Origin of the sequence: Streptomyces sp. NPDC058525 (assembly GCF_042719495.1) — a bacterium.
In the GTDB taxonomy this organism is placed as follows: domain Bacteria; phylum Actinomycetota; class Actinomycetes; order Streptomycetales; family Streptomycetaceae; genus Streptomyces.
On record NZ_JBHXNP010000028.1, the window covers coordinates 1 to 56343 of the forward strand.

Sequence of the window (56343 nt, forward strand, 5' to 3'; positions counted from 1 at the left end):
ACGGGGGGGCCCGCCCCGCCGGCCGGCCCCCCCACCCCCTGGGGCTCCGCCCCAGACCCCGCGCCTCAAACTCCCCCAGACTCCGTCCGGCGGGACCCCCAGGCGAGGCTGGATTCTGGCTGGTGCCGTCCGTCAAGCCGGGGTTGTCGGAGGGCGACAGTAGGGTGTTGGCATGGCCGACCCTTCCAGTTACCGACCCAAGCCGGGACAGGTCCCCGACTCCCCGGGGGTGTACCGGTTCCGTGACGAGCACCGGCGGGTGATCTACGTCGGGAAGGCCAAGAGCCTGCGCCAGCGCCTGGCCAGCTACTTCCAGGACATCGCCGGCCTGCACCCCCGTACCGCCACGATGGTGACCACGGCCGCCTCCGTCGAGTGGACCGTGGTGTCCACCGAGGTCGAGGCGCTCCAGCTGGAGTACTCCTGGATCAAGGAGTACGACCCGCGGTTCAACGTCAAGTACCGCGACGACAAGAGCTACCCCTCCCTGGCCGTGACGATGGACGAGGAGTACCCGCGGGTCCAGGTCATGCGCGGGCCCAAGAAGAAGGGCGTGCGCTACTTCGGTCCGTACGGCCACGCCTGGGCCATCCGCGAGACCGTCGACCTGATGCTCCGGGTGTTCCCGGTACGGACCTGCTCCGCGGGCGTGTTCAAGCGCTCCGCGCAGATCGGCCGACCCTGCCTGCTCGGCTACATCGGCAAGTGCTCCGCGCCCTGCGTCGGCCGCGTCACCCCCGAGGAGCACCGCGAACTGGCCGAGGACTTCTGCGACTTCATGGCCGGCCGCACCGGCACCTACCTCTCCCGCCTGGAGAAGGAGATGCACGAGGCGGCCGAGGAGATGGAGTACGAGAAGGCCGCCCGGCTCCGCGACGACATCGGGGCGCTGCGCCGGGCCATGGAGAAGAACGCCGTGGTGTTCACCGACGCCACCGACGCCGACCTCGTCGCGGTCGCCGAGGACGAGCTCGAGGCCGCCGTGCAGATCTTCCACGTGCGCGGCGGCCGGGTCCGCGGCCAGCGCGGCTGGGTCACCGACAAGGTCGAGGCCGTGGACACCGCCGGGCTCGTCGAGCACGCCCTCCAGCAGCTCTACGGGGAGGAGACCGGCGAGTCCGTCCCCAAGGAGGTGCTGGTCCCGGCGCTCCCCGAGGACGCGCCCGCCCTGAGCCAGTGGCTCGCCGAGCGGCGCGGGTCGAACGTCAGCCTGCGCATCCCGCAGCGCGGCGACAAGAAGGCCCTCATGGAGACCGTCCACCGCAACGCGCAGCAGTCCCTCGCCCTGCACAAGACCAAGCGCGCCAGCGACCTCACCACCCGCTCCCGGGCCCTGGAGGAGATCGCCGAGGCCCTGGAGCTGGACAGCGCCCCGCTGCGCATCGAGTGCTTCGACATCTCCCACCTCCAGGGCGACGACGTGGTGGCCTCGATGGTGGTCTTCGAGGACGGGCTCGCCCGCAAGAGCGAGTACCGGCGCTTCCAGATCAAATCCTTCGAGGGGCAGGACGACGTCCGCTCCATGCACGAGGTGGTCTCCCGCCGCTTCCGCCGCTACCTCCAGGAGAAGCTGAAGACCGGCGAGTGGGAGGCGGAGGAGGGCGAGGCGCCCGAGGACGACGGGCGGCCCAAGCGCTTCGCCTACCCGCCGCAGCTCGTCGTGGTCGACGGCGGGCAGCCGCAGGTCGCCGCGGCCAAGCGGGCCCTGGATGAGCTCGGCGTGGACGACGTGGCCGTGTGCGGGCTGGCCAAGCGGCTGGAGGAGGTCTGGCTGCCCGGGGAGGACGACCCGGTCGTGCTGCCCCGCACCAGCGAGGGGCTGTACCTGCTCCAGCGGGTGCGTGACGAAGCCCACCGCTTCGCCATCCAGTACCAGCGCAACAAACGCGGAAAGCGCCTGAAGGCGGGCCCGCTGGACGAGGTGCCCGGCCTCGGCGAGAGCCGCAGGCTCGCCCTGGTCAAGCACTTCGGTTCGGTGAAGAAGCTCCGACAGGCGACAATCGACCAGATCTGCGAGGTCCCGGGCATAGGCCGCAAGACGGCCGAGGCCGTGGCCGCGGCCCTCGCCGGCGCGGTCCCGGCCGGCCCTGCCGTCAACACGGCGACAGGAGAGATCATTGAGGATGAGAACCCCGCCCCCGCGGGTGGGGCCGGCTCCCAGCGGTAGCCGGGTGACATCGTCCGAACGGGGGACCGAGCAATGACCGAGCACGAGACCACGCACGACCGAGACGGAGCACAGGTGAGTACGGGCACGACAGTGGAGCCCGGCGAGACCGCCGAGGCGGCCATCCCCGAGCTGGTGATCATCTCCGGCATGTCCGGGGCCGGCCGCAGTACGGCGGCGAAGTGTCTGGAGGACCTCGGCTGGTTCGTCGTCGACAACCTGCCGCCCGCGCTGATCCCCACCATGGTGGAGCTCGGCGCCCGCTCCCAGGGCAACGTGGCGCGCATCGCCGTCGTCGTGGACGTCCGCGGCCGCCAGTTCTTCGACGCCCTGCGCGAATCCCTCGCCGACCTCGACAGCAAGGGCGTCACCCGCCGCATCGTCTTCCTGGAGTCCTCCGACGACGCGCTGGTCCGCCGCTTCGAGTCGGTCCGCCGCCCGCACCCGCTCCAGGGCGACGGGCGCATTACCGACGGCATCGCCGCCGAGCGCGACCTGCTGCGCGAGCTGCGCGGGGACGCCGACCTGGTGATCGACACCTCCAGCCTGAACGTGCACGAGCTGCGCGCCAAGATGGACGCCCAGTTCGCCGGGGACGAGGAGCCCGAGCTGCGGGCCACCGTCATGTCCTTCGGGTACAAGTACGGCCTGCCCGTCGACGCCGACCTCGTCGTCGACTGCCGGTTCATCCCCAACCCGCACTGGGTGCCCGAGCTGCGCCCGTTCACCGGGCTCAACGAGGAGGTGTCGGGGTACGTCTTCAGCCAGCCCGGCGTGAAGGAGTTCCTCGACCGCTACACCGAGCTGCTCCAGCTCATCGCCACCGGCTACCGCCGCGAGGGCAAGCGGTACGTGACCATCGCGGTCGGCTGCACGGGCGGCAAGCACCGCAGTGTGGCCGTGTCCGAGAAGCTCGCCGCCCGCCTCGCCTCCGAGGGAGTCGAGACCGTCGTCGTCCACCGGGACATGGGGCGCGAGTGACCGCACGGACCCCGCGGCTGAGCCGCCTGCGCCGCCTCACCCCGGGACGGGGCGAGGACGGTGCGGGACGCTCCGGCCGCCGGCGCGGCGCCACGCCCAAGGTGGTGGCCCTGGGCGGCGGCCAGGGTCTGTCGGCCTCCCTCGCCGCCCTGCGCCGCATCACCGGTGACCTCACCGCCGTGGTCACCGTCGCCGACGACGGCGGCTCCAGCGGCCGGCTCCGCGAGGAGCTCGGGGTGCTGCCGCCCGGCGACCTGCGCAAGGCGCTGGCCGCGCTGTGCGGGGACGACGACTGGGGTCAGACCTGGGCCCGGGTCATCCAGCACCGCTTCCAGTCCCAGGGCGACCTGCACGGTCACGCCGTCGGCAACCTGCTGATCGTCGCGCTGTGGGAACAGCTCGGCGACCCCGTCCAGGCTCTCGACCTGGTGGGCCGGCTGCTCGGCGCGCAGGGCCGGGTCCTGCCCATGTCGGCGGTGCCGCTGGAGCTCCAGGCCCTGGTCAAGGGGCACGATCCGGCCCGGCCCGAGGACGTGGACACCGTCCGCGGGCAGGCCACCGTCGCCCTGACCCCGGGCGAGGTGCACTCCGTACAGGTCGTGCCGGGGGACCCGCCGGCCGTACCGGAGGCCGTCGCGGCGGTCCTCGACGCGGACTGGGTGGTGCTGGGCCCGGGGTCCTGGTTCTCCTCCGTCATCCCGCACCTGCTGGTGCCGGAGCTGCTGGACGCGCTGGTCGAGACGAAGGCCCGCCGGGTGCTCTCGCTGAACCTCGCGCCGCAGCCCGGCGAAACAGAGGGCTTCTCTCCGCAGCGTCATTTGGAGGTTTTGGCCCGACACGCCCCTAAACTCGCCCTGGACGTGGTGCTGGCCGACGAGGCCGCCGTGCCCGACCGCGAGTCCCTCGCCGATGCCGCAAAACGGTTCGGTGCCGCGGTCGAGCTGGCGCCCGTGGCCAGGGAGGACGGGTCTCCGAAGCATGATCCGGAGCTGCTCGCCGCCGCGTACGACCGTATTTTTCGGATGCATGGAAGGATCGGCCCATGGCGATGACGCCCGCGGTGAAGGATGAGATCTCCCGCCTCCCCGTCACCCGGACCTGCTGCAGGAAGGCGGAGGTCTCGGCGATCCTTCGGTTCGCGGGCGGCCTGCACCTGGTGAGCGGCCGCATCGTCATCGAGGCGGAGCTCGACACCGGGATCGCCGCCAGACGGCTGCGCAAGGACATCCTCGAGATCTTCGGCCACTCCTCGGACCTGGTGGTGATGGCCCCCGGCGGACTGCGCCGCGGCAGCCGCTACGTGGTCCGGGTCGTGGCCGGGGGCGACCAGCTGGCGCGCCAGACCGGGCTCGTGGACGGCCGCGGCCGCCCCATCCGGGGTCTTCCCCCGCAGGTGGTCTCCGGGGCCACCTGTGACGCCGAGGCGGCCTGGCGCGGCGCCTTCCTGGCCCACGGCTCGCTCACCGAGCCGGGCCGGTCCTCCTCCCTGGAGGTCACCTGCCCCGGTCCGGAGGCCGCCCTGGCCCTGGTGGGCGCCGCCCGCAGGCTTTCCATCGCCGCCAAGGCGCGCGAGGTGCGCGGCGTCGACCGCGTCGTGGTCCGCGACGGCGACGCGATCGGCGCCCTGCTGACCCGGCTCGGCGCCCACGAATCGGTGCTGGCCTGGGAGGAGCGGCGGATGCGGCGCGAGGTGCGCGCCACCGCGAACCGCCTGGCCAACTTCGACGACGCCAACCTGCGCCGCTCGGCGCGGGCCGCCGTGGCCGCCGGAGCCCGGGTGCAGCGCGCGCTGGAGATCCTCGGCGAGGAGGTGCCCGAGCACCTCGCGGCGGCGGGCCGGCTGCGCATGGAGCACAAGCAGGCCTCCCTCGAGGAGCTGGGCGCGCTCGCCGACCCGCCGCTCACCAAGGACGCGGTCGCGGGCCGGATCCGGCGTCTGCTGGCGATGGCCGACAAGCGCGCCCAGGACCTCGGAATCCCGGGCACGGAGTCGAACCTCGATCTCAGCGAGGAGATGGCCGACAACATGGCGGGCTGACCGGGTCGGCTGACCTGCCGGTACCCGCTCTGGAGGGGGTCTGCACGATCACTCGTGCGGGCCCCCTTCGCGTACCAGGCCCCATTGACATGAGCATGGACTGGTCGTGAGCCTTTCGTCCGGACACTTTCGTGGCAGACGACGCCCTGGGGGGCATATGAGGCACCGAGCGAGATCGATCCTCGCCGCAAGCGCACTCGTCTTCGGCACCGCGCTCGCGGCGCTGCCCGCGTCGGCGCAGGCCCAGCCCGGCTCCGGCGCCGGATCCGGCGCCGCGTCCGACGCCGAGGTGCGGGTCTACGACGCCGACATCACCAAGGAGCAGGTCCCGCTGGTCCTCGCCGCCGGCCAGGACGCGCACGAGCTGGCCGAACGCGCGCCGGAGAGCGGAACCGCCAAGGTCGAGCTCTTCCTCACCGGCGAGCAGGCCGCGCAGCTCTCCGCGCAGGGCGTCAGGCTCGCCGAGCGCAAGGTCCCCGGCGAGGGACTCGCCCGCGCCCAGAAGGCCGACGGGGACGGGGTGTTCCGCCCGTACAGCGGCAAGGGCGGGCTCCAGGAGGAGATCCTGCGGACCGCCCAGCGGAACCCGGCCCTCACCAAGGTCGTCTCCATCGGCAAGACCGTCCAGGGCAAGGACATCCTCGCCCTCAAGGTCACCAAGAACGCCAGGAAGACCAAGGACGGCGGCAAGCCGGCCGTGCTCTACATGTCCAACCAGCACGCCCGCGAGTGGATCACCCCCGAGATGACCCGGCGGCTGATGCACCACACCCTCGACAACTACGGCAAGGACCAGCAGGTCACCAAGCTGGTCGACTCCACCGAGCTGTGGTTCCTGCTCTCGGCCAACCCCGACGGGTACGACTACACGCACGCGCCCGACGGCCGGCGGCTGTGGCGCAAGAACATGCGCGACAACAACGCCGACGGCAAGCACACCGCCGAGGACGGCGTCGACCTCAACCGCAACTTCTCCTACAAGTGGGGCTACGACAACGAAGGCTCCTCACCGAACCGGGCGAGCGAGACCTACCGCGGCCCCAAGGCCGGCTCCGAGCCCGAGACCGCCGCCCTCGACGCCTTCCAGAAGCGCATCGGCTTCGAGTACGCCATCAACTACCACTCCGCCGCCGAGCTGCTGCTCTACGGCGTGGGCTGGCAGGTGGCCACCCCCACCCCGGACGATGTCGCCTACCAGGCGCTCGCGGGCACCCCGGAGAACCCGGCCGTCCCGGGCTACTACCCGCAGGTGTCCTCCGAGCTCTACACCACCAATGGCGAGGCCGACGGCCACGCCTCGAACGTCAACGGCATCATGATGTTCACGCCGGAGATGACCACCTGCCAGACGGCCTCCGAGATCGACCCGAACGACCGGTGGAAGCCCGAGGACTGCGCCTCCGGCTTCAACTTCCCGGACGACGAGAAGCTCATCCAGGCGGAGTTCGCCAAGAACGTCCCCTTCGCCCTGTCGGTCGGCGAGAGCGCCGCCCACCCGGACCGTCCGGCGTCCGTCGTCGGCCTGAGCGCCGCCGACTTCACCCTGGACCCCTTCACCACCTCCTACGCGGCGCGCGGCGAGGACCAGACGGTCTCCGTCACGGCCCGCAAGGCGCTGAAGGACAAGGAGCTCAACTTCCGCGTCAACGGCGGCCGTACGCACGACGAGGACCTCAAGGCCTGGAAGGGCGGAGACGTCTACGGCGGCGAGGACAACAACTGGTTCGACGAGTACCGGGCCGAGGTGGACGGCACGAAGCCCGGTGACAAGGTCGAGGTCTGGTTCACCGGCCGCGACGGCTCCGGCCGGAAGGTCTCCAGCGAGCACTTCACGTACACCGTGGCCGAGCGGCCGCGCGCGGACGTGCTGGTGATCGCGGAGGAGGGCGCCAAGGCCCAGCACGCCGCGGGCTACGTCGACGCCCTGCGCGCCAACGGCAGGTCCGCGGCCGTCTGGGACGTGGCCGCCCAGGGGGCGCCGCACCACCTCGGAGTGCTCTCCCACTTCCGTACGGCCGTCCACTACACCGGGGCCAAGACCCCCGGCGGGGACACCCAGCTGGCGGTCCGCGACTTCCTCAACGAGGGCGGCAAGCTGATCGAGGCCGGTGAGCTGGCGGGCGGAAACGCCCAGGTCGGCCGCGCCGTGACCAACGACTTCAGCCAGTACTGGCTCGGCGCCTACGGACGTACGAGCGTCAGCGGCGCCACCGGCTTCACCGGAGCCGGCTTCCTGAGCGGCGCCAAGGGCGGCCTCGGCGACGCCGCGGGCAACCCGCTCAACGCCCCCGGCTCCTACACGGTGACCTCCGACACCCTGGCCCCCGCGCAGTTCCCGCAGTTCAAGAGCGCGCAGGCCGGCCAGTTCGGCGGGGTCGTCAACCCGTACGCCCCCTACGCCGGCAGCCAGATGGCCTCCGCCCTGCACGCGGACGACGACTGGAAGCGGCTGACCCGCACGATCGACCTCACCCAGGTCACCGCCGCGGACAGGCCGCAGCTGAAGCTCGCGATGAGCTGGAACGTGGAGGAGGGCTACGACCACGCCGCGCTGGAAGCCCGTACGGCCGGCGGGGACGACTGGACCACCCTGCCCGACGCGGGCGGCCTGAGCAGCACCACCGTTCCCGAGGAGTGCGGGGCCGGGTTCTTCGTGACCGGCCACCCCTTCCTGCGCCGCTACCTCACCCTCGAGGGCGGCGGCTGCACCGCGCACGGCACCAGCGGGGCGTGGAACAGCTTCACGGCGTCCTCGGGCGGTTGGAAGCAGGTCTCCTTCGACCTGAGCGCCTACGCGGGCAGGACCGTCGAGGTCTCGCTCTCCTACATCACCGACGGAGCCTCGGGCGGCCGCGGCGTCTTCGCGGACGAGGCCCGGCTGAACGTCGGCGGCACGGACCGGGCCGTCGAGGGCTTCGAGACCTCGTTCGGCGACTGGACCGCCCAGGGCGCACCTGCCGGAAGCCCTCAAGTTCCGGGCGATTGGTCCCGGTCGGGTGAGCTGTTCAAGTCCTATGCGGCGGTGACTACGCGTGACACCGTCCTGCTGGGCTTCGGCCTGGAGCACGTGCCGGCGGCGGCTGACCGCGCCGTACTCGTCGGTAAGGCCCTGCGGGCGCTGAACCGCTGATCAGCGCCCCTCCACGGACTCACGCTGCGTAACGGGGGAGAAAGTCCCCGAGGTCCCGTGCCGGGCAACCGGTACGGGGCCTCGGGGCGTGTCAGGCCCCGGCCGATGTCACTCAAAAGCTCACGGAGAGGTAGGGTCGTAAGCGGTCGGGGACATCCCATACAGCTCGCCGGCGCACTTACCGGCGCACCAACGAGGAGATCGGTTCGTGACGATCCGCGTAGGCATCAACGGTTTTGGCCGAATTGGCCGCAACTACTTCCGGGCGCTCCTGGAGCAGGGAGCGGACATCGAGATCGTCGGTGTCAACGACCTGACTGACAACGCCACCCTGGTGCACCTTCTCAAGTACGACACCATCCTGGGCCGCCTCAAGGCCGAGGTCTCCCACACCGCCGACACCATCACCGTCGGCGGCAACACCTTCAAGACCTTCGCCGAGCGCGACCCCGCGAACCTGCCCTGGGGCGAGCTGGGCGCCGACATCGTCATCGAGTCGACCGGCATCTTCACGAAGAAGGCCGACGCCGCCAAGCACATCGCGGCCGGCGCGAAGAAGGTCCTCATCTCGGCTCCGGCCAAGGACGAGGACATCACGATCGTGATGGGCGTCAACCAGGACAAGTACGACGCGGCCAACCACCACGTCATCTCCAACGCCTCCTGCACCACCAACTGCGTGGCGCCGATGGCCAAGGTTCTCCTGGAGAACTTCGGCATCGTCAAGGGCATGATGACCACGGTCCACGCGTACACGAACGACCAGCGCATCCTGGACTTCCCGCACTCGGACCTGCGCCGCGCCCGCGCCGCCGCCGAGAACATCATCCCGACCACCACCGGTGCCGCCAAGGCCACCGCGCTGGTGATCCCGGAGCTGGCGGGCAAGCTCGACGGCATCGCGATGCGCGTCCCGGTCCCCACCGGCTCCGTGACCGACCTGGTCATCGAGCTGGAGCGCGAGGCGACCAAGGACGAGGTCAACACCGCGTTCCAGAAGGCCGCCGAGGGCCAGCTGAAGGGCATCCTCGACTACACCGAGGACGCGATCGTCTCTTCCGACATCGTGAACTGGCCGGCGTCCTGCACCTTCGACTCCTCCCTGACCATGGTCCAGGGCAAGAACGTCAAGGTCATCGGCTGGTACGACAACGAGTGGGGCTACTCCAACCGTCTCGTGGACCTCACGGTCTTCGTCGGTGGCCAGCTCTGAGGTCACCCGGTTCTAAGGTAGGCACCACGATGTGAGCAACAGGGTCCGGGCTGCGCGACGAAGCGCCGCACGGGCCCTGTCGCTTGTCTCGTTCTCCCTTCCTCGCCCTTCGCGAGAAGGGCCCAAAGGAGTAGAAACACATGAAGACGATCGACGAACTGCTCGCCGAGGGCGTCAAGGGCAAGCGGGTCTTCGTCCGCGCCGACCTCAACGTCCCGCTGGACCAGGGCCGCATCACCGACGACGGCCGCATCCGCGCCGTCCAGCCCACGATCGCGAAGCTCGCCGCCTCCGGCGCCCGCGTCATCGTGGCCTCGCACCTGGGCCGCCCCAAGGGCGCCCCGGACCCGGCCTTCTCGCTCGCCCCGGCCGCCGCGCGCCTGGGCGAACTGCTCGGTGCGGACGTCGCGTTCGCCACCGACACCGTCGGCGCCTCCGCCAAGGAGACCGTCGCGGCCCTCACCGACGGCCAGGTGGCCGTCATCGAGAACCTGCGCTTCAACCCGGGTGAGACCGCGAAGGACGACGCCGAGCGCGGCGCCTTCGCCGACCGGCTCGCGGAGCTTGCCGACGTCTACGTCGGCGACGGCTTCGGCGCCGTCCACCGCAAGCACGCCTCGGTCTTCGACCTCCCGGCGCGCCTCCCGCACGCGGCCGGCTACCTCATCGCCACCGAGGTCGGCGTCCTGAAGAAGCTGACCGATGAGGTCAAGCGCCCCTACGTCGTGGTCCTCGGCGGTGCCAAGGTCTCCGACAAGCTCGCCGTCATCGACGAGCTGCTCGGCAAGGCCGACCGCATCCTCATCGGCGGCGGCATGGCCTACACCTTCCTCAAGGCCCTCGGCCACGAGGTCGGCATCTCCCTCCTCCAGGAGGACCAGATCCCGAAGGTGACCGAGTACATGCAGCGCGCGAAGGACACCGGCGTCGAGCTGGTCCTCCCGGTCGACGTGCTGGTCTCCAAGGACTTCCCCGACCTCAAGGGCAAGACCCCGGCCGACTTCGAGACCGTCGCCGCGGACAAGATCCCCGCGGACAAGGAGGGCCTGGACATCGGCCCCAAGACGCGCGAGCTGTACGCGTCGAAGATCGCCGATGCCGAGACCGTGTTCTGGAACGGCCCGGTCGGCGTCTTCGAGCACCCCGACTACGCGGGCGGCACCACCGCCATCGCGCAGGCCCTCGTCGACAGCAACGCCTTCACCGTGGTCGGCGGTGGCGACAGTGCCGCCGCGGTCCGCATCCTGGGCTTCGACGAGAATGCCTTCGGCCACATTTCCACCGGTGGCGGCGCTTCCCTCGAATACCTCGAGGGCAAGACGCTCCCCGGTCTCGCCGCCCTGGAGGGCTGACCCGTAATGACCGCAGTCGAAAACGGCCGTACCCCGCTGATGGCGGGCAACTGGAAGATGAACCTCAACCACCTCGAGGCCATCGCCCACGTCCAGAAGCTCGCCTTCGCACTCGCCGACAAGGACTACGACGCCGTCGAGGTCGCGGTCCTGCCGCCCTTCGTCGACCTCCGCTCGGTCCAGACCCTGGTCGACGGCGACAAGCTGAAGATCAAGTACGGCGCCCAGGACATCTCCGCGCAGGACTCCGGCGCCTACACCGGCGAGATCTCCGGCTCGATGCTCTCGAAGCTGAAGTGCACGTACGTGGCCGTCGGCCACAGCGAGCGCCGCCAGTACCACGCCGAGAGCGACGAGATCTGCAACGCCAAGGTCAAGGCCGCCTACCGGCACGGGATCACCCCGATCCTCTGCGTCGGCGAGGGCCTGGAGATCCGCAAGGCCGGCCAGCAGGTCCAGTACACGCTGGCCCAGGTCGACGGCGGCCTCAAGGACGTCCCGGCCGAGCAGGTCGAGTCCATCGTGATCGCGTACGAGCCCGTCTGGGCCATCGGCACCGGCGAGGTCGCCACCCCCGAGGACGCCCAGGAGGTCTGCGGGGCGATCCGCGGCCGGCTCGCGGAGCTGTACTCGCAGGAGCTGGCCGACAAGGTCCGCATCCAGTACGGCGGCTCGGTGAAGTCCGGCAACATCGCGGCGATCATGGCCCAGCCCGATGTCGACGGCGCCCTGATCGGCGGCGCGGCGCTGGACGCGGACGAGTTCGTCAAGATCGTCCGGTTCCGCGACCAGTAGACCGGCAGCGAGTATGCGGTAGGACGGATCCGTCGTACCCTTGCGGGGGCCAGCGGGCTGGACACAGCCACTGGCCCCCGCGCGCACATCCCGCACAGCCGGAAAGCCAGAAAAGCCAGAAAGTAGGAATCAGCCGTGATTATGGGGTTCTCGATCGCCCTGATCGTCTTCAGCGGCCTGCTGATGCTGCTCGTGCTGATGCACAAGGGCAAGGGCGGCGGCCTTTCCGACATGTTCGGCGGCGGTATGCAGTCGTCGGTCGGCGGCTCCTCCGTCGCGGAGCGCAACCTGGACCGCATCACCGTCGTGGTCGGTCTGCTGTGGTTCGCCTGCATCCTCGCGCTCGGCCTCCTGATGAAGTCGAGCGGCTGACCGTTCTGGCCATCCGGCAGTCCGGTCGGCGGAGCCCGGCCTATCATGAGGTCCTGCACCCTGGTTTCGGAACGAGTTATTCTGCTCCCCGCACCTGACGGGGATGATCCCTCCGCGCACTGAACGTGAGTTGGGGCTTTCCGTACCCGGGGTGCCTTGAGCAGACATATCTCATGCTTGGCGGCACCATCACGCAGGGGAGTTACGACCGTGGCAAGTGGCAACGCGATCCGTGGTAGCCGGGTCGGAGCGGGGCCGATGGGTGAGGCCGAGCGCGGCGAGTCCGCGCCCCGCCTGCGCATCTCCTTCTGGTGCTCGAACGGGCACGAGACGCAGCCGAGCTTCGCCAGCGACGCACAGGTGCCGGACACCTGGGACTGCCCGCGCTGCGGGTTCCCGGCCGGCCAGGACCGGGACAACCCGCCCGCGCCGCCGCGCACCGAGCCGTACAAGACGCACCTGGCGTACGTACGGGAGCGGCGCACGGACGCCGACGGCGAGGCCATCCTCGCCGAGGCCCTCGCCAAGCTCCGCGGCGAGATCTGAACGACGCGCAAGACATGTGACATGAGGCCCGGCCCCGTTGGAGACATCTCCGGCGGGGCCGGGCCTCTTTGTGTGCGTTGGTCCGCTTCGAATCCCTTAAGTTGGAGATCGGCGGGGCACGACAGGACGGAAGAAGTGGGTTGATGTCCGAGATGAACGCAGACAGCCGTACGAAGCTCAACCGGATGCCTGAGTGGCTGGCACTCGGCAAGCACCGGGAGGAGTTCGGCCAGACGCATCTGCGGGAGCTGTTCGAGGAGAATCCGGGCCGGGGCGCCGGCTACACCCTGCGGGTGGGTGACCTGCACATCGACTACTCGAAGCACCTCGTGACGGACGAGACGCTGACGCTGCTGCGCGAACTGGCCGCGGCGACGGGCGTGGCCGGGCTGCGCGAGGCGATGTTCCGCGGCGAGAAGATCAACACGACCGAGGACCGGGCGGTCCTGCACACCGCCCTGCGCGCGCCCGCGGACGCCGTCGTCGAGGTCGACGGCGAGGACGTCGTCCCCGCGGTGCACGCCGTCCTGGACAAGATGGCGGACTTCTCCGGCCGGGTCAGGTCGGGGGAGTGGACCGGTTCCACCGGAAAGCGCATCAGGAACGTCGTCAACATCGGCATCGGCGGCTCCGACCTGGGTCCGGCGATGGCCTACGAGGCCCTGCGGGCCTTCACGGACCGCGGTCTGACGGTGCGCTTCGTGTCCAACGTGGACGGCGCGGACCTGCACGAGGCGGTGCACGGCCTGGACCCGGCCGAGACGCTGTTCATCATCGCCTCCAAGACCTTCACGACCATCGAGACCATCACCAACGCGACCTCGGCGCGCGAGTGGCTGCTGGCGGGGCTGGGCGGCGACCAGGGGGCCGTGGCACGGCACTTCGTGGCGCTGTCCACCAACGCCGAGAAGGTCACGGAGTTCGGCATCGATCCGGCCAACATGTTCGAGTTCTGGGACTGGGTCGGCGGCCGGTACTCCTTCGACTCGGCCATCGGGCTCTCGCTGATGATCGCGATCGGCCCGGACGCCTTCCGCGAGATGCTCGGCGGCTTCCACGCCATGGACACGCACTTCCGGACCGCGCCGCCCGAGGAGAACGCCCCGCTGCTGCTCGGGCTGTTGGGCATCTGGTACGGGGCGTTTTTCGACGCCCAGTCGCACGCGGTGCTCCCGTACAGCCACTACCTCTCCCGGTTCACCGCCTACTTGCAGCAGCTGGACATGGAGTCCAACGGCAAGTCGGTGGACCGCGACGGCAATCCGGTGGAGTGGCAGACCGGTCCGGTGGTGTGGGGCACGCCCGGCACCAACGGGCAGCACGCCTACTACCAGCTGATCCACCAGGGCACGAAGCTGATCCCCGCGGACTTCATCGGCTTCGCCCGGCCGGTGGCGGAGCTGGAGCCCTCCTTCGCGGCCCAGCACGACCTGCTGATGGCGAACTTCTTCGCGCAGACCCAGGCGCTGGCCTTCGGCAAGACGGCGCAGGAGGTGCGGGCGGAGGGCGCGCCCGAGTCGCTGGTCCCGCACAAGACGTTCCACGGCAACCACCCGACGACCACCATCCTGGCGCCCGAGCTGACCCCGGCGGTGCTGGGACAGCTGATCGCCCTGTACGAGCACAAGGTGTTCGTACAGGGCGCGGTGTGGAACATCGACTCGTTCGACCAGTGGGGCGTGGAGCTCGGAAAGGTCCTCGCCAAGCGGGTCGAGCCCGCCCTGACGCAGGGCGCGGACGTGCCGGGTCTGGACGCCTCGACCAAGGCCCTGGTGGCCGCCTACCGCGAGCTGCGCGGGCGCGGCTGACCGCCGAGTACGGGGTGTGCCCGCCGGCCCGCTCAGGAGGCGGGCGGGTACATCCCGGACGGCAGGTGCGCGGCGGCCGCGCGGTCCAGGAGCCACAGGGTGCGGGAACGGCCGTAGGCCGCCGCCGCCGGGGCCTGGACCCCGCCGGCGCCGCCCAGGGCGATGGACACGGCACGGGCCTTGTCCTCGCCCGCCGCGAGCAGCCAGACCTCGCGGGCCGCGCGGATCGCCGGGAGGGTGAGCGAGATCCGGGTGGGCGGGGGCTTCGGGGCGCCGTGCACCCCGACCACCGTGCGCTCGGTCTCGCGGGTCGCCGGGTGCTCCGGGAAGAGCGAGGCCACGTGGGTGTCGGGGCCCACGCCCAGCATCAGCACGTCGAAGGTGGGGACCGGGCCGTGGTCCTCCGGGCCGGCCGCCTTGGCCAGCTCGGCGGCGTACGAAGCGGCCGCCGCGTCCACGTCGGCCCCGTACGGGCCGTCCGAGGCGGGCATGACGTGCACGCGGGCGGGGTCCACCGGGACGGAGTCCAGCAGGGCCTCGCGGGCCTGGGTGTGGTTGCGCTCGGGGTCGTCGGCGGGGACGTAGCGCTCGTCGCCCCACCACAGGTCCAGCCGGGACCAGTCGACGGCGTCCTTGGCCGGGGCGGCGGCCAGGGCCGCGAGCAGGCCGTTGCCGTTGCGGCCGCCGGTGAGGACCACGGAGGCCGTGCCGCGGGCCGTCTGCGCGTCCACGATCTTGGTGATGAGCCGGGCCGCCGTGGCCTGGGCCATCAGTTCCTTGTCCCGGTGGACGACGACCTGGGGAGTCGTCATACCCATGTGCTGCCGCCTTGTCGGTTGTGCGGGTGGGGGTGCGGGTGGGCCGCTGCGCGGAGCCGTCCCCGCCCCGGACCCCGCGCCTCAATCGCCGGCGAGGCTGAATCTTTCAGCCCGTCCGGCGTTTGAGGACCGGGGTCCGGGGCAGAGCCCCGGTTTCGGGAAGGGGCGGGGTGGGGAGAGCCCCGCAGGGTCCGTTACTTGGCCGCGGCCTTCTTCGTCGGCTTGGCCGGGCGCTTCGGGTCCGCCTTGGCGGGGGCCTCGGCCTTGACAGGGGCCTCGGCCTTCGCGGGGGCCTCGGCCTCGGCCGGCGGAGCCGACGAGTCCAGCTTCGCCACGCCGAACTTCAGCGAGGCCTCGTACGTGTTGTCCGGGTCCAGCCGGCGCAGCTCCTCCGCCAGGAGCTCGGCCGTGTCGCGGCGCTTGAGCGCCACCGCACGGTCGGGCTGACCCGGCATGCACAGCGTGGCCAGCGCCCCGTCCGCCCGGTCCAGGACGATCGCGCCGTCCTTGGTCTCCAGGCGTACGGCCGTCAGGCCCGGACCCGCCGACGGCGTGCGCCGGACGGGGACCTTGAGCCGGTCGGCCAGCCACATGGCCAGCAGTTCGCAGCTCGGGTTGTCCGACTCGCCCTCGACGGTCGCCGAACCGACCGACAGGACCTGCTGGTCCAGCGCGGCCGCCAGCATCGAGCGCCACGGGGTGATCCGGGTCCACGAAAGGTCCGTGTCCCCGGGTGCGTAGGCCGCGGCCCGGGTGCCGAGCGCCCCGATCGGGTCCTCGCTGGAGTACGTGTCCGTGATCCGGCGCTGCCCCAGCGCCCCCAGCGGGTCGCCCGCCAGGTCCGCGGGAGCGCCCTCCGGCCACCAGACGACCACGGGGGCGTCGGGCAGCAGGAGCGGCAGAACCACGGACTGCGCGTGGTCGACCAGTTCGCCGTGCAGGCGGAGCACGACCGTCTCGCCGGTGCCGGAGTCCGCCCCGACGCGGACTTCCGCGTCGAGACGGGCGCCCTGGCGGCTGCGCGGCGAGCGGCTGACCCGCTTGATGACGACGACGATCCGCGAGGGGTGTTCGTGGGAGGCGTCGTTCGCCGACTTGAGCGCGTCGTACGCGTTCTCCTCGTCGGTCACGATCACCAGCGTGAGGACCATGCCGATGGCCGGCGTGCCGATGTCCCGGCGTGCCTTGACCAGTGCGGCATTGATCTTGCTGGAGTTGGTCTCCGTGAGGTCGATCTTCATGGCCGGCGCCAGCTCCGTCCGTCTCGTGCGAGCATCTCGTCCGCCTCGACCGGCCCCCAGGTGCCCGCCGGGTACTGCGCGGGCTTGCCGTGCGTGTCCCAGTACTCCTCGATCGGGTCGAGGATGTTCCAGGACAGTTCGACCTCCTGGTGGCGCGGGAAGAGGTTCGCGTCGCCCAGCAGGACGTCGAGGATGAGCCGCTCGTACGCCTCGGGGCTCGACTCCGTGAAGGACTCGCCGTACGCGAAGTCCATCGTGACGTCCCGGACCTCCATGGAGGTGCCCGGAACCTTGGAGCCGAAGCGGACCGTGACGCCCTCGTCCGGCTGGACCCGGATGACCAGGGCGTTCTGCCCCAGCTCCTCGGTCGCGCCCGATTCGAACGGCAGGTACGGGGCCCGCTTGAAGACCACCGCGATCTCGGTCACCCGGCGGCCCAGGCGCTTGCCCGTCCGCAGGTAGAACGGGACGCCCGCCCAGCGGCGGTTGTTGATCTCCAGGCGGACGGCCGCGTAGGTGTCGGTCTTCGACTTGGGGTCGATGCCGTCCTCTTCGAGGTATCCGACGACCTTCTCGCCGCCCTGCCACGCCGCCGAGTACTGGCCGCGCACGGTGTGCTTGCCCAGGTCCTCGGGGAGCTCGACGGCCGTGAGGACCTTGAGCTTCTCCGCCACCAGCGCCTTGGGGTGGAAGGAGCCGGGCTCCTCCATCGCGGTCAGCGCGAGCAGCTGGAGCAGGTGGTTCTGGATGACGTCGCGGGCCGCGCCGATGCCGTCGTAGTACCCGGCCCGGCCGCCGATGCCGATGTCCTCGGCCATGGTGATCTGCACGTGGTCGACGTACGACCGGTTCCAGATCGGCTCGAACATGGTGTTGGCGAAGCGGAGCGCCAGGATGTTCTGGACGGTCTCCTTGCCGAGGTAGTGGTCGATCCGGAAGACCTCGTCACGGGGGAAGACCTCGTGGACGACCTTGTTGAGCTCCTCGGCGCTCTTCAGGTCGTGGCCGAAGGGCTTCTCGATGACGGCGCGCCGCCAGGAGCCCTCCTTCTGCGCCAGATTGTGGTCCTTGAGCTGCTGGACCACCTTGGGGAAGAACTTCGGCGGGACGGACAGGTAGAAGGCGAAGTTGCCGCCCGTGCCCTGTGCCTTGTCGAGCTCGTCGATCGTCGCCTTCAGCGTCTCGAAGGCGGCGTCGTCGTCGAAGTCGCCCTGGACGAAGCGGCAGCCCTGCACCAGCTGCTGCCAGACCTCCTCCCGGAACGGGGTGCGCGAGTGCTCCTTGACGGCCTCGTACACCTCCTGGGCGAAGTCCTCGTGCTCCCACTCCCTGCGGGCGAAGCCGATGAGGGAGAAGCCCGGCGGGAGCAGGCCGCGGTTGGCCAAGTCGTAGACGGCAGGCATCAGCTTCTTGCGCGACAGGTCACCCGTAACGCCGAAAATGACCAGACCCGACGGCCCCGCGATGCGCGGGAGCCGCCGGTCCTGTGCGTCACGAAGCGGGTTCGCTCCGTTCACAGACAAAGTGTTCAGGCCTCCGTGGGGGCGAGGCGCGCGAGCTCCGCCTCGGTCGACTTCAGCAGGTCGTTCCAGGACACCGCGAACTTCTCGACGCCCTCGTCCTCGAGCAGCTGGACCACATCGTCGTACGAAATGCCCAGCTTCGCGACCGCGTCGAGCTCGGCACGGGCCTGCTCGTAGGTGCCGCGCACCGTGTCACCGGTGATCTGCCCGTGGTCGGCCGTGGCCTCCAGGGTGGCCTCCGGCATGGTGTTCACCGTGTTCGGGGCGACCAGCTCGTCCACGTACAGGGTGTCCTTGTACGCCGGGTCCTTGACGCCCGTCGAGGCCCACAGCGCACGCTGCTTGTTGGCTCCGACGCGCTCCAGGGCGGTCCAGCGGTCCGAGGAGAAGACCTCCTCGTAGGCCTGGTAGGCCAGACGGGCGTTGGCGAGGGCCGCCTTGCCCTTGAGGGCCTTGGCCTCGTCGGTGCCGACGGCGTCCAGGCGCTTGTCGATCTCGCTGTCCACGCGGGACACGAAGAAGGAGGCGACCGAGTGGATCAGGGAGATGTCCAGGCCCGCGGCCTTGGCCTTCTCCAGACCCGCCAGGTACGCGCCCATGACCTCCCGGTAGCGCTCCAGCGAGAAGATCAGCGTGACGTTGACGCTGATGCCCTTGCCGATGACCTCGGTGATCGCCGGCAGGCCGGCCTTGGTCGCCGGGATCTTGATGAGCGTGTTCGGGCGGTCCACCAGCCAGGCCAGCTGCTTGGCCTCGGCGATGGTCGCCGGGGTGTTGTGGGCCAGACGGGGGTCGACCTCGATCGACACGCGGCCGTCCTGGCCGTCGGTGCGGTCGTAGACCGGGCGCAGGATGTCGGCGGCGTCGCGGACGTCCGCCGTCGTGATCATGCGCAGGGCCTCCTCCACGGTCACCTTGCGGGTGGCGAGGTCGGTGAGCTGCTGCTCGTAGCCCTCGCCGCCGCTGATGGCCTTCTGGAAGATCGCCGGGTTGGTGGTGACACCGACCACGTGCGACTGGTCGATCAGCTCGGCCAGGTTGCCGGACGTGATGCGCTTGCGGGACAGGTCGTCCAGCCAGATCGCCACGCCTTCGTCGGAGAGGCGCTTGAGTGCGTCTGTCATGGGAATTGCATCTCCTACTGGTTCTTGTACGGCGTCAGCGCGCGGCGGCGGCGAGGGACTCGTGGGCGGCGGCCGCGACACGCTCGGGGGTGAAGCCGAACTCGCGGAACAGCACCTTCGCGTCGGCCGAGGCACCGAAGTGCTCCAGCGACACGATCCGGCCCGCGTCGCCGACGTAGCGGTGCCAGGTCAGGCCGATGCCCGCCTCGACCGCGACGCGCGCCTTGACGGAGGGCGGCAGGACGCTGTCCTTGTACGCCTGGTCCTGCTCCTCGAACCACTCGACGGACGGCATCGAGACGACGCGGGTGGGGATGCCCTCGGCCTGGAGCTGCTCGCGCGCCTCCACGGCCAGGTGCACCTCGGAGCCGGTGCCGATGAGGACGACCTGCGGCTCGCCGCCGGTGGCCTCGAACATCACGTAACCGCCCTTGGCGGCGTCCTCGTTGCGCTCGTACGTCGGCACGCCCTGGCGGGTGAGCGCCAGACCGTGCGGAGCGCCCTTGCCGAACACCTTGGTGTGGCGGCGCAGGATCTCGCGCCAGGCGATGGCGGTCTCGTTGGCGTCGGCCGGGCGGACCAGGTTCAGGCCCGGGATGGCGCGCAGCGAGGCCAGGTGCTCGACCGGCTGGTGGGTCGGGCCGTCCTCGCCGAGGCCGATGGAGTCGTGCGTCCACACGTAGGTGACCGGCACGTGCATCAGCGCGGAGAGGCGGACGGCGTTGCGCATGTAGTCGGAGAACACCAGGAAGGTGCCGCCGTAGATGCGGGTGTGGCCGTGCAGGGCGATGCCGTTCATGGCCGCGGCCATGGCGTGCTCGCGGATGCCGAAGTGGATGGTGCGGCCGTACGGGTCGGCCTCCGGCAGCGGGTTGCCCACCGGCAGGAACGAGGAGTCCTTGTCGATGGTGGTGTTGTTGGAGCCGGCGAGGTCGGCCGAGCCGCCCCACAGCTCCGGGATGACCGCGCCGAGGGCCTGGAGCACCTTGCCGGAGGCGGCGCGGGTGGCGACGCCCTTGCCGGTCTCGAAGGACGGGAGCTTGTCCTCCCAGCCCGCGGGCAGCTCGTTGGCCTGGATGCGGTCGAACTCGGCGGCACGCTCCGGGTTGGCGGTGCGCCAGGCGGAGAAGTCCTTCTCCCACTCGGCCTTGGCCTCGCGGCCGCGGTCCAGCGCCTTGCGGGTGTGGGCGATGACCTCGTCGGAGACCTCGAAGGTCTGCTCCGGGTCGAAGCCGAGGACGCGCTTGGTGGCCGCGACCTCGTCGTCGCCGAGCGCCGAGCCGTGCGCGGCCTCGGTGTTCTGGGCGTGCGGGGCGGGCCAGGCGATGATCGAGCGGGCCGCGATGAAGGACGGCTTGCCGGTCTCGGCCTTGGCGGCCTGGAGGGCCGCGTACAGCGCCTTCGGGTCGAGGTCGCCGTTCTCCTGCTGCTCGACGCGCTGGACGTGCCAGCCGTACGCCGCGTAGCGCTCGAGGGTGTCCTCGGAGACGGCCGTCTCGGTGTCGCCCTCGATGGAGATGTGGTTGTCGTCCCACAGCAGCACCAGGTTGCCGAGCTTCTGGTGGCCCGCCAGCGCGGACGCCTCGTGGGAGATGCCCTCCTGGAGGCAGCCGTCGCCCGCGATCGCGTAGACCATGTGGTCGAACGGGGAGGCGCCCTGGGCAGCCTCCGGGTCGAACAGGCCGCGCTCGTAGCGGGAGGCCATGGCCATGCCCACCGCGTTGGCGATGCCCTGGCCGAGGGGGCCGGTCGTGGTCTCGACGCCGGCCGTGTGGCCGTACTCCGGGTGGCCCGGGGTCTTGGAGCCCCAGGTGCGGAACGCCTTCAGGTCGTCCAGCTCCAGGCCGAAGCCGCCCAGGTACAGCTGCGTGTACAGGGTGAGGGACGAGTGCCCCGCGGAGAGCACGAAGCGGTCGCGGCCCACCCACTCGGGGTCCGCCGGGTCGTGCCGCATCACCTTCTGGAAGAGGGTGTACGCGGCGGGGGCCAGGCTCATCGCCGTACCGGGGTGGCCGTTTCCGACCTTCTGGACCGCGTCAGCGGCCAGAACGCGGGCGGTGTCGACGGCCCGCTGGTCCAGTTCGGTCCACTCGAGCTCTGTGGTGGTCGGCTTGGTGCTCACCGTGGGTCAGGGCTCCTCTCCACATGTCTGTTCCCGGTGACGGACGGTCGCACCGGCGCGATTCCGAGCCTACCCCCGCAACGGCGTGCAGCTATTCGAGTGTCCGCACACCGTCACCGTGCCGTCACCGGGTTGTCAGCTCCGTTCGGACCAACACGACGCGACCCCCGCGCAGGGCGACGTATGACCAACGTCTAGAGTGGCGTGGTACGTGCAAGCCCTTGTGGTGCTTGCTGGTTTCTTTCTCAGGGGTGTGCGTGACGGCCGTCGAATCCCGTCCAGCGGGGGTGCTCGGGACGAGCGCCGGTCACCGGCCGTTCGGGGCCCGGGCCATGGCTTTCGTGGCATTGACCAAGCCGCGGATCATCGAACTTCTGCTGATCACCACAGTGCCGGTCATGTTCCTCGCGGAGCAGGGCGTGCCCTCGCTCTGGCTGGTCCTCGCCACCTGCTTCGGCGGCTACCTGTCCGCGGGCGGCGCCAACGCGCTGAACATGTACATCGACCGCGACATCGACGCGCTGATGGACCGGACCTCCCAGCGCCCGCTGGTGACCGGTATGGTCAGCCCGCGCGAGTGCCTGGTCTTCGGCATCGGCCTCGGCGTGGTCTCGACCCTGTTCTTCGGCCTGCTGGTCAACTGGCTGTCGGCCGCCCTCGCGCTCGGCGCGCTCCTCTTCTACGTCGTGGTCTACACGATGCTGCTGAAGCGGCGCACCACCCAGAACATCGTCTGGGGCGGCATCGCGGGCTGCATGCCGGTGCTCATCGGCTGGTCGGCCGTCAAGAACGAGGTCTCCTGGGCCGCGGTCATCCTCTTCCTCGTCATCTTCTTCTGGACGCCGCCGCACTACTGGCCGCTGTCGATGAAGGTGAAGGACGACTACGCGCGCGTCGGCGTGCCGATGCTCCCCGTCGTGGCGGGCAACAGGGTCGTGGCCCGTCAGATCGTCCTCTACAGCTGGGTGATGGTGGCGGTCTCGCTCCTGCTCACCCCGCTGGGGTACACCGGGTGGTTCTACACGGCGGTCGCGCTGGTCGCCGGCGGCTGGTGGCTGTGGGAGGCGCACGCGCTGCACGCGCGGGCCAAGGCCGGGGTGACGGGCGCGAAGCTCAAGGAGATGCGCCTGTTCCACTGGTCGATCACCTACGTGTCGCTGCTGTTCGTGGCGGTGGCCGTGGATCCCTTCCTCCGCTGATTACCCACCGGTAGCATGCCGTCCATGGCAGACACCGCAGACACCACCGCAGCGACCGCGGACAAGAAGCAGGACCGTACGGCGGCGAAGCTCGCCAAGCAGATCGGCGCGTTCGCCAAGCAGCACGGCGGCGCCGAGGGCCACCTCGCCCACATCGGCCAGGCCGGCACCCGGATCGTGCTGGTCGGCACCGACGGCGAGTGGGGCGACCTGGTGGCCCCGGCCTACGCGGTGGCGGAGCTCGCCGTCGAGAAGGCCGGGCTGACCCTCCACGAGGAGTTCGACGGGGAGTTCGCGGCGCGCGTGCGCACCGGCCCGTACGAGTGGTCCCGGATGGCGGGCATCCAGCTCGGCGGCCCGGCCAACCCGGCGGCCTGACCTCCTGGCGGCCCGACCTCCCCGCGGACTCCGTCCGGGGGACACCGGGCGGCTCCGTGCGGCGGCTCGGTGTGGCCGCTCGGTGTGGCCGCTCGGTCAACAGCGCGAGCAACACCTCACACCCCGCTCACCCGTTAGGACGTGTGGAAGCCGCTTCCTCACGTCCGCAACGGGATGCCCGGATGATCGAAACGCCGCCCCTGGTGGACCAGTACTGCCACGGAGTACTCCGTACGGAGCTGGGCCTGGGCACCTTCGAGGCCGAGCTGATCCGCTCGGCCGGCCCGCCCGCCGCGGGCACCACCTTCTTCGACACGCAGACCGGGTTCGCGGTGCGCCGCTGGTGCCCGCCGCTGCTCGGGCTGGAGCCGTACGCGACCCCCGCCCGCTATCTGGCCCGCCGGCGGGAGCTGGGCGCGGCCGAGTCCGCGCGGCTGCTGCTGCGGGGCTCCGGGGTCGCCGCCTACGTGGTCGGCACCGGCGTGGCCGGGGACCTGACCGGCCCCAAGGAGCTGGCCCTCGCGGGGGACGCCGAGGCCTTCGAGGCGGTGCGGCTGGAGCCGCTGGCCGAACAGGTCGCCGACACCTCCGGGACCGTGGCCGCCTTCCTCGCCAATCTCGCCGGGGCCGTGCACCACGCCGCCACCGGGGCCGTGGCCTTCACCTGCGGTGCGGCCGCCGGGCATCCGGCCGTCCTGGCCGGCGCGCCCGAGCCGCCCGGTCCCGGCGAGGTGCGCGGGGCGGCCGGGCGGTGGCTGGAGCGGCGCACCAGGGGCGGGGCCGTGCGCGATCCCGTACTGCTGCGGCACCTGGTGTGGAGCGCGGTCGCCTCCGGGCTGCCGCTGCAACTGCACGCCGGGGCGGCGGACCCGGCGCCGCTGACCGGGTTCGTACGGGCCACCGCGGGCCTGGGCACCCGGCTGGTCCTGCTCGGCGGATATCCGTACCACCGGCAGACGGCGCGACTGGCGGCGGCCTTCCCGCACGTCTACGCGGACGCCGGCGCGGCCCTCGGGCAGACCGGGGCGCGGGCCGCTGCGGTGCTGGCCGAGCTGCTGGAGGTCGCGCCGTTCGGGAAGGTGCTGTTCTCCAGCGGCGGGCGGCACCTGCCCGAGCTGCACGCGGTGGGCGCCCTGGTGTTCCGGGAGGCGCTGGGCCGGGTGCTGGGCGGCTGGGTCGCCGACGGGTCCTGGTCCTGGACGGACGCGGGCCGGGTGGCGGCCATGGTCGCGGCGGGCAACGCCCGCCGCGTCTACCGGCTGGACGAGCGGGGCTGAGCCCCGCCGGTCTCAGACGGCAGAGAGCTGCGGGTCGCCCTGGGCCGGGATCTCCGCCTGCGCCAGGGGCCGCTCGCGCAGGCTCAGCGCGACCCGGAGCACCGCGATCCACACCAGGCAGGAGCCGAGCATGTGGGCGGCGACGAGCAGCTCGGGCAGCTCGGTGAAGAACTGCACGTAGCCGATGCCGCCCTGGGCGAGGAGCACGATCAGCAGGTCACGGGCGCGCGCCCGGGTGTCGGTGGGGGCGTCGACCACGCGCAGCACCAGCCACATCGCCACGGCCAGCGCGCACACCAGCCAGGCGGCGATCGCGTGCACGTGGGCGGTGGCCGCCCAGTCGAAGGGCATGCGCCGGATCTCGCTGCTGTCGCCGGCGTGCGGCCCGGAGCCGGTGACGACGGTGCCCGCCGCGATCAGCACGAGGGTGGTCGTGATCAGCGCCCACGACAGCTTGCGCACCGGGCCGGGCACGCGGGGGCGGGGGGCGGTGTCGCCCTCGGCGGCGCGCTGCCAGCTGATGGTGGTCACCGCGATCAGCGCGGTGGCGAGCAGGAAGTGCCCGGCGACGCTGTACGGGTTGAGGCCCGTCATGACGGTGATGCCGCCGAGTACGGCGTTGCCCATCACGACGAAGAACTGGGTCCAGCCGAGCCGGGTCAGCGAGCGCCGCCAGGGCTTGGCCGAGCGGGCCGCGAGGATGTACCACCCGACGGCACCGGAGAGCACGTACGTCAGCATCCGGTTGCCGAACTCGATGGCGCCGTGGAGGCCCTGCGCCTGCGTCGCGATCAGGCTGTCGTCCGTGCACTTGGGCCAGGTGTCGCAGCCGAGTCCGGAACCGGTGAGCCGCACCGCGCCGCCGGTGACGACGATGGCCACGCTCATGACGAGCGCGGCGAGCGCGGCGCGCCGGACGATCCGGGGTGACGGAGTCCAGCGACGGGCGATGAAGGCGAATGGGTTCAACACGGCCCCTATCGTAGGCGGAGCCTTGTGCAAACTTTCACGAGGGGGTGGCCGGTGGTGCGTCGAGCCCGGCGGCCAGCCGGAACCTGGCGCCCGCCGGGTCGCCCTCCTCGTGCCACCACACGTGGATGCGCCAGGGGACACCGGCGCCGGGATGGTCCGCCGAGGCCTCGAACCCCCGTACCAGTTCAGCCCCTATGTCCTCTGCTGTCCTGTTCCTCACTTCTGTGGCGCTGTGCCAGGGATGGTCGAGTACGTTCCACACCCCGTCAGGACCGCGCACCTCGACGCGCCACACCGCGAGCCAGTGGGTGACCTCCAGCATCGTGCGCACCTGTTCGGCGTCCAGACCCAGCCGGGCCGCGATCGCGGACTCCGCCGCCCCCTGGACCCGGGCGGCCACCACGGCCTGGGGCAACAGCCGTTCGGGCAGCAGCCCCTCCGTGCGCAGGCCCGCCAGCGAAGCGAAGGACAGGTAGCGCAGGCGCAGTTCCAGCTGGTGGCCGATGTGGTCCAGGGCGGCCTCGGCCTCCGTGGACTCCTCCGAGCCGTGGTCCGCGAGCAGCAGCTGCCGGAAGTCCGACTCGGCGTCCACCGCCCAGGCCACCGCCTCCTCGGCGGCACCGAGCTCGGCCAGGCGGTCCCCGAGGAACACCTTCGCCTGGGCCAGGCCGCGCCGGTTGACCGGGTCCCGCTGGTCCAGGCCCGCCCACACCGCGACCGCGGCCCGGGTCAGATCACGGGCCCGCTCCCCGGCCGCCCGCTCCATGGCGGACGGCCCGTGCTCGGCGCCCGGGCCCAGCGGATGCCTCGGCAGCCGGTCCCCGTCGCTCAGCGGCCAGGCCAGCCACACCCCGTGGTTGATCAGCCCGCGGGCGTACCAGCGGGCGAACTCGGGCGCGTACGGTGCCGCGCGCTCGGAGCTGCGCAGCCCCTCCTCGATCAGCGCGAGGGCGGAGGCGCGGTCCCCTTCGGCGAAGCGCAGCGTGGCGCGGTCGGAGAGGCGAAGACCCAGCAGCGCGGCGCACTCGGGATCGTCCGGGTGGGACCGCAGGGCCCCGATCAGCTCGTCGAGCAGCCGCTCGCGCTCCTGTGGTCCCGCGTGCGCCGCCCCCGACCGCACCCGCGCCCACTGCTCGTCCAGCCGTAGAACGGCCTCCCGCTGCACCATGTCCGCCCCCCGGCTTCATGTGTGGAGGCGTCCATCCTCCCGGGAACGCGACCGGGAGGGGAAGGGATTCACTCCCAGCGGAACCACCGTGCGGCCGCCCCCAGGCCCAGCACGGCCCAGGCCGCCAGCACGGCCGCGTCGCCCCACGGCAGGGCGGCTCCGTGCTGGAGCACCGCGCGCAGGCCGTCGGACAGGGCCGAGATGGGCAGCAGGCCCAGCACCGCCTGGACGGCGTCCGGGAACTTGTCCAGCGGCACGATCACCCCGCCGCCGACCAGCAGCAGCAGGAACACCAGGTTGGCGGCGGCCAGGGTCATCTCGGCCTTGAGGGTGCCCGCCATCAGCAGGCCGAGCCCGGAGAACGCGGCGGTGCCGAGCAGGATCAGCGCGGCCGCCGACAGCGGGTTCCCGTGCGGGGACCAGCCCAGGGCGAAGGCGATCGCCGTCAGCAGGGCGATCTGGAGCACCTCGGTGACCAGCACGGACAGGGTCTTCGCGGCCATCAGGGCCCAGCGCGGCAGCGGCGAGGCCCCGAGCCGCTTGAGGACCCCGTACCGGCGGTCGAAGCCGGTGGCGATGGCCTGGCCGGTGAAGGCGGTGGACATCACGGCGAGCGCCAGGATGCCGGGGGCGAGGAAGTCCACGGACTTCTCGGAGCCCGTGTCGACGATGTCCACGGCCGAGAAGAGGGTCAGCAGCAGCGCCGGGATGATCACGGTCAGCAGCAGCTGCTCCCCGTTGCGCAGCAGCATCCGGGTCTCCAGAGCCGTCTGCGCGAGGATCATGCGGGAGACGGGCGCCGCGCCCGGGTTGGGGGTGAACGTACCGGCGCTCATGAACGCAGCTCCTTGCCCGTGAGCTCCAAAAACACGTCTTCGAGGGTGTGCCGCTCCACCGAGAGGCTGTCCGGCATGACGCCGTGCTGTGCGCACCAGGAGGCGACGGTGGCGAGCAGCTGGGGGTGGACGTCGCCGGTGACCCGGTAGACGCCGGGGGTGAGCTCGGCGGCCTGGGTGCCGTCGGGCAGCGCCTTCAGGAGGGAGGCGAGGTCGAGGGAGGGGCGGCCGGTGAAGCGCAGGGTGTTCTCGGCGCCGCCCCGGCACAGCAGCTCGGGGCTGCCGTGGGCGATGACCCGGCCCGCGTCCACGATGGCGACCTCGTCGGCGAGCTGCTCGGCCTCGTCCATGTGGTGGGTGGTGAGGACGACGGTGACCCCGTCGGCGCGCAGCTCCCGTACGAGGTCCCAGGTCGCCCGCCGGGCCTGCGGGTCCAGGCCGGCGGTGGGCTCGTCGAGGAAGACCAGCTCGGGGCGGCCCACCACGGCCATGGCGAGGGCCAGGCGCTGCTGCTGGCCGCCGGAGAGCCGGCGGTAGGCGGTGCGGCCGCAGCCGCCGAGGCCGAGGCGCTCCACCAGGGGGCCGACCTCGAGCGGGTCGGCGTAGAGCTTGGCCATGTGGCTGAGCATCTCGACGGCGCGGGCTCCGGAGTAGACGCCTCCGGACTGGAGCATCACGCCGATCCGCGGACGCAGCGCCCCGGCCTGGGCGACCGGGTCGAGGCCGAGGACGCGGACGGTTCCGGCGTCGGGGCGGCGGTAGCCCTCGCAGGTTTCCACAGTGGTCGTCTTGCCCGCGCCGTTGGGACCGAGGACCGCGGTGACGGAGGCCTTGGGGACGGTGAGGTCCAGGCCGTCCACCGCGCGTTTGGCGCCGTACCTTTTCACCAGTCCGCGGATCTCCACGGCGGGGTCGTTGCTCATGGGGGGTGAGTCTACGGAGCCGGGGGAGGGGTCCTAGGTCCCGGGGTCGGAGGGTGACGGGCCCGCGCATTGATGACCTTTTCGCGGCGTCGGGGGCCGGTCCGCGGCCTAGCGTCGAATGGTGAACAGCATCGCTCAGAACGTCGAAGCCACCTCGGGGCAGGCCGAGCACAAGGCCCACGACCTGGGGCATCCGCCGCGCTACTTCGTCTCGGCGATGCTGGCGGGGGCGTACATCGGGGTCGGCGAGGTGCTGCTGCTCGTGGCGATCTCGCCGTTCGTGGCGCAGGGCTCGGCGGCGGTGAAGCTGCTGGAGGGCGCGGTCTTCCCGATCGCGTTGACGATCGTGATGTTCGCCGGCGCCCAGCTGTTCACCAGCAACGTCATGGTGATGCTGGTCGGCGCGCTGTCCGGCCGGACCGGGATGCGGGACCTGGTCTCGTCCTGGTGCCTGTCGCTGGGCGGGAACCTGGCCGGGACCTTCGCCTTCGGCGCCATGGTGCACGCCTCGGGCGTGACCTCCTCACCGTCCGCGCGGGCGATGCTCGCCGAGATGGTGCACGGGAAGACGGCACTGGGCGGCGGGCAGCTGTTCTGGCGGGCGGTGCTGTGCAACATGCTCGTCTGCCTGGCGATCTGGATGTTCACGCGGGCGCGCGGCGACGCGGCCAAAATATTCGTCCTGTGGCTGCCGGTGGCGGTTTTCGTGGCCGTCGGATTCGAACACTGTGTTGCGAACATGGCTGTTTTCAGCTTGGCGATCCTGGATGGCTCAGCATCGTTCAGTGATCTTTTCCGAAATCTGATGTTCACGGTCCCCGGCAACGTCGTGGGCGGGGGATTGCTGGTGGGAGCCGTGTACTGGTTCACCGGAGGGGCCCGGAGGGAACCCGGAGCGTTCCCCTCCGAATAACTCTGCGTCGATAAATTAGGTAACCCTTAGTGATGGAGGCCACCAGGAGTGGCCTCCATCACGGCTTGTCCGCGCTCGGTTAATTACGCAACAATGGCGTTGTGAAAAACGGCGAACGGCAGAACGAGGCCCCCCAGGGGGAGCTCGCGACCGGGGAGCGGTCCACCCGCAACCGGGTGGCGCGGTCCATCCTGGACCACGGCCCGTCCACCGTCGCCGACCTCGCCCAGCGCCTCGGCCTCACCCAGGCCGCCGTCCGCCGCCACCTCGACACCCTCGTCGCCGACGACGTGGTCGAAGCCCGTGAGCAGCGCGTGTACGGCGCACGGACCAGGGGCAGGCCCGCCAAGGTCTTCGCGCTCACCGACTGCGGGCGCGACGCCTTCGACCAGTCCTACGACACCCTCGCCGCGGACGCCCTGCGCTGGATCGCGCAGTCCGTCGGCGGCGGGGAACAGGGCGAGGCGGCCGTCGCCGCCTTCGCCCGGGCGCGGATGGAAGCGCAGGCGCAGACTTACCGGGAAGCCGTCGAGGCGGTGGCTCCGGAGGGCCGTGCGGAGGCCCTTGCGAGGGCATTGACCGCAGACGGGTACGCTGCTACGGCGAAGAGCGCTCCCGGTCCGCACAGCGGTGAACAGCTCTGCCAGCACCACTGCCCGGTCGCCCATGTAGCCGAGCAGTTCCCGCAGCTCTGCGAGGCGGAGACCGAGGTCTTCTCCCGCCTGCTCGGGACGCATGTGCAGCGCCTCGCCACGATCGCCCATGGCGACGGAGTGTGCACGACGTTCATTCCGCGCAGCGCGAGCGCGACACAGACCGACACATCAGTATCTGCAAGTACGGCCGGGAGGAACCCCGCATGACCACGGAGACTGCTCACCCTGAGCTCGATGGCCTGGGCACCTACGAATACGGCTGGGCCGACTCCGACGCGGCCGGCGCCGCTGCCAAGCGGGGCCTGTCCGAGGATGTCGTCCGCGACATCTCGTCGAAGAAGTCCGAGCCGGAGTGGATGCTGAAGCTCCGCCTCAAGGGTCTCAAGCTGTTCGACAAGAAGCCCATGCCGAACTGGGGCTCCGACCTCTCGGGCATCGACTTCGACAACATCAAGTACTTCGTGCGCTCCACCGAGAAGCAGGCCGCTTCCTGGGAGGACCTGCCCGAGGACATCAAGAACACGTACGACAAGCTCGGCATCCCGGAGGCGGAGAAGCAGCGCCTCGTCGCCGGTGTCGCGGCCCAGTACGAGTCCGAGGTCGTCTACCACCAGATCCGTGAGGACCTGGAGGAGCAGGGCGTGATCTTCCTCGACACGGACACCGCCCTCAAGGAGCACCCGGAGCTCTTCCAGGAGTACTTCGGCACGGTCATCCCGGTCGGCGACAACAAGTTCGCGTCGCTGAACACCGCGGTGTGGTCCGGAGGCTCGTTCATCTACGTGCCCAAGGGCGTCAAGGTCGACATCCCGCTCCAGGCCTACTTCCGCATCAACACGGAGAACATGGGCCAGTTCGAGCGGACGCTGATCATCGTCGACGAGGACGCCTACGTCCACTACGTCGAGGGCTGCACCGCCCCGATCTACTCCTCGGACTCGCTGCACAGCGCCGTGGTCGAGATCATCGTGAAGAAGGGCGGCCGCTGCCGCTACACGACCATCCAGAACTGGTCGAACAACGTCTACAACCTGGTCACCAAGCGCGCCGTGGCGTACGAGGGCGCGACCATGGAGTGGATCGACGGCAACATCGGTTCCAAGGTCACCATGAAGTACCCGGCCGTCTACCTGATGGGCGAGCACGCCAAGGGCGAGACCCTGTCCATCGCCTTCGCGGGCGAGGGCCAGCACCAGGACGCCGGCTCCAAGATGGTCCACATGGCGCCGAACACCTCCTCCAACATCGTCTCCAAGTCGGTGGCGCGAGGCGGCGGCCGCACCTCCTACCGCGGGCTGGTCGAGATCGGCGAGGGCGCCCACGGCTCGAAGTCCAACGTGCTGTGCGACGCGCTCCTGGTCGACACGATCTCCCGCTCCGACACGTACCCCTACGTGGACGTCCGCGAGGACGACGTGTCCATGGGCCACGAGGCGACCGTCTCCAAGGTCTCCGACGACCAGCTCTTCTACCTGATGAGCCGCGGACTGACCGAGTTCGAGGCCATGGCCATGATCGTGCGCGGCTTCGTCGAGCCGATCGCGCGCGAGCTGCCCATGGAGTACGCGCTGGAGCTGAACCGGCTGATCGAGCTGCAGATGGAGGGCTCGGTCGGTTAGTCCCGGCCCGCCCGACGTCCCGCAGCAGATTCTTTAAGGAAGAGAGCAACACGACAGCCATGGCTGAGGCTCAGAACATTCCGGCGGGTTCCACCACCGCCGGCGCGATCGCGGTGGCCGCCGAGTCGACCGTCGCCACCCGGATGAGTGCCCCCCCGTCCTTCGACGTGGCGGACTTCCCCGTGCCCCACGGCCGCGAGGAGGAGTGGCGCTTCACGCCGCTCGCCCGCCTCAAGGGCCTGCACGACGGCACCGCGGTCGCCAACGGCACCATGAAGGCCCAGATCGACGCGCCCGAGGGCGTCACCGTCGAGTCGGTGGAGCGCGGCGACGCGCGCATCGGCAAGGCCGGCACCCCGGTGGACCGGATCGCCGCCCAGGCGTTCTCGTCCTTCGCCAAGGCCACGGTCGTGACCGTGCCCAAGGAGGCCGTCCTGACCGAGCCGGTGCGCGTCTCGCTGCACGGCGAGGGCGGCACCACCTTCGGCCACACCGTCTTCGACGTGCAGGCCTTCGCCGAGGCCGTCATCGTCATCGACCACACCGGTGACGGCGTGCGCGCCGCCAACGTCGACTTCGTCGTCGGCGACGGCGCCAAGCTCACCGTCGTGTCGGTGCAGGACTGGGACGACACCGCCGTCCACGTCTCCCAGCACAACGCGCTGGTCGGCCGCGACGCGACCTTCAAGTCGATCGTCGTCACCTTCGGCGGCGACCTCGTACGCCTGCACCCCCGCGTCACCTACGCGGGCCCCGGCGGCGAGGCCGAGCTCCTCGGCCTGTACTTCACGGACGCCGGCCAGCACCAGGAGCACCGCCTCCTGGTCGATCACAAGGCCCCGCACTGCAAGTCGCACGTGGTCTACAAGGGCGCGCTGCAGGGCCAGGACGCCCACGCGGTCTGGATCGGTGACGTGCTCATCGAGAAGACCGCCGAGGGCACCGACACCTACGAGATGAACCGCAACCTCGTCCTCACGGACGGCGCGCGGGTCGACTCGGTGCCGAACCTGGAGATCGAGACCGGCGAGATCGTCGGCGCCGGCCACGCCTCCGCGACCGGCCGTTTCGACGACGAGCAGCTCTTCTACCTGCAGGCCCGCGGCATCCCCGCCGACGAGGCCCGCCGCCTGGTCGTGCGCGGCTTCTTCGCCGAGCTCGTCCAGCAGATCGGTGTCCCGGACATCGAGGAGCGCCTGCTCGCCAAGATCGAGACCGAGCTCCAGGGTTCCGTCTGATGAATTACGTCAAGGCCTGCACGCTGAGCGAGCTGGAGGAGAACACCCCCAAGCGGGTGGAACTCGACGGCACGCCGGTGTCCATCGTCTCCACCGAGGGCGAGGTGTTCGCGATCAACGACATCTGCTCGCACGCGAACGTCTCGCTCTCGGAGGGCGAGGTCGAGGACTGCATGATCGAGTGCTGGCTGCACGGGTCGGCCTTCGACCTGCGCACCGGCAAGCCTTCGGGTCTGCCCGCGACGCGCCCCGTACCCGTATACCCCGTAAAGATCGAAGGGGACGACGTGCTCGTCTCCCTCACCCAGGAGTCCTGAGGTATCCATGGCAACGCTTGAAATCCACGACCTGCACGTCTCCGTCGAGGCCGAGAACGGCGCCCGCGAGATCCTCAAGGGCGTCGACCTCACCGTCAAGCAGGGTGAGACGCACGCCATCATGGGTCCGAACGGCTCCGGCAAGTCCACCCTCGCGTACTCGCTCGCCGGTCACCCGAAGTACACCATCACCGGTGGCACCGTGACCCTCGACGGCGAAGACGTCCTGGAGATGTCCGTCGATGAGCGCGCCCGCGCCGGCGTCTTCCTCGCCATGCAGTACCCGGTCGAGGTCCCCGGCGTCTCGGTCTCCAACTTCCTGCGCACCTCCGCCACCGCCATCCGCGGCGAGGCCCCCAAGCTGCGCACCTGGGTGAAGGAGGTCAAGTCCGCGATGGAGCAGCTCCAGATGGACCCGGCCTTCGCCGAGCGCAACGTCAACGAGGGCTTCTCCGGCGGTGAGAAGAAGCGCCACGAGATCCTCCAGCTGGAGCTCCTCAAGCCGAAGATCGCGATCCTCGACGAGACCGACTCCGGCCTCGACGTCGACGCCCTGCGCATCGTCTCCGAGGGCGTCAACCGCGTCCGCGAGACGGGTGAGGTCGGCACCCTGCTGATCACGCACTACACCCGCATCCTGCGCTACATCAAGCCCGACTTCGTGCACGTGTTCGCCAACGGCCGCATCGCCGAGTCCGGCGGTGCCGAGCTGGCCGACCAGCTGGAGGCCGAGGGCTACGACAAGTACGTGAAGGGTGGCGCGACCGCGTGACACAGCTGCCTGGCCTCCTCGACATCGAGGCGATCCGCAAGGACTTCCCCCTGCTGGATCGTGTGGTCCACGACGGGAAGAAGATCGTTTACCTGGACAACGCGGCGACTTCGCAGAAGCCGCGCCAGGTGCTCGACGCGCTGAACGAGTACTACGAGCAGCACAACGCCAACGTCCACCGCGGCGTGCACGTGCTCGCCGAGGAGGCCACGGCGCTGTACGAGGGTGCCCGCGACAAGGTCGCCACCTTCATCAACGCGCCGAGCCGCGACGAGGTGATCTTCACCAAGAACGCCTCGGAGTCGCTCAACCTGGTCGCGAACATGCTCGGCTGGGCGGACGAGCCCTACCGGGTCGACCGCGAGACCGAGATCGCCATCACGGAGATGGAGCACCACTCCAACATCGTGCCGTGGCAGCTGCTCTCGCAGCGCACCGGTGCGAAGCTGAAGTGGTTCGGCCTCACCGACGACGGCCGGCTCGACCTGTCCAACATCGAAGAGGTCATCACGGAGAAGACGAAGATCGTCTCCTTCACGCTGGTCTCCAACATCATGGGCACGGTCAACCCGGTCGAGGCGATCGTCCGGCGCGCCCAGGACGTCGGCGCCCTCGTGCTGATCGACGCCTCCCAGGCCGCTCCGCACATGCCGCTGGACGTCCAGGCGCTCGGCGCCGACTTCGTGGCCTTCACCGGCCACAAGATGTGCGGCCCGACCGGCATCGGCGTCCTGTGGGGACGCCAGGAGCTGCTGGAAGACCTGCCTCCGTTCCTCGGCGGCGGCGAGATGATCGAGACCGTGTCGATGCACGCCTCGACCTACGCCCCGGCGCCGCACAAGTTCGAGGCGGGTACGCCCCCGATCGCCCAGGCCGTCGGCCTCGGCGCGGCCGTGGACTACCTGACCGCGATCGGCATGGACAAGATCGCCGCGCACGAGCACGCGATCACCGAGTACGCGATCAAGCGCCTCGCCGAGGTGCCCGACCTGCGGATCATCGGCCCCACCACGGCCGAGGACCGCGGCGCCGCGATCTCCTTCGTGCTCGGCGACATCCACCCGCACGACGTCGGCCAGGTGCTGGACGAGCAGGGCATCGCGGTCCGCGTGGGACACCACTGCGCGCGCCCGGTCTGCCTGCGGTACGGAATTCCGGCGACCACCAGGGCGTCTTTCTACCTGTACTCCTCTCCGGCGGAGGTCGACGCACTGGTCGACGGGCTGGAGCACGTACGGAACTTCTTCGGCTGAGCCAGGGCGACGAGGACGAGGACGCTGTGAAGCTGGATTCGATGTACCAGGAACTGATCCTGGACCACTACAAGCACCCGCACGGGCGTGGCCTGCGCGACGGCGACGCCGAGGTGCACCACGTCAACCCGACGTGCGGGGACGAGATCACGCTGCGCGTGAAGTACGACGGAGAGACGCTCACCGACGTCTCGTACGAGGGCCAGGGCTGCTCGATCAGCCAGGCCAGCGCGTCCGTACTGAACGAGCTGCTCGTCGGCAAGCAGCTGGCCGAGGCGCAGAAGATCCAGGGCGTGTTCCTGGAGCTGATGCAGTCCAAGGGCAAGCTGGAGCCGACCGAGGAGATGGAGGAGGTGCTGGAGGACGCGGTCGCGTTCGTCGGCGTCTCCAAGTATCCGGCGCGTGTGAAATGTGCTCTGCTGAGCTGGATGGCGTGGAAGGACGCGACGGCCCAGGCACTGGGCGACGCGGAGAGGAAGACGGCATGACCGAGAACGCGACGCCCGAGGCGTCGACCAAGCCGGCCACCGAGGAAGAGGTCCGCGAGGCCCTCTACGACGTGGTCGACCCCGAGCTGGGCATCGACGTCGTCAACCTGGGCCTGATCTACGGCATCCACATCGACGACGCGAACATCGCCACCCTCGACATGACGCTCACCTCGGCGGCCTGCCCGCTGACGGACGTCATCGAGGACCAGGCGAAGTCGGCGACGGACGGCATCGTCAACGAACTGCGCATCAACTGGGTCTGGATGCCCCCGTGGGGCCCCGACAAGATCACGGACGATGGCCGCGAGCAGCTGCGCGCGCTCGGCTTCAACGTCTGACCGCCCGCTTGTGAGGGCCCCCGGCACGGTCGTGCCGGGGGCCCTCCCTGTTTTCCGGGGTTCTCCGGGCGGACGGGTGACGTGCACGTGGAGTTGGCCGCCGTGTCCGAGCCTTCTCGACGGCCGTCACGCCGTGACGCAGCAGCACCCGAGGAGACCCTCCGTGACCGCAGGGCCTCCGTCGCCGGGACCGGGGACGTGACCGTCACCGGCGCCGGAGCGGTACGGCAGCTCGCGGTCTCCGCGCGGGGCCGCGGCTACACCGACCTCACCGTCAAGGTGACCGGACTCGGCGGCAAGACGACCACCAAGACCCTGTACTACGCGGCGTCGGCCGCCGTGCGGAACCCGGCCGACGCGCGCTACCTCACCGGCTCCGCGGACGCCTCGGCCGCCGTCGACATGGGCGGCGGCTACGCGGTCGTCGCCGACGACGAGTCCAACGTGCTGCGCCTGTACGACCGTTCCCGTTCGGGCGCCCCGGTGCGCATCTGGGACTTCAGCTCGCAGCTCGGCGTGAGCAAGGAGGTGGACATCGAGGGGGCGACCCGGATCGGCAACACCATCTACTGGACGGGCTCGCTCGGCAACAACAAGGACGGCGAGTACAAGGCGCCCCGGAACACGGTGTTCACCACCACGGTGAGCGGAGCCGGCACGGGCACGCAGCTCGCGTACGGGCGCTCGTACAAGAAGCTCCGCGAGGACCTGGTGGCCTGGGACAATGCCAACGGCAACCGCTACGGCTTCGCCGCGGGGACGGCGGCCGGTGAGGTCCCCAAGCAGATCGACGGGTTCAACGTGGAGGGGCTGGAGTTCGCGCCCGACTCCACGACCACCGCCTACCTGGGCTTCCGCGCCCCGCCGGCGCCCGTGGTGCCCGGCGGCAAGGCGCTGCTCGTGCCGGTGGTCCCCTGCCGACCACCGACCCGGGCGGCTGGGAGGCCATCGTGGACGTACCGGACCTGTCGGGGCCGGGCGCCCGCGTGCAGCTGGTGACGGGCAGCGGGTCGGCGGACCTGTACGGGGACGGGTCCGAGGCCAAGGACCTGATGCACCCGGAGTGGAAGAAGGCGCGCGCGGCCTGGTTCACCCTCGGCTGAGCTCCCCGTCGGACGGCCGCGGGCTCACCCCCCGCCGGCCTCCGGCCGCGCCGCGAACGCCCCGGCGGGCTGCTCGCGGCGCAGCCGCCGGTCCGCGTAGAGCAGGCCGGCGGCCAGCCGGGGGACGGGCAGCAGCAGGGCCGGGACGAGCAGCGCGCCCGGCAGGCCGAAGCCCGGGTAGAGGGCGTACGCGGCCGCCGGCAGGAGGATCGCGGCCGGGGCCGTGACCGCGAACGTCCGCCACCAGGCCCCGCGCACCAGCGCGGCCGAGCGGCGCAGCGCCGCCACCGGGCCGAGCCCCTCGTACCCGGCGGCCGTGGGGGCCAGCGCGAACAGGACGGCCAGCCAGAGCGCGACCGGGGCCAGGGGGAGCAGCGCGAGCGGCGGCAGGCCCGCGGCGAGCGCGGCCGCACCCGGCCCGGCGGCCGCCGTCAGGGCCGGCAGCCGGGCGCCCAGCACCGCCGGGATCCGCGGTACGGCGGCCCGCAGCAGCCCGGGCACGGTCACGGGCCGGCCGAGCAGGGCGGGCCGCAGCAGCGCCGCGGCCAGGGCGGTCGCCAGGGCGCCGGCGAACAGCAGGAACAGCACGGCGGCGGGGACGAGGGTGTGGACGAACACCCGGCTGCCGGCGGTCCGGGTGACCGAGGCCAGGGTGGCCGCCCCGGCCGCGGCGGCGACCGGCAGCAGCCCGGCCGACAGGCCCAGCAGCAGGGCGCCGAGCAGCCGGCCGCCGTACCGGCCCAGGGTGGCGAGGACCCCGCCGAGGAGCTCGCGCCGCCCCAGCGGGCGCAGGGGCACCACGCCGGGCCGCGGCGAGCGAGGGGGCAGCCAGCCGCCGCCCCGGTGGGTCCAGTGCTGCGCCATGCGAGAGCCCCCTGTCGCCGGAGGCGGACAGGGTAGCGCCGCGGGCCGCAGGAGTCCCGGGTGCTGCACGCCGCCGTGCGCGGCCCGCTCGATGTGTACGGTCGTACGCATCGTTGTGTACCCTTGTACACATGCCATACGTACTGCTCGCCGCGGCCATCGCCGCCGAGGTCGCCGGGACCACCGCCATGAAGTACAGCGACGGCTTCACCAAGCTGTGGCCCTCGCTGGGCACGCTGCTGGGCTACGCCATCGCCTTCACCCTGCTCGCGCAGACGCTGAAGTCGATGTCGGTGGGCACCGCGTACGCGATATGGGCCGGGGTGGGGACCGCCGCGATCGCCGCCATAGGCATGCTGTTCCTGGGAGAGGCGGCCACCGCCGCGAAGATCGCCGGGATCGTGCTGGTGATCGCCGGTGTGGTGCTGCTGAACCTGGGCGGTGCGCACTGATGGCCCCCGCCGTGCGCAGGTACGACCCCGAGCGGCGCCAGCGCATCATCGACGCGGCGATCCGGGTGGTGGGCGCCAAGGGCATCGCGGGTCTGAGCCACCGCAGCGCCGCCGCCGAGGCCGACGTACCGCTCGGGTCCACCACCTATCACTTCAAGACCCTGGACGACCTGCTGGTCGCGGCCCTGCGGCAGGCCAACGAGGGCTTCGCGCGGGCGGTGTCCCGCTCGCCCGCGCTGGCCGATCCGGAGGCGGACTTCGCGGGGTCGCTGGCCCGTCTGCTGGGGGAGTTCCTGGCGGTGGACCGGGCGCGGGTGGAGCTGGAGTACGAGCTCTACCTCGCCGCCCTGAAGCGCCCGGCGCTGCGGCCGGTGGCGGCCGAGTGGGGCGAGGCCATGGCGGCGGCCCTGATCCCGCGCACGGACCCGGTGACGGCCCGCGCGCTGGTCGCGGTCATGGACGGCATCAGCCTCCAGGTCCTGCTGACGGACGCGGAGTACGACGAAGCGTACGCGCGCGAGATCCTCGGCCGGGTGCTGCGGCCGGCCGGGCCGGCCTAGCCGGCGGACCCTTCGGGCTGTTCGGACCCGGTGGCCCCTACGGGCTCGGTGGGCCCTTCAGACCCCTCCGACCCGGCCGAGCGGACGGCGGTCAGGGCCGCCCGGACGCTCGCCTCGATGTCCAGGACCGGGTAGAACACCTCGCGCACCGTGCGGTCCCGGTCGATGACCAGGGTCAGCCGCTTGAGCCGGGTCACACCCGCCGCGCGGAACGTCGGCAGCCGCAGCGCCGCCGTCAGTGCCAGCTCCGCGTCCGACAGGAGCGGGAAGCGCAGCCGCTCCTGCTCCGCGAACTCCCGCTGCTCGTCCGGGCGCTGGGTCGACACCCCGTGCACGGTGGCGCCGGCCGCGGTGAACTCCGCGAGCTGGTCCCGGTAGGTGCACGACTCGAACGTGCAGCCCTTGGCGCCCGGGATCCCGGCCCAGCCCGGCGGATAGGACTCGGCGCGCGCGTAGGCGCCCGGGAAGCAGTACAGGACCGTGGCCGCGGTGTCCGCCACCGGGTCGCGCAGCTCGCCGAAACGGTCCGGCAGCAGCAGCTCCGGCAGCCGGGTGCCGCGCAGCGCGTGGACGCGCTCCGCCTCCCGTGAGGCCTCCGTCGTCGTCGCCGTCATTTCTCCCTCTCCCAGGATCCAGCTGTCCCCCCAGTCCTGGAGGGCCACCAGCACCGGCAGCAGCCCGCGGCCGCGCGGGGTCAGCCGGTACTCGTGCCGCACCGGGCGCTCCCGGTACGGCTCGCGCGTCAGCACCCCGGCCTCGACCAGCAGCTTCAGCCGCTCGGCCAGCACCTTGCGGGACATCCCCAGCTCGCGCTGGAGCTCGTCGAAGCGGTGCAGGCCGCGCGCGGTGTCGCGCACGATCAGCAGCGTCCACCAGTCGCCCACGACATCGAGGGCCTGGGCGATGGAGCAGTCCGCGTCGCCGAGGTGCGTGCGCTGGGCCATGGGCACTCCTTTGTCCGTTGACCCAAGGCTGTCATGCTGGCATAGTCCGTTCCCAAAAGGAACTCACTAGTTGGGGACGCGGGGGACACGGGTGTGGCGCAGGGATTCAAGGACGTACCGAGGACCGTGTGGCTGCTGGGCGCGGGGGTCTTCGTCAACGCCGTCGTCAGCTGCACGTTCGTCTTCGTCTTCGTCTGGCTGACCGGCCCGCGCGGACTCGGGGCCGCGCAGGCGGGCCTGATCGTCGGCATCGGCGGACTCGGCCTGGTCGCCGGGAACTTCACCGGCGGCTGGTACGGCGACCGCTTCGGCCACCGCCGGGTGCTGCTCACCGCGTCCACCCTCGGCGGACTCGTCCTCATGACGCTCCCCGCGCTGTCCACCGCCCTGCTCTACGCGGCCCTGCCGGCCGCCCAGTACGCCTCGGGGGTGGTCCGGGCCGCCAACTCCGCGCTCGTCGCCGTCACCGTGCCCGACGGATCCCGGCGCCAGGCCTTCGCCGTCACCCGCTGCCTGTCCAACGGCGGCTTCACACTGGGCACTCCGCTCGGAGCCTTGGTCGCCACCGGGTTCTCGTACGACTGGCTCTTCGTCGCGGAGGGCCTCGGCACGCTGTTCCTCGCCCTCTGGACCGCCCGGGTCGTCCCCGCCCGGGCCGCCCAGGTCCCCTCCGCGGCCCGGGACGGGGGTCCGGGCCGCGGAGGGCTGTGGCGGGAGCTGCGCGCACGGCCCGCCCTGCTCGTCCTGCTCGGCGCGATCGCCGTCGCCGACGTCGTCTACCGGCAGCACTACACGACCTTCCCCGTCTCCCTCGCCGACCACGGCCTCGACACCCGCGCGTACGGATTCCTCATCGCGATCAACGGCGGCGTCATCCTGCTCCTGGAGATCCCCGCCGCCCTCGCCCTGCGCCGCCGCTCGCCGCTGCACCTCGTCGGCACCGGGCTGGTGCTGGTGGGCGCCGGATACGCGGTGCTGATGCTCGGCGTGGGCCTCGCCGCCGCCGTCGCGATGATGGTGCTCCTCACCCTCGGGGAGATCCTCTACAAGACCACGGCCACCGCGTACGTGGCGGACGAGGCGCCCGAGCACGCCGTCGGCCGGTTCCAGAGCCTGTACGCGGGCGTCTCCGTCAGCGGTGTGGTGCTCGCCGGGCCGCTCGGCGGAGCCCTGTACACGGCCGCGCCGGGCCTGCTGTGGCCGCTGTGCGCGGTGCTCGCCGCGGGGGCGGGCGGGGCGGTGCTGTGGGCGGGCCGCGGAGCGGGGCGGCGGGCGGGCCCGGGCGCGGGCCGACACGCGGCGCGACCGGCACATGAGACCGGTTCGCACCCTCGGCCCGTCGCCGGTTAGGTTTCTGGCATGACTGCTACGCGTACCACCGGCGCCGTCGCCGCCGGACTTGCCACCATCACCGCTGACGGCACCGTCCTCGACACCTGGTTCCCCGCCCCCGAGCTGGTCGCCGAGCCCGGCCCGGCCGGCACCGAGCGCCTCACCGCCGACCAGGCCGTGGAGCTGCTGGGCGCCGCCGCGGCCAAGGCGATCCGCCAGGACGCGGTCCGCGGCGTCGAGGTCGTGGCCGTCCGTACGGTGATCTCCTCCCTGGAGGACAAGCCGCTCGACGCGCACGACGCGTACCTGCGCCTGCACCTGCTCAGCCACCGCCTGGTCAAGCCGCACGGCCAGAACCTGGACGGCGTCTTCGGCCTCCTGGCCAACGTCGCCTGGACCTCCCTGGGCCCGGTCGCCGTCGACCAGGTCGAGACCGTCCGCCTGAACGCGCGCGCCGAGGGCCTGCACCTCCAGGTCACCTCGATCGACAAGTTCCCCCGGATGACGGACTACGTCGCCCCCAAGGGCGTCCGCATCGCCGACGCGGACCGCGTCCGCCTCGGCGCGCACCTCGCCGAGGGCACCACCGTCATGCACGAGGGCTTCGTCAACTTCAACGCGGGCACCCTCGGCACCTCCATGGTCGAGGGCCGCATCTCCGCGGGCGTCGTGGTCGGCGACGGCTCCGACATCGGCGGCGGCGCCTCCACCATGGGCACCCTCTCGGGCGGCGGCAAGCAGATCATCTCGATCGGCGAGCGCACCCTGATCGGCGCCGAGGCGGGCGTGGGCATCGCGCTCGGCGACGAGTGCGTCGTCGAGGCCGGCCTCTACGTGACCGCGGGCACCCGCGTCACCCTCCCGGACGGCCAGATCGTCAAGGCCCTGGAGCTCTCCGGCGCCAACAACATCCTCTTCCGCCGCAACTCGGTCACCGGCGCCGTCGAGGCCCGCCCGTACAAGGCCACCTGGGGCGGCCTGAACGAGGTCCTGCACAGCCACAACTGACCCGCACCGGGCCGGTACGCCAAGACGCCCTCCACCCCCCGGCCGGGGGGTGGAGGGCGTCTTCGCGTGGTCGGGCCGCGCGTCGGCCCCGCGTCGGGCCGCGCGTCGGGGCTCGGTGGTGGGTCAGTGGCCGGGGAACGTGCGGATCAGGCCCGCGAAGGCCTGCTGTTCCGCCTCGGTCAGCTCCACCGACTCCAGCGGGTGCGAGGCCGCGCTCCGCTGGGCCGGGATCACCGGGAGGCCTTCGAAGGCCGCCGGCTCCGGGTGGTGGAAGCGGCCGTCCCACAGCATGTGGCCGAGGCCGACCACCCAGACGAGGGCGGCCACGAACAGGACGGCGAGGCCGATTTCCTGGGCGAGGGAGATGGAGGGGAACACGCGGTCCTCCGGGAGTGCGGGGTACAAGGCGGTACAAGATCGGGCGTGTGGACACTCAACACCACGCGCGCTCGATTCGGTAGGGATGTGTCGAGCGTCACGCCAGGGCCGAAAGTCCCTGACTTGTCCGCCTGTGGTCCTCCCCGGAACCGGCCCGGAGCATGGCAGAGGGCCCGGACGGGACGGCGTCCGGGCCCTCTGCGGTCGTGGGGGCTACGGCTTGAAGCGCAGCACCTGCGGGTCGTGGTCGCTGTTCTGGGCCGCGAACTCCGCGTTGATGTGCACGCTGTCGTACGTGAACTTCTTGATCGCCGGGCTGGTCAGGATCTGGTCCAGCACCTGGGCGTTGCCCTGGTAGACGTACGAGTAGCGCTCCGACTTCGGCAGCGACTTGATCGCCGGGTACAGCGCCCCGCCGTCGGCCAGCGCGTCCGTGGTCGCGGAGAACTCGAAGTCGTTGATGTCACCGAGGACGAGGACGTTGGCGTTCTTGTCCTCCGCCAGGATCTGCTTCACGAAGCCGTTCACGGCCTGCGCCTGGAGCAGCCGCTTGGCCTCCGAGGAGCGCACCGGCGGCTGGTGGTGCGAGGTCAGGCCCTCGTCGCCGCCCTTGGAGCCGAAGTGGTTGGCGATCACGAAGACGGTCTTGCCGCGGAAGACGAACTCGCCCGCGAGCGGCTTGCGGCTGTCGGCCCACGCCGGGTTCGCCGGGTCGATGCGGCCGGGGGAGTGGGTCAGGGCGGCCTTGCCGTTCTCCTTGACCACGCCGGTCGCCGTCACCGCGTCGCCCGGGGCGCGCTCGGTGAAGGAGACCCGCGCCGGGTTGAAGAGGAACACCTGGCGGATGTTGCCGCCGGGCTCGCCGCCGTCCTTCTTGTTCTCCGGGTTGATGGTCCGCCACTGGTAGGCAGGGCCGCCCGCCGCCGTGATCGCGGCCGCGAACTTCGTCAGGGTCTGCTCGGCGGAGACGGTGCCGTCGTTCTTGGCGCCGTTGTCGTCCTGGATCTCCTCCAGGGCCAGGATGTCGGGCGAGGCCAGGTTCTCGACGACCGCCTTGGCGAGGGCGTCGAACTTCTCCTGCGGGTCGGTCGGGTCGAGGTTCTCGACGTTGTACGTGGCCACCGCGAGCTCGTGGTCGGCCTGCGCCTTGGTCTTCTCGGGGGCGAGGGTGCCCGCCTTGACGGTGCCGAGGGTGCGCGCCACCAGGGTGTAGCCGCCGAACTGGTTGAAGTCCAGCGGGCCCTCGGTGGTGCCCGTCAGCTTGTCGCCGACGTTGGCCACCGGGAAGGGCTGCTGCGCAATGGGCGCGAGCTGCTGGATCTGGAGGCGGCCGGTGTTCTGGGACTCGTAGGAGCCGTAGAGGGTGCCGCCGCGCTTGGTGGGGTTCTCCCAGCCCTTCACGGTGACCCACAGCTCGGAGTACGGGTCGGTGGCGCCGACCACGCGCGAGGTGCCGATCTTGACGTTCATGCCCTCGAGCGACTCGTAGTAGTCCAGGGCGTAGCGCGAGGGCTCCAGGGCCAGGCCGTTGATGCTGCCGGCGGCGGCCGGGTCGCCGGCCGGGGCGTACTCGGCGGGCACCGAGTACTCGTTGATCGCGGTGGCCTCGGGGAGCGCGTTGCCCGCGGAGACGACCGTCACGACCGGCTTGGATATCTGGGTCACCGACTGGTTGCCGGAGCCGGTGCCGCCGGGGACGTACTCGCCGACCAGGCCGGAGACCTTGACCGCGTCGCCGACGGCGACGGTCGGGACCGAGCTGGTGAAGACGAACACGCCTTCGCTGGTGGCCTCGTTGTCGTCGGCGTCCGGGTCCTGGATCCAGAAGCCGCGCGAACCGTACGTCCGCACGCCCGTCACGATGCCCTCGACGTCGGTGACCTGCTTGCCGGCGAGGGGGGATATCCGGGTGGTGCCCTGGATGTCGTGAACGCGGACCGGACCGTCGGCCGCGGAGCCTTCGGCCGCGCCGGCGGAGCCCGCCAGCAGGCCGGTGGCCAGGGCGGTGGCGACGAGGGCCGCGACGGCGGCTGAGCGGGGATGCGAGGAGCGCATGGGCGGGAACTCCGGTGTGGGATGAGGGAGACGGCAGGGATGGATGGACGGACTGCGGCAGGAGGTCTGCGGGAGGTTTGCGGCTCCCGAAACATCTACGCGCGTCAATTTCCTGTGTGGCCAGCAAAGTTGTCAAGGGCTCCAGGGAATACGGCAGCTGACTGTGGGATGAACCAAAGGGGATGACCCGCCAGAGCCGCCCGAAATGCGTCTACGCTGGGGCGCCGGGCGGGCCGTTCGGCACCCGTCCCACCGCGTCCGCGATCCGCGAGGAGAACCGCCCCATGTCCGCAGAGCCGCACTCCACGCTGCCGCCGGTACGGCTGCACTCCGATGCGGAACTGGCCCGCGACGCCCTCGTCGCCCCGCTGTTCGCCCGCGCGGTACGGCTCGCCCGCTGGGCCGGGCCCGCCACCCGTGTCGACACCGGAGGCGAACTCGTCGCCGAGCAGCTCCCCGAGGCCGCCGAAGCGCTCGGCCTCGACACGGCCGACGCGGACTCCGTCGTGTACGCGAGCCAGGCCTGGCGGGTCGCCGTGGACACCGGCCTGGTGGACGTGACCGAGCCGGACGAGGACGCGGTCGCGGGCGGCGGCGTCGAAGCCGCGGCGGGCGACGGCGCGGGAGCCGGGCAGGCCGGGCCGGGCGGCGGGCAGGCCGGGCCGGGAGCCGGGCAGGCCGGGCCGGGCGGCGGCGCGGAAGCCGGGGCGGACGGGGCGCAGTTCGGCACCGCCGCGCCCGGCGAGGACCTCGCGCTGGTGACGAGCGGTGCGCCCGGCGACGTACTCGACCTGTGGCTGGCGGCCCTGGACACCGTGCTGGCCGACGCGGCCGTGCCCGACCTGGACGACCTCGTCGACGCGCTGGACGCGGGCGGGGACATCGACTTCGACCAGCTGGACTGGAACCCGCGGCGCGAGGCGGACTTCCTGGACGGGGTCCTCGCCAACCTCTACCTGCTCACCGTCACCGAGGGCGGGGCGGCGGACCGGCCCGTTCCGCTGCCCGTGCTCGCCGCCTCCATGGTGGTGCCCGACGACATGGGCGAGCCGACCGACGCCGTGCTGGAGCAGGTCTCGGACGCGATGATGCGCCTCGACGACCAGTTCCGGCAGCTGGAGCCCATCGGGCTGGTCGAGTTCCGGCCCGTCGACGAGGAGCTGATGGCGGAGGCGGACGACGAGCAGATCGCCGCCGGCGGCGCCGACGACGAGGACGTCTCCCGCTACGGGATGGTCCGCCTGACCCCGCTCGGCCTCTACGGGATCCGCGCCCGGCTGCTGGAGGCCGGGGTCGAGGCCCCCGCCGTGGGCGAACTGGCCGGCAAGGGCGCGGACGCGCTGCTCGACGCCGTCTCCCACTACCCCGAGAGCGCCGCCCAGGCCGAGATCGAGGCCTGGCTGGCGGGCCGCGAAGTGCCCGAGGCCGTCGCCGAACTGCTCGCGGCCGCCCGCGGCGACGACGAGGGCGCCCCGCTGCGCCGGCTGCGCTGCCAGCAGGCCCTCGCACCGGCCGGGCCGGAGGCCGAGCCCGCGGTCCGCGCGGTGCTCGACGACGGGGAGCTGGGCGGGCTCGCCCGGGTCTGGCTGGCCGAGCGCGGTGTGGCCGACGTACCGGCGCCGGACGCGACGATGGTGTTCTGGCTGACGGTCGACACGATCGCGGCGCAGCTCGCCGCCGACGGCGAGACCGAGGAGCTGCCGCTGCTGATGGAGACCCTGACCGCCCATCACGCCGGGTTCTTCGAGGAGGTGTGGCGGGTCGAGCACCCGGCGACCGCGTACGTCCTGGAGGCGATGGGGCGGCTGCATCCGGACAAGAAGGCGGCGAAGGAAGCCCGCAAGGCCGCGTTCAAGGCGCGCTCGCGGCAGTCCTGAGCACCGCCGGGAGCGGGAGCGGAGACGGGAGCGGAGGCGGGCGGGGGCGCGGGGCGGCGGGCGTCTGATGCCCGGCCCGGGCGTCGACAATGCGTCATTTCATGGCCGGAGTTGGCCATTCCCGCCACGGGCAAGGGGTCGGGTCCTCTTACCGGGTAGTTCAGCCGCCGTTCACGTGCGGGCGGGAGCGTGTGCGCCGACGACTGCACGACAGGCGCACCACTCCCCACCCCTGGAGACCCGATGCCGCTCAGCCGCAGAGACTTCACCGCCCGTACCGTCATCGCCGGGGCGGGCGTCGCGCTCACCGGGACGGTCGGCGCCCTCGCCACCGCTCCGGGCGCCCTGGCAGCCGACGACAGCACGGCCCGCGACGAGCACGGACGGCCCTGCGAGCCCGGCTACGGCCCGCTCGTCCCCGACCCGGCCGGCATCCTCGCCCTCCCCGCCGGGTTCAAGTACCGCGTGATCACGCACAGCGGGGTCACCACCCTGGAGTCGGGCGAGAGCACCCCGTCCAACCACGACGGCACGGCCGCCTTCGAGGGCCGCCGCGGGGTCACCCTCCTCGTCAACAACCACGAGCTCAAGGGCACCCGGGACAAGTGGGAGCACCCCGTTCCGCTCGCCGAGGGCCTCGTCTACGACCCGGCCGCGGCCGGCGGGTGCACGGTCGTCGAGGTCCGGCGGGGCGGCGAGGTCGCCGAATGGGTGGGCATCGCTGGTACGTCGACCAACTGCGCGGGCGGTTCGACCCCCTGGGACACCTGGCTCACCTGCGAGGAGAACTCCGACCTCGCGGGCAAGAACGGCATGACCAAGGACCACGGCTACGTCTTCGAGGTCGATCCCCACGACCGCCGCGCCAACCGCGACCCGAAGCCCGTCAAGGCGTTCGGGCGGTACGACCACGAGGCCGTGGTCATCGACCCGCGGCAGGGCCACGCCTATCTGACCGAGGACGCCTCCGGCCCCAACGGGCTGTTCTACCGCTGGACCCCGCCCCGCGGCTTCCACCACGGGCGCGGCAGGCTGCGTACGCTCGCGGCCGACGCGGGCGTGCTCCAGGCCGCCAAGTGCATCGACAGCTCGGGCCGGTTCGTCGACGACCTCTCGCGCGCCACGAAGATCGGCACGGTCTACGGGGTCGACTGGGTGGACGTACCGGACCGCGACGCGCGGACCGTGCCGGTGCGCAAGCAGTTCGCCGACGGCGTCGTGACGCGGGGGCGCAAGCTTGAGGGCATGTGGTGGGCCGACGGCGGCGCGTACTTCGTGTCCTCGTACGCCCGCGAGGAGAGCCCGGGTGCGGCGCACGACGGCCAGGTGTGGTTCTACAACCCCAAGCGGCGCACGATCCGGCTGACGGTGCTGATCGGGGTCAACGCGGACCCGTCGACGGGCGGCGGCTACGACGGCCCCGACAACATCACCGTGTCGCCGTACGGAGGCCTGGTCATCGCCGAGGACGGCTCGGGCCTCCAGCACCTGTTCGGCGCGACCGAGTCGGGCCGCACCTACCCGCTGGCACGCAACGAGCTGAATATCGGGTCGGCCGAGGAGCCGGAGTACTCCGAGTTCGCCGGTGCCTGCTTCTCCCCGGACGGGCGCACGCTGTACGCCAACCTCCAGGACCCGGGCATCCTGCTGGCCATCACCGGGCCGTGGCGGCGCGCGCACTGACGCGGCCGCGGGGCGCGCGCGGACGACCGGCGCGCCCGGGCCTACGGGGCCGCCTACGGGGCCGCGGAAACCTCCGCCTGGGAGGCCGCGGCCCACTCGGTGAGCAGGAACTCATACGCCTCCGAGGGCCACTCGCCGTCCACCCGGGTCTCGACAAGGTGCCGTATCGCCTCGTTCGCCTCTGCGGCGGACGGGCGGGCGGGCCCCGCGGGAATGACTGACTTGTGCATGAGTCCAAGGCTACGGGCGGGCACTGACAGCCACCTCCGGATTACGCGTGGCATCCATCACCCGGAAGGGTGCCCCGGGTGGCGCCGGACGGCTTCCTGTGCCCGCCCACCTGCTCAGAGAGCCTGCGAAGCAGGCTTCACCATGCCGCGCACTGTGCGGGACTTCACAAAGTCGCCCATGGCCGTCATCTCCCACTCACCGCTGAACTGCTTGATGAGCTTGGCCATCATGACCCCGGTCTGCGGTTCGGCGGTGGTGAGGTCGAAGCGCACCAGCTCCTCGCCGCTCGCCGCGTCGATCAGGCGGCAGTACGCCTTGGCGACCTCGGTGAACTTCTGGCCGGAGAAGGAGTTGACCGTGAAGACCAGGCCGGTGGCGTCGGCGGGGATCCGGCCGAGGTCCACGACGATCACCTCGTCGTCGCCCGCGCCCTCGCCCGTCAGGTTGTCGCCCGAGTGCTTGATGGCCCCGTTCAGGATCGACAGCTTGCCGAAGTAGCAGCTGTCGATGTGGTTGCGCTGGGGGCCGTACACGATGACGGAGGCATCGAGGTCGATGTCCCGGCCGCGGAACGCGGGCTCCCAGCCGAGGCCCATCTTGACCTGGGAGAGCAGCGGGCGGCCGCCCTTGACCAGGGAGACGGTCTGGTTCTTCTGGAGGCTGACCCGGCCCTTGTCGAGGTTGATCTTCCCGCTGCCGGCGGCCTGCGGGGCCGGGGGCGCCGGGGGCGCGGGCGGAACGGGGGCGACGGGCGTCGTGGGCGTCGTACCGCCGAGCCAGGGGGAGGGCGGGTACGAGACCGGGGCGGCCGGGGGAGCCGGCGGCGCCGGCGGGGCGACGGGGGTGGCGGCGGGGGCGGGGGCGGCCTGCGCGGCGGCCGGCTCCTCGTCCACGGAGACGCCGAAGTCGGTGGCGATGCCGGCGAGGCCGTTCGCGTACCCCTGGCCGACCGCGCGGACCTTCCACACGCCGCCGCGCTGGTAGACCTCGACGACGACCAGCGCCGTCTCGGCGGCCAGCTGCGGCGGGGTGAAGCTGGCGATCACCGCTCCGCCGTCCGCGTTGCGCACGGTGGCGGTGGGCTCGACGCCCTGGAAGCTCTGCCCGGCGGCATCCGGGCTGGCCGTGACCACGATCCGCTCGATCCCGGGCGGCAGGGCGGAGGTGTCCACGGTGATCGAGTCCGGCGCCGCTCCACCCCCCGACCGGTAGCTGATACCGGGCCCGGAGGGCTGGTTGTAGAAGATGAAGTCGGCGTCGGAGCGCACCTTGCCGTCCGCCGTCAGGAGCAGTCCGGATACGTCGAGCCGTACCGGCGCGGCCACGTCCACCGTCACACGGACGGCATTGAGCGGCAGGTTGGATCCAGGGGTCATAGCGGTCATGCCGGGAGAACGACCGGAGGTGCTTTGCCGTTCCCTTACCCTCGCGGGAGATTTCAGCGCCGGTTGCGGGGGTGGTTCTTCGCCGTGCGCTCGTTGCCGAACTTGTACGCGCCGGTCCAGCGGGCCATCACCAGCTGGGCGTCGCCGGACTCCACCTCGGTCACGAACTTCTCCGCGCGGCTCCCGCGCAGGGTGGCGGCGGTGCGGCCCTGGTGGGTGATGACGACGGAATCGTCGCGGTGGCGTTCGTACGAGAATCCCTGCGGCTTCGGCATGGGCGGCAGCCTGCCCCGGCCGGTGCGGGGCAGGCAACGGAATATCGGCGTTCCGGCAGGCCGGGGCGGGGCCTGCCGGGGTGAGGCCGGTCGGGGTGGGGCCGGGCGGGGCCTGCCGGGGCGGGCGCGGCGAGCCCCGGCAGGCCCGTCAGCTCGCGGCGGGGCCCGTCACGCGGCGCGGCAGGCCGAGCGGGTTGGCCTCGCGCAGCTCGGGCGGAAGCAGCGCGTCCGGGACCGACTGGTAGGCCACCGGGCGCAGCCAGCGCTCGATGGCCGTCCCGCCGACCGAGGTGGAGTGCGAGGTCGCCGCCGGGTACGGGCCGCCGTGGTGCTGGGCAGGGGCCACCGCCACCCCGGTCGGCCAGCCGTTGACGACGATCCGGCCCGCCAGCCCCGTGACCTGCCCGATCAGCTCGGTGGCCGGGCCAGGCGCGCCCTCGGTCTCGGCGGCCGACAACTGGAGGGTCGCGCTCAGGTTGCCGCCCAGGCGGCCGAGCACCGCGCTCGCCTCGCCCTGGTCGGCGTACCGCACGACGACGGTGACGGGACCGAAGCACTCCTCCAGCAGCACCTCGTACTCCCCGCCCGAGGCGCTGTCGAGGAGGCGGGCGGCCGGCATGGTCAGGTAGCCGGCGCCGACGGTGTGCGCGCCGCCCGAACCCGGCGTGACGGGTGCCTCGACACCCGGCAGCGCGGCCCGCTCGCGCACCCCGGCGACGAAGTTCTCCCGCATCCGGTGGTCGAGCAGCACCCCCGGCTCGGTCTCCCCGAGCGCCTTGGTGAGCGCGCCGGTGACGCGGTCGCCCGCCGCGCCCCCGGGGACCAGGACGAGGCCGGGCTTCACACAGAACTGGCCCACGCCGAGGGTGACCGAGCCCGCGAGGCCGGTGCCGATCTCCTCGGCGCGTTCGGCGGCCGCGGCCGGGGTGACCACGACGGGGTTGAGCGAGCCCAGTTCGCCGTGGAAGGGGATGGGCACGGGCCGGGCGGCGGCCGCGTCGAACAAGGCCCGCCCGCCCCGGATGGAACCGGTGAATCCGGCGGCGGACACCAGCGGGTGGCGGATCAGCGTCAGGCCGGCGTCGAACCCGTGCACCACGGAGACGACCTCGGCCGGGAGCCCCGAGGCGACGGCCGCCCGGCGCAGCAGCGAGGCGCACAGCTCTGAGGTGGCGGGGTGGTCGGGGTGCGCCTTGACGACCACCGGACAGCCGGCGGCGAGCGCGCTCGCGGTGTCCCCGCCGGGGACGGAGAAGGCGAGCGGGAAGTTGGAGGCGGCGTAGACCGCGACCACGCCCAGCGGCACCTTGTAGCGGCGCAGTTCGGGGCGCGGCGGGCTGAGGGAGGGGTCGGCGCGGTCGATCCGGATGTCGAGGTGCGAGCCGTCTTCCACGGCGTCGGCGAAGGCGCGCAGCTGGCCGGTGGTGCGGGCCAGCTCGCCCGTGAGCCGGCCTGGGCCCAGCGCGGTCTCGGCGTCGGCCGCCTCGACGACGTGCGCGGCGGCTTCGTCGAGGAGGTCGGCGGCGGCGCGCAGGAAGGCGGCGCGGGCGGCGGTGTCGGCGAGCGCGCCCCGGGCGGCGTGGGCGTTCCGTACGGCTTCGTCCACCTCCCGGGGTGTGGCCTCGACCGCAACCTGTTCGCGCTGCTTCCCGGTGCGGGGGTCCACACTCCAGACTGGTGTCGTTGTCATGGCCCACTGCCTCCTGGATCGTTCAGTATTCTGAACGCCGTTCCGGTGGATGAATGATCACATCTGCCGGGGACTCTATTTCCGCGTCCTCGGCGTGACAAGAGGCGGCCAGAGGGGAAGCAGGCGCATGACGACGACCGAATCGGGAAGCACGGTCCCGGCGTCACCGGTCAAATCGGCGGTGCGGACGGTCCTGTTGCTGGAGCACTTCGCGGCGCGGCCGGGCCTGCACAGCCTCGCCGACATCCAGAACGACCTCTCGCTGCCCAAGTCCAGCCTGTACATGCTGCTGCGCACGCTGGTGAACCTGGGGTGGGTGGAGACGGACGCGACGGGCACCCGCTACGGCATCGGCGTCCGGGCGCTGCTGGTCGGCAGCTCGTACATCGACGGCGACGAGGTGGTCGCGGCGGCCCGGCCCACCCTGGACCGGCTCTCCGACGACACGACGGAGACCATCCACCTGGCCCGGATGGACGGGACGAGCGTGGTGTACCTCGCGACCCGCCCCTCCCGGCACTACCTGAGGCCCTTCACCCGGGTGGGGCGGCGGCTGCCGGTGCACTCCACGGCGCTGGGCAAGGCGCTGCTCGCCACGCACACGGACGAGGAGGTGCGGGGCCTGCTGCCGCGGCGGCTGGAGGCGGTCACCGAGCACACCGTCACCGACCGGGAACGGCTCATCGAGGAACTGGCGCTGGTGCGGGAGCAGGGCTACGCGGTGGACCGGGAGGAGAACACGCTGGGGCTGCGCTGCTTCGGGGTGGCGGTGCCGTACCGGACGCCCGCGCGGGACGCGGTGAGCTGCTCGGTGCCGGTGGCGCGGCTGACGACGGAGCACGAGCAGGTCATCAAGGCGGCGCTGTTCGAGGCGCGGGACCGGCTGTCGGTGGTGACGCGGCGGATGTGACCGGGGGAGCGGGGCGGTGGGGCGGTGGCCGGCGTGTAGGGGGCCGGCGGGCTGGAGGGGCCTCGCGGGCGGCGCCAGGCCGGTGGGCCGGTTCCTCGGCTCGGACTACCCGGCGGGCGGCGGAGGGGGCGGTTCCTCCCCCGGCCGGGGGAGGCGGTTCCCCTGTGAGGGGGAGGTGGCGGGGCGGCGCGGGCGGGACCGTTGGGTCATGACCACACGAGCCGTTCACGAGACGTACGAGACGTACGCGACGCAGCCGTCGGCCCCCGGCCTGGGGACCGGGCGGCGGATCCTGCGCGTGGTGGCGCTGGCCGCCACCGTGCCCTATCTGGCGCTCAAGGGCGCCTGGCTGGCCGGGAGCCAGGTCGGCATACCGGCCGGCAGTGTGCTGAGCGAGCCCGGGCTGTTCTTCACCGTGGCCAATGCCGTCACCCTGGCCATGGACGCCTGCGTGATCCTGCTCGTGCTGGTGCTCACCCGACCCTGGGGCATACGGGTGCCGTCCTGGCTGCTGACCGTCCCGGTCTTCTTCGCGACGGGGCTGCTGACCCCGATCCTCCTCGGCTTCCCGGGCCAACTGCTCATACGGCTGCTCGGATTCGGGGCCGAGCCGGCCGCGGCGGGCGCGCCGGAGCCCTTCCTGGACCCCTGGGTCTTCAACGTCGTCTACACCGGGTTCACGGTCCAAGGACTCGCCCTGGCCGGTCTGTTCGTGCCCTATGCGCGGCAGCGCTGGGGCCGTCGGCGGCCGGGCGGGCCGGGCCTGCGGGTCTCCCCGGACGGGGTCCGGGGGAGGCTGCCGTCGTCCACGGGGGTGGCGGCGGCAGCCTCGGCGGCGGCAGGCCTGGCGGTCGCGGCGGTGTACGCGTACCGGGCCTTCGGCGGCACGGCCTGGCTGAGCGCCGAGCAGGCGGCCTCGTACACCGCGGAGGCGGGCATGGCGCCGGCCGCCCACGCGATCTGCGCGCTGGCCGCGGGAGCGGGGGCCGTCCTGCTGGCCCGCGGCGGGCGGCTCACGGCGAGGTGGTCGCGATGGGCTCTCGGTGCCGCCTGGACCGGCTCGGGTGCGGCGCTGAGCTGGGGGACGTGGATGCTGGTCGCCTCGCTGGGGCCGCAGTTGGACGGGGGCGAAGGGCCTGGCGGAGCAGTCCTGGTGGCCTACGCTGGGCAGATGATCACCGGACTGCTCTCGGCCACCGTGCTCATACGGTTCCTCACGGCCCGCCGCATCACGTGAACCGGCTGTTCGGGGCCCGGGCCAGGCTGCGCTGGATCCACCAGATACTCGGCGGGGCCCTGCTGATGCCGTACTTCCTCCTCGCCCAAGTGGGGGTCGGCGTGGCGGCCGGCGGGGTCAACGCCCTCAGCTCCCTCCCGCTCGCCCTCACCGCCTACGCGGCAGCCCTGCCCCTGGCCGCGGTGACCGCCGTGTACGGGCTGGTCCGGCCGCTGTCCGTGGCCGCCGTCCGGGCCATGTGCGCGGTACCGGGGGAGCGGCTCGCCGAGGGCCCGGCGCGGTCGTGGGCCGCGCGGGGCCGGACCTCGGCCTGGTGGACCCTGCATCTGGGGGTCGGCGCGCTGGTCAGCGGGATGACCCTCGCCGTCCCGCCCATGGCGGTGGTGCTGATCGTGCTGCCGTTCGCGAGCGGGCTGCGGGAGTCCGGGCTCGGGCTGGGCTGGTTCAGTACCGGAGCCGGCCCGTACGTGGCCCCGCTGCTCGGGACCGGCCTGCTCGGCGGGCTCGCGCTGTGCGCCGCCGGAGCCGGGGCGCTGCTGGCCCGGCTGGCGCCCGTACTGCTCGGGCCGGCGGCGGCGGACCGGCTGGCCGCCGCCGAGGAGCGGGCCGCCGACCTCGCGGTGCGCAACCGGCTGGCCCGGGAGCTGCACGACGCGGTCGGGCACGCGCTGAGCGCCGTCACCCTCCAGGCGGTCGCCGCCCGGCGGGTGCTCGACAGCGACCCCGGGTTCGTCCGGGAGGCGCTGGCCGCCATCGAGGACACCACCCGGCGGACGGTGGGCGAGCTCGACGCCGTCCTGGGCCTGCTGCGGGACGGCGACCCGGCCGGGCAGGACGCCGCGCCCGCGCCGACCCTGGCCGCCGACCTCGACGGCCTGCTGGCCCGCACCCGGGCCTCGGGCACCACCGTCACCGCCGACCAGGACCCCGGACCGGCCCGGGACTGGTCGGGGCTCCCGGCGATCGCCTCCCGCGAGGCGTACCGGATCGTGCAGGAGGGGCTCAGCAACGCGCTGCGCCACGGCGCGGGACCCGTGGAACTGCGGATCCGCGTACAGGACGCGGCCGGGACCGGACACCGTGAACTGGAGATCACCATGACCAATCCACCCGCCCCACCACCCACCCCGCCCCAGGCCGAGGGGCACCGCACCACCGGAGGCCGCGGTCTGTGCGGCGCCGCCGAACGGGCCGCCCTGCTCGGCGGCCGCGTCCAGGCCGGTCCGCACGAGGGCCGGTGGCGGCTGCGGGCCGTCCTGCCCCTCGCGGAGGACACCCGATGACCACACCGAGCCCGCACCCGCACCCGCACCCGCCCGCGGCGCCGCACCCGTCCGCCACGCCGAGCCCGCACCCGCCCGCGGCGCCGCACCCGTCCGCCACGCCGAGCCCGCACCCGCACGGCACGGCCGGGCGGCCCCCGTTGCGCATCGTGATCTGCGACGACGAACGGATGGTGCGTACCGCCCTGCGGGTCATCCTCGAGGCCGAGGGGGACCTGGAGGTCGTCGGCGAGGCGGCCACCGGGGCGCAGGCCGTCCCGCTGGTCCGCTCACTGGCCCCGGACGTGGTGCTGATGGACGTCCGGATGCCCGAGATCGACGGGATCCGGGCCACCGAGCAGATCCTCGCGACCATGGCCGAGCCGCCGCGGATCGTGGTCGTCACCACCTTCGAGAACGACGCCTATGTCTACGGGGCGCTGCGCGCGGGAGCCGCCGGGTTCCTCCTCAAACGGGCCGACCCCGACGAGCTGATCGGCGCCGTGCGCCTGGTCGCCCGCGGGGACTCGCTGCTCTACCCGGCCGCCGTCCGCTCCCTCGCCGCCGCGCACACGGCCGCCGCGCCCGACGCCCCCTGGGTGGCCCGGCTCACCGACCGGGAGGCCGGCGTACTGCGGCTGATGGCCTCCGGGCTGTCGAACCACGAGATGAGCGAGCGCCTGGGCGTCGGACCGCAGACGGTCAAGACCCATGTCGCCTCGGTCCTCGCCAAGACCGGAGCCCGCGACCGGACCCAGGCCGTCATCGCCGCGTACGAGGGAGGCTTCATGAAGAAAAGCTGAGAACCCCGCCACAATCGGGGCAGAGCGGAACGGCTGGGGCCGTTGATACGTCCTTCTGGGGGATGAACAAGACGATCAGGCGTGCGTCGGTCTTCTGTCTGCTCCTGGTGCTGGCCCTGCTGGTCCGCGTCACCTGGGTGCAGGCATACCAAGGCCAGGCCCTCGCAGACGACAAGCACAACCGGCGCAACCTCATCGGGCAGTACGAGAACCCGTTGGGCAACATCATCGTGGGCGGGGAGGCGATCACGGGCTCGACGAAGACGGGCGGCAAGGACTTCGGGTACAAGCGGACCTACACCAACGGCCCGCTCTACGCGCCGATCACCGGCTACAGCTCCCAGGCCTACGGCGGGAGCATGCTGGAGGGTGTCTACAAGAACGTCCTCAACGGTTCCGACAACCGGCTGAAGACCATCATGGACATGCTCACCAACAAGCGGGCCGCCCCGGGCAACGTCCTGACCACCATCGACCCGGACGTGCAGAAGGCCGGGTACGACGCGCTCGACGGCAAGCAGGGCGCCGCCGTGGCCATGGACCCCGCGACGGGCCGGATCCTGGGCGTCGTCAACAACCCCTCCTACGACCCGAACCGGATCGCGGGTGCGGACAAGGCGGCCGAAGCGGCCTGGAACGAACTCAACGCCGACAAGGGCAAGGCGATGGAGAACGTGGCCCTGCGCAAGCCGCAGGCCCCCGGTTCCACCTTCA

At 71.8% G+C, this 56343-nt stretch carries 51 protein-coding genes and 1 pseudogene (1 of these 52 only partly in view); 35 read left to right on the plus strand and 17 right to left on the minus strand.

Translation table 11 applies throughout. The features are described from left to right. Window positions 1–172 precede the first annotated feature (172 nt). The 11 genes from uvrC to pgi all read left to right on the plus strand — a co-directional run bounded on the left by uvrC (window position 173) and on the right by pgi (window position 14402). Window positions 173–2167, plus strand: coding sequence for an excinuclease ABC subunit UvrC (gene uvrC, locus ACFWP3_RS15520; protein ID WP_384220756.1), 1995 nt, complete (start codon window positions 173–175; stop codon window positions 2165–2167). A 33-nt stretch (window positions 2168–2200) separates the two neighbouring features. Further along, window positions 2201–3148 (plus strand): RNase adapter RapZ, encoded by a 948-nt coding sequence (gene rapZ / locus ACFWP3_RS15525; RefSeq protein WP_384220758.1) that lies wholly within the window; start codon window positions 2201–2203, stop codon window positions 3146–3148. After that, entirely contained in the window at window positions 3145–4200 is a 1056-nt protein-coding gene (yvcK, locus tag ACFWP3_RS15530; RefSeq protein ID WP_384220760.1) for a uridine diphosphate-N-acetylglucosamine-binding protein YvcK, read from the plus strand. Before rapZ ends, yvcK begins: the two co-directional genes overlap by 4 nt. After that, window positions 4191–5186, plus strand: coding sequence for a DNA-binding protein WhiA (gene whiA / locus ACFWP3_RS15535; protein WP_030009075.1), 996 nt, complete (start codon window positions 4191–4193; stop codon window positions 5184–5186). The genes yvcK and whiA overlap by 10 nt, the downstream gene beginning before the upstream one ends. A 157-nt stretch (window positions 5187–5343) precedes the next feature. Further along, window positions 5344–8316: a M14 family zinc carboxypeptidase gene (locus ACFWP3_RS15540; RefSeq protein ID WP_384220763.1), complete on the plus strand. Its 2973-nt coding sequence runs from the start codon at window positions 5344–5346 to the stop codon at window positions 8314–8316. A 208-nt stretch (window positions 8317–8524) separates the two neighbouring features. Further along, window positions 8525–9529, plus strand: coding sequence for a type I glyceraldehyde-3-phosphate dehydrogenase (gene gap, locus ACFWP3_RS15545; RefSeq protein ID WP_384220766.1), 1005 nt, complete (start codon window positions 8525–8527; stop codon window positions 9527–9529). 140 nt (window positions 9530–9669) lie between these two features. Next, window positions 9670–10881, plus strand: a complete 1212-nt coding sequence (locus tag ACFWP3_RS15550) for a phosphoglycerate kinase (protein WP_384220768.1) — start codon at window positions 9670–9672, stop codon at window positions 10879–10881. Between the two features lie 6 nt (window positions 10882–10887). Further along, window positions 10888–11676, plus strand: coding sequence for a triose-phosphate isomerase (tpiA, locus tag ACFWP3_RS15555; RefSeq protein ID WP_384220770.1), 789 nt, complete (start codon window positions 10888–10890; stop codon window positions 11674–11676). Between the two features lie 141 nt (window positions 11677–11817). After that, window positions 11818–12048 (plus strand): preprotein translocase subunit SecG, encoded by a 231-nt coding sequence (gene secG / locus ACFWP3_RS15560; protein ID WP_362302417.1) that lies wholly within the window; start codon window positions 11818–11820, stop codon window positions 12046–12048. Window positions 12049–12306: 258 nt separating this feature from the next. Beyond that, complete coding sequence (locus tag ACFWP3_RS15565) at window positions 12307–12594, plus strand: RNA polymerase-binding protein RbpA (protein ID WP_030197743.1); 288 nt, start codon at window positions 12307–12309, stop codon at window positions 12592–12594. Window positions 12595–12746: 152 nt separating this feature from the next. Then, window positions 12747–14402, plus strand: coding sequence for a glucose-6-phosphate isomerase (pgi, locus tag ACFWP3_RS15570; protein ID WP_384220907.1), 1656 nt, complete (start codon window positions 12747–12749; stop codon window positions 14400–14402). Window positions 14403–14434: 32 nt separating this feature from the next. Here the strand turns inward: pgi and pgl are convergent, their stop codons facing one another. From pgl to tkt, 5 genes are all read right to left on the minus strand, one after another. Beyond that, entirely contained in the window at window positions 14435–15214 is a 780-nt protein-coding gene (pgl, locus tag ACFWP3_RS15575) for a 6-phosphogluconolactonase (protein WP_384220772.1), read from the minus strand. A gap of 200 nt (window positions 15215–15414) precedes the next feature. Next, window positions 15415–16461, minus strand: coding sequence for a glucose-6-phosphate dehydrogenase assembly protein OpcA (gene opcA / locus ACFWP3_RS15580; RefSeq protein WP_384220774.1), 1047 nt, complete (start codon window positions 16459–16461; stop codon window positions 15415–15417). After that, window positions 16458–17984, minus strand: coding sequence for a glucose-6-phosphate dehydrogenase (gene zwf, locus ACFWP3_RS15585; protein WP_384220777.1), 1527 nt, complete (start codon window positions 17982–17984; stop codon window positions 16458–16460). The genes opcA and zwf overlap by 4 nt, the downstream gene beginning before the upstream one ends. Window positions 17985–17989: 5 nt before the next feature. Next, a complete protein-coding gene (gene tal, locus ACFWP3_RS15590) occupies window positions 17990–19108 on the minus strand; it encodes a transaldolase (RefSeq protein WP_384220779.1) in 1119 nt (372 codons plus the stop codon). 34 nt (window positions 19109–19142) lie between these two features. Further along, entirely contained in the window at window positions 19143–21230 is a 2088-nt protein-coding gene (tkt, locus tag ACFWP3_RS15595; protein WP_384220781.1) for a transketolase, read from the minus strand. A 257-nt stretch (window positions 21231–21487) separates the two neighbouring features. Here tkt and ACFWP3_RS15600 point away from each other — a divergent pair, with 257 nt between their 5' ends. The 3 genes from ACFWP3_RS15600 (at window position 21488) to ACFWP3_RS15610 (ending at window position 24084) form a co-directional block, all read left to right on the plus strand. Continuing rightward, window positions 21488–22429, plus strand: a complete 942-nt coding sequence (locus ACFWP3_RS15600; protein ID WP_384220783.1) for a heme o synthase — start codon at window positions 21488–21490, stop codon at window positions 22427–22429. A gap of 15 nt (window positions 22430–22444) precedes the next feature. Continuing rightward, a complete protein-coding gene (locus ACFWP3_RS15605) occupies window positions 22445–22807 on the plus strand; it encodes a hypothetical protein (RefSeq protein ID WP_384220785.1) in 363 nt (120 codons plus the stop codon). Between the two features lie 182 nt (window positions 22808–22989). Beyond that, window positions 22990–24084 carry an amidohydrolase family protein gene (locus ACFWP3_RS15610; protein ID WP_384220787.1) on the plus strand — a complete coding sequence of 365 codons (1095 nt, stop codon included), beginning with the start codon at window positions 22990–22992 and terminating at the stop codon, window positions 24082–24084. A 12-nt stretch (window positions 24085–24096) separates the two neighbouring features. Here the strand turns inward: ACFWP3_RS15610 and ACFWP3_RS15615 are convergent, their stop codons facing one another. From ACFWP3_RS15615 to ACFWP3_RS15630, 4 genes are all read right to left on the minus strand, one after another. Continuing rightward, window positions 24097–25086: a heme A synthase gene (locus ACFWP3_RS15615; RefSeq protein WP_384220789.1), complete on the minus strand. Its 990-nt coding sequence runs from the start codon at window positions 25084–25086 to the stop codon at window positions 24097–24099. Between the two features lie 4 nt (window positions 25087–25090). Then, window positions 25091–26224 (minus strand): hypothetical protein, encoded by a 1134-nt coding sequence (locus ACFWP3_RS15620; RefSeq protein ID WP_384220791.1) that lies wholly within the window; start codon window positions 26222–26224, stop codon window positions 25091–25093. A gap of 68 nt (window positions 26225–26292) precedes the next feature. Further along, complete coding sequence (locus ACFWP3_RS15625; protein ID WP_384220793.1) at window positions 26293–27060, minus strand: ABC transporter permease; 768 nt, start codon at window positions 27058–27060, stop codon at window positions 26293–26295. Beyond that, window positions 27057–27983, minus strand: coding sequence for an ABC transporter ATP-binding protein (locus ACFWP3_RS15630; protein ID WP_384220795.1), 927 nt, complete (start codon window positions 27981–27983; stop codon window positions 27057–27059). The genes ACFWP3_RS15625 and ACFWP3_RS15630 overlap by 4 nt, the downstream gene beginning before the upstream one ends. 121 nt (window positions 27984–28104) lie before the next feature. Between ACFWP3_RS15630 and ACFWP3_RS15635 the strand changes: the two genes are divergently transcribed. From ACFWP3_RS15635 to ACFWP3_RS15680, 10 genes and pseudogenes are all read left to right on the plus strand, one after another. Further along, window positions 28105–28896: a formate/nitrite transporter family protein gene (locus ACFWP3_RS15635; protein WP_384220797.1), complete on the plus strand. Its 792-nt coding sequence runs from the start codon at window positions 28105–28107 to the stop codon at window positions 28894–28896. A 101-nt stretch (window positions 28897–28997) separates the two neighbouring features. Then, complete coding sequence (locus ACFWP3_RS15640) at window positions 28998–29759, plus strand: helix-turn-helix transcriptional regulator (protein ID WP_384220799.1); 762 nt, start codon at window positions 28998–29000, stop codon at window positions 29757–29759. Next, the gene (sufB, locus tag ACFWP3_RS15645; protein ID WP_374773426.1) at window positions 29756–31171 is read left to right on the plus strand and encodes a Fe-S cluster assembly protein SufB; all 1416 of its coding nucleotides are present in this window, start codon (window positions 29756–29758) and stop codon (window positions 31169–31171) included. Before ACFWP3_RS15640 ends, sufB begins: the two co-directional genes overlap by 4 nt. A 59-nt stretch (window positions 31172–31230) precedes the next feature. Beyond that, window positions 31231–32409, plus strand: coding sequence for a Fe-S cluster assembly protein SufD (sufD, locus tag ACFWP3_RS15650; protein WP_384220803.1), 1179 nt, complete (start codon window positions 31231–31233; stop codon window positions 32407–32409). Then, entirely contained in the window at window positions 32409–32726 is a 318-nt protein-coding gene (locus ACFWP3_RS15655) for a bifunctional 3-phenylpropionate/cinnamic acid dioxygenase ferredoxin subunit (protein ID WP_362302161.1), read from the plus strand. Before sufD ends, ACFWP3_RS15655 begins: the two co-directional genes overlap by 1 nt. A gap of 7 nt (window positions 32727–32733) precedes the next feature. After that, on the plus strand, window positions 32734–33498 hold the full coding sequence (gene sufC / locus ACFWP3_RS15660) for a Fe-S cluster assembly ATPase SufC (protein WP_053785807.1): 765 nt from the start codon (window positions 32734–32736) through the stop codon (window positions 33496–33498). Beyond that, window positions 33495–34751: a cysteine desulfurase gene (locus ACFWP3_RS15665; protein ID WP_384220806.1), complete on the plus strand. Its 1257-nt coding sequence runs from the start codon at window positions 33495–33497 to the stop codon at window positions 34749–34751. The genes sufC and ACFWP3_RS15665 overlap by 4 nt, the downstream gene beginning before the upstream one ends. A 26-nt stretch (window positions 34752–34777) precedes the next feature. After that, entirely contained in the window at window positions 34778–35239 is a 462-nt protein-coding gene (gene sufU / locus ACFWP3_RS15670; RefSeq protein ID WP_362389978.1) for a Fe-S cluster assembly sulfur transfer protein SufU, read from the plus strand. After that, complete coding sequence (locus tag ACFWP3_RS15675) at window positions 35236–35580, plus strand: metal-sulfur cluster assembly factor (RefSeq protein WP_030027092.1); 345 nt, start codon at window positions 35236–35238, stop codon at window positions 35578–35580. The genes sufU and ACFWP3_RS15675 overlap by 4 nt, the downstream gene beginning before the upstream one ends. An 81-nt stretch (window positions 35581–35661) precedes the next feature. After that, a pseudogene (locus ACFWP3_RS15680) lies at window positions 35662–36683 on the plus strand (hypothetical protein). A gap of 24 nt (window positions 36684–36707) precedes the next feature. Here ACFWP3_RS15680 and ACFWP3_RS15685 read toward each other — a convergent pair. Beyond that, window positions 36708–37547: a hypothetical protein gene (locus ACFWP3_RS15685; RefSeq protein ID WP_384220808.1), complete on the minus strand. Its 840-nt coding sequence runs from the start codon at window positions 37545–37547 to the stop codon at window positions 36708–36710. Between the two features lie 131 nt (window positions 37548–37678). On the opposite strand from ACFWP3_RS15685, the gene ACFWP3_RS15690 reads away from it, so the two are divergent. After that, entirely contained in the window at window positions 37679–37999 is a 321-nt protein-coding gene (locus ACFWP3_RS15690; protein WP_384220811.1) for a DMT family transporter, read from the plus strand. Then, complete coding sequence (locus tag ACFWP3_RS15695) at window positions 37999–38559, plus strand: TetR/AcrR family transcriptional regulator (RefSeq protein WP_384220813.1); 561 nt, start codon at window positions 37999–38001, stop codon at window positions 38557–38559. Before ACFWP3_RS15690 ends, ACFWP3_RS15695 begins: the two co-directional genes overlap by 1 nt. On the opposite strand, the gene ACFWP3_RS15700 is transcribed toward ACFWP3_RS15695, so the two are convergent. Beyond that, entirely contained in the window at window positions 38556–39503 is a 948-nt protein-coding gene (locus tag ACFWP3_RS15700; RefSeq protein WP_384220815.1) for a winged helix-turn-helix transcriptional regulator, read from the minus strand. The two genes, ACFWP3_RS15695 and ACFWP3_RS15700, sit on opposite strands and share 4 nt — an antisense overlap. A gap of 93 nt (window positions 39504–39596) precedes the next feature. Here ACFWP3_RS15700 and ACFWP3_RS15705 point away from each other — a divergent pair, with 93 nt between their 5' ends. Both ACFWP3_RS15705 and dapD read left to right on the plus strand, forming a co-directional pair. Further along, the gene (locus ACFWP3_RS15705) at window positions 39597–40853 is read left to right on the plus strand and encodes an MFS transporter (RefSeq protein ID WP_384220817.1); all 1257 of its coding nucleotides are present in this window, start codon (window positions 39597–39599) and stop codon (window positions 40851–40853) included. 9 nt (window positions 40854–40862) lie between these two features. Continuing rightward, window positions 40863–41843, plus strand: a complete 981-nt coding sequence (gene dapD / locus ACFWP3_RS15710; protein WP_384220820.1) for a 2,3,4,5-tetrahydropyridine-2,6-dicarboxylate N-succinyltransferase — start codon at window positions 40863–40865, stop codon at window positions 41841–41843. Between the two features lie 123 nt (window positions 41844–41966). Here dapD and ACFWP3_RS15715 read toward each other — a convergent pair whose 3' ends face one another. Together ACFWP3_RS15715 and ACFWP3_RS15720 are read right to left on the minus strand one after the other, a co-directional pair. Next, complete coding sequence (locus ACFWP3_RS15715) at window positions 41967–42221, minus strand: hypothetical protein (RefSeq protein ID WP_384220822.1); 255 nt, start codon at window positions 42219–42221, stop codon at window positions 41967–41969. 213 nt (window positions 42222–42434) lie between these two features. After that, complete coding sequence (locus ACFWP3_RS15720; RefSeq protein WP_384220824.1) at window positions 42435–44276, minus strand: endonuclease/exonuclease/phosphatase family protein; 1842 nt, start codon at window positions 44274–44276, stop codon at window positions 42435–42437. A 284-nt stretch (window positions 44277–44560) separates the two neighbouring features. On the opposite strand from ACFWP3_RS15720, the gene ACFWP3_RS15725 reads away from it, so the two are divergent. Then, window positions 44561–46153, plus strand: a complete 1593-nt coding sequence (locus ACFWP3_RS15725) for a hypothetical protein (RefSeq protein WP_384220827.1) — start codon at window positions 44561–44563, stop codon at window positions 46151–46153. A gap of 243 nt (window positions 46154–46396) precedes the next feature. Beyond that, complete coding sequence (locus ACFWP3_RS15730; protein ID WP_384220829.1) at window positions 46397–47836, plus strand: alkaline phosphatase PhoX; 1440 nt, start codon at window positions 46397–46399, stop codon at window positions 47834–47836. Window positions 47837–47889: 53 nt separating this feature from the next. Here the strand turns inward: ACFWP3_RS15730 and ACFWP3_RS15735 are convergent, their stop codons facing one another. From ACFWP3_RS15735 to ACFWP3_RS15750, 4 genes are all read right to left on the minus strand, one after another. Continuing rightward, window positions 47890–48066, minus strand: coding sequence for a hypothetical protein (locus ACFWP3_RS15735; RefSeq protein WP_384220831.1), 177 nt, complete (start codon window positions 48064–48066; stop codon window positions 47890–47892). Between the two features lie 114 nt (window positions 48067–48180). After that, window positions 48181–49443: a TerD family protein gene (locus ACFWP3_RS15740; protein ID WP_384220834.1), complete on the minus strand. Its 1263-nt coding sequence runs from the start codon at window positions 49441–49443 to the stop codon at window positions 48181–48183. 62 nt (window positions 49444–49505) lie between these two features. Next, window positions 49506–49727 carry a hypothetical protein gene (locus tag ACFWP3_RS15745; protein ID WP_384220836.1) on the minus strand — a complete coding sequence of 74 codons (222 nt, stop codon included), beginning with the start codon at window positions 49725–49727 and terminating at the stop codon, window positions 49506–49508. Between the two features lie 148 nt (window positions 49728–49875). Further along, entirely contained in the window at window positions 49876–51417 is a 1542-nt protein-coding gene (locus tag ACFWP3_RS15750) for an aldehyde dehydrogenase (NADP(+)) (protein ID WP_384220838.1), read from the minus strand. Window positions 51418–51544: 127 nt separating this feature from the next. Here ACFWP3_RS15750 and ACFWP3_RS15755 point away from each other — a divergent pair, with 127 nt between their 5' ends. The 5 genes from ACFWP3_RS15755 to ACFWP3_RS15775 form a co-directional block, all read left to right on the plus strand. Further along, window positions 51545–52327, plus strand: coding sequence for an IclR family transcriptional regulator (locus ACFWP3_RS15755; RefSeq protein WP_384220840.1), 783 nt, complete (start codon window positions 51545–51547; stop codon window positions 52325–52327). 208 nt (window positions 52328–52535) lie between these two features. Then, entirely contained in the window at window positions 52536–53564 is a 1029-nt protein-coding gene (locus ACFWP3_RS15760) for a hypothetical protein (RefSeq protein WP_384220842.1), read from the plus strand. Beyond that, window positions 53561–54847, plus strand: a complete 1287-nt coding sequence (locus ACFWP3_RS15765; protein ID WP_384220845.1) for a sensor histidine kinase — start codon at window positions 53561–53563, stop codon at window positions 54845–54847. The genes ACFWP3_RS15760 and ACFWP3_RS15765 overlap by 4 nt, the downstream gene beginning before the upstream one ends. Window positions 54848–54987: 140 nt before the next feature. Continuing rightward, window positions 54988–55629 carry a response regulator gene (locus ACFWP3_RS15770; RefSeq protein WP_384220909.1) on the plus strand — a complete coding sequence of 214 codons (642 nt, stop codon included), beginning with the start codon at window positions 54988–54990 and terminating at the stop codon, window positions 55627–55629. Window positions 55630–55691: 62 nt separating this feature from the next. Then, window positions 55692–56343: the 5' end (the start) of a peptidoglycan D,D-transpeptidase FtsI family protein gene (locus ACFWP3_RS15775; protein ID WP_384220847.1), read on the plus strand. Its footprint extends 806 nt past the window's final position; 652 of the gene's 1458 nt are visible here — the first part of the coding sequence; its start codon is at window positions 55692–55694; the stop codon falls past the right edge of the window.

Excerpts from the sequence above, each read along its gene's own strand:
- uvrC (WP_384220756.1), top strand. The coding sequence starts at position 173 with ATGGCCGACCCTTCCAGTTACCGACCCAAGCCGGGACAGGTCCCCGAC.
- rapZ (WP_384220758.1), top strand. The coding sequence starts at position 2,201 with ATGACCGAGCACGAGACCACGCACGACCGAGACGGAGCACAGGTGAGT.
- whiA (WP_030009075.1), top strand. The coding sequence starts at position 4,191 with ATGGCGATGACGCCCGCGGTGAAGGATGAGATCTCCCGCCTCCCCGTC.
- ACFWP3_RS15540 (WP_384220763.1), top strand. The coding sequence starts at position 5,344 with ATGAGGCACCGAGCGAGATCGATCCTCGCCGCAAGCGCACTCGTCTTC.
- ACFWP3_RS15550 (WP_384220768.1), top strand. The coding sequence starts at position 9,670 with ATGAAGACGATCGACGAACTGCTCGCCGAGGGCGTCAAGGGCAAGCGG.
- tpiA (WP_384220770.1), top strand. The coding sequence starts at position 10,888 with ATGACCGCAGTCGAAAACGGCCGTACCCCGCTGATGGCGGGCAACTGG.
- secG (WP_362302417.1), top strand. The coding sequence starts at position 11,818 with ATGGGGTTCTCGATCGCCCTGATCGTCTTCAGCGGCCTGCTGATGCTG.
- ACFWP3_RS15565 (WP_030197743.1), top strand. The coding sequence starts at position 12,307 with ATGGGTGAGGCCGAGCGCGGCGAGTCCGCGCCCCGCCTGCGCATCTCC.
- pgi (WP_384220907.1), top strand. The coding sequence starts at position 12,747 with ATGAACGCAGACAGCCGTACGAAGCTCAACCGGATGCCTGAGTGGCTG.
- pgl (WP_384220772.1), bottom strand. The coding sequence starts at position 15,214 with ATGACGACTCCCCAGGTCGTCGTCCACCGGGACAAGGAACTGATGGCC.
- opcA (WP_384220774.1), bottom strand. The coding sequence starts at position 16,461 with ATGAAGATCGACCTCACGGAGACCAACTCCAGCAAGATCAATGCCGCA.
- tal (WP_384220779.1), bottom strand. The coding sequence starts at position 19,108 with ATGACAGACGCACTCAAGCGCCTCTCCGACGAAGGCGTGGCGATCTGG.
- ACFWP3_RS15605 (WP_384220785.1), top strand. The coding sequence starts at position 22,445 with ATGCCGTCCATGGCAGACACCGCAGACACCACCGCAGCGACCGCGGAC.
- ACFWP3_RS15610 (WP_384220787.1), top strand. The coding sequence starts at position 22,990 with ATGATCGAAACGCCGCCCCTGGTGGACCAGTACTGCCACGGAGTACTC.
- ACFWP3_RS15620 (WP_384220791.1), bottom strand. The coding sequence starts at position 26,224 with ATGGTGCAGCGGGAGGCCGTTCTACGGCTGGACGAGCAGTGGGCGCGG.
- ACFWP3_RS15625 (WP_384220793.1), bottom strand. The coding sequence starts at position 27,060 with ATGAGCGCCGGTACGTTCACCCCCAACCCGGGCGCGGCGCCCGTCTCC.
- ACFWP3_RS15630 (WP_384220795.1), bottom strand. The coding sequence starts at position 27,983 with ATGAGCAACGACCCCGCCGTGGAGATCCGCGGACTGGTGAAAAGGTAC.
- sufB (WP_374773426.1), top strand. The coding sequence starts at position 29,756 with ATGACCACGGAGACTGCTCACCCTGAGCTCGATGGCCTGGGCACCTAC.
- sufD (WP_384220803.1), top strand. The coding sequence starts at position 31,231 with ATGGCTGAGGCTCAGAACATTCCGGCGGGTTCCACCACCGCCGGCGCG.
- ACFWP3_RS15655 (WP_362302161.1), top strand. The coding sequence starts at position 32,409 with ATGAATTACGTCAAGGCCTGCACGCTGAGCGAGCTGGAGGAGAACACC.
- sufC (WP_053785807.1), top strand. The coding sequence starts at position 32,734 with ATGGCAACGCTTGAAATCCACGACCTGCACGTCTCCGTCGAGGCCGAG.
- ACFWP3_RS15675 (WP_030027092.1), top strand. The coding sequence starts at position 35,236 with ATGACCGAGAACGCGACGCCCGAGGCGTCGACCAAGCCGGCCACCGAG.
- ACFWP3_RS15685 (WP_384220808.1), bottom strand. The coding sequence starts at position 37,547 with ATGGCGCAGCACTGGACCCACCGGGGCGGCGGCTGGCTGCCCCCTCGC.
- ACFWP3_RS15690 (WP_384220811.1), top strand. The coding sequence starts at position 37,679 with ATGCCATACGTACTGCTCGCCGCGGCCATCGCCGCCGAGGTCGCCGGG.
- ACFWP3_RS15695 (WP_384220813.1), top strand. The coding sequence starts at position 37,999 with ATGGCCCCCGCCGTGCGCAGGTACGACCCCGAGCGGCGCCAGCGCATC.
- ACFWP3_RS15700 (WP_384220815.1), bottom strand. The coding sequence starts at position 39,503 with ATGGCCCAGCGCACGCACCTCGGCGACGCGGACTGCTCCATCGCCCAG.
- dapD (WP_384220820.1), top strand. The coding sequence starts at position 40,863 with ATGACTGCTACGCGTACCACCGGCGCCGTCGCCGCCGGACTTGCCACC.
- ACFWP3_RS15720 (WP_384220824.1), bottom strand. The coding sequence starts at position 44,276 with ATGCGCTCCTCGCATCCCCGCTCAGCCGCCGTCGCGGCCCTCGTCGCC.
- ACFWP3_RS15725 (WP_384220827.1), top strand. The coding sequence starts at position 44,561 with ATGTCCGCAGAGCCGCACTCCACGCTGCCGCCGGTACGGCTGCACTCC.
- ACFWP3_RS15730 (WP_384220829.1), top strand. The coding sequence starts at position 46,397 with ATGCCGCTCAGCCGCAGAGACTTCACCGCCCGTACCGTCATCGCCGGG.
- ACFWP3_RS15735 (WP_384220831.1), bottom strand. The coding sequence starts at position 48,066 with ATGCACAAGTCAGTCATTCCCGCGGGGCCCGCCCGCCCGTCCGCCGCA.
- ACFWP3_RS15740 (WP_384220834.1), bottom strand. The coding sequence starts at position 49,443 with ATGACCCCTGGATCCAACCTGCCGCTCAATGCCGTCCGTGTGACGGTG.
- ACFWP3_RS15745 (WP_384220836.1), bottom strand. The coding sequence starts at position 49,727 with ATGCCGAAGCCGCAGGGATTCTCGTACGAACGCCACCGCGACGATTCC.
- ACFWP3_RS15750 (WP_384220838.1), bottom strand. The coding sequence starts at position 51,417 with ATGACAACGACACCAGTCTGGAGTGTGGACCCCCGCACCGGGAAGCAG.
- ACFWP3_RS15755 (WP_384220840.1), top strand. The coding sequence starts at position 51,545 with ATGACGACGACCGAATCGGGAAGCACGGTCCCGGCGTCACCGGTCAAA.
- ACFWP3_RS15760 (WP_384220842.1), top strand. The coding sequence starts at position 52,536 with ATGACCACACGAGCCGTTCACGAGACGTACGAGACGTACGCGACGCAG.